The 56,952-nt window shown below is 59.3% G+C and carries 55 protein-coding genes and 1 pseudogene (1 of these 56 only partly in view); 37 read left to right on the top strand and 19 right to left on the bottom strand.

Annotated features, from left to right (window positions below):
* Positions 1-116 (bottom strand): annotated as a pseudogene (locus Q1A44_RS12355) (IS5/IS1182 family transposase); the annotation flags it as partial.
* Between the two features lie 517 nt (positions 117-633).
* On the opposite strand from Q1A44_RS12355, the gene Q1A44_RS12350 reads away from it, so the two are divergent.
* Positions 634-807, top strand: a complete 174-nt coding sequence (locus Q1A44_RS12350) for a hypothetical protein (protein WP_299625200.1) — start codon at positions 634-636, stop codon at positions 805-807.
* Positions 808-1,470: 663 nt separating this feature from the next.
* On the opposite strand, the gene Q1A44_RS12345 is transcribed toward Q1A44_RS12350, so the two are convergent.
* Positions 1,471-1,770: a hypothetical protein gene (locus Q1A44_RS12345; protein WP_299625197.1), complete on the bottom strand. Its 300-nt coding sequence runs from the start codon at positions 1,768-1,770 to the stop codon at positions 1,471-1,473.
* Between the two features lie 99 nt (positions 1,771-1,869).
* Positions 1,870-2,478, bottom strand: a complete 609-nt coding sequence (locus Q1A44_RS12340; RefSeq protein WP_299625195.1) for a DJ-1/PfpI family protein — start codon at positions 2,476-2,478, stop codon at positions 1,870-1,872.
* Between the two features lie 80 nt (positions 2,479-2,558).
* Here Q1A44_RS12340 and Q1A44_RS12335 point away from each other — a divergent pair, with 80 nt between their 5' ends.
* A complete protein-coding gene (locus Q1A44_RS12335) occupies positions 2,559-3,584 on the top strand; it encodes a helix-turn-helix domain-containing protein (protein ID WP_299625192.1) in 1,026 nt (341 codons plus the stop codon).
* Between the two features lie 41 nt (positions 3,585-3,625).
* Here Q1A44_RS12335 and Q1A44_RS12330 read toward each other — a convergent pair whose 3' ends face one another.
* Genes Q1A44_RS12330 through Q1A44_RS12315 form a run of 4 tightly spaced genes read right to left on the bottom strand, consistent with a single transcriptional unit; the run spans position 3,626 to position 8,530 of the window.
* Positions 3,626-4,948, bottom strand: a complete 1,323-nt coding sequence (locus tag Q1A44_RS12330) for an aspartate aminotransferase family protein (protein WP_299625189.1) — start codon at positions 4,946-4,948, stop codon at positions 3,626-3,628.
* The gene (locus Q1A44_RS12325; protein ID WP_299625186.1) at positions 4,948-5,370 is read right to left on the bottom strand and encodes an N-acetyltransferase; all 423 of its coding nucleotides are present in this window, start codon (positions 5,368-5,370) and stop codon (positions 4,948-4,950) included. The genes Q1A44_RS12330 and Q1A44_RS12325 overlap by 1 nt, the downstream gene beginning before the upstream one ends.
* Positions 5,367-6,143, bottom strand: a complete 777-nt coding sequence (locus tag Q1A44_RS12320; RefSeq protein WP_299625183.1) for a 3-keto-5-aminohexanoate cleavage protein — start codon at positions 6,141-6,143, stop codon at positions 5,367-5,369. Before Q1A44_RS12320 ends, Q1A44_RS12325 begins: the two co-directional genes overlap by 4 nt.
* Positions 6,140-8,530, bottom strand: coding sequence for an FAD-dependent oxidoreductase (locus Q1A44_RS12315; RefSeq protein ID WP_299625181.1), 2,391 nt, complete (start codon positions 8,528-8,530; stop codon positions 6,140-6,142). The genes Q1A44_RS12320 and Q1A44_RS12315 overlap by 4 nt, the downstream gene beginning before the upstream one ends.
* 100 nt (positions 8,531-8,630) lie before the next feature.
* On the opposite strand from Q1A44_RS12315, the gene Q1A44_RS12310 reads away from it, so the two are divergent.
* The 4 genes from Q1A44_RS12310 (at position 8,631) to Q1A44_RS12295 (ending at position 13,611) form a co-directional block, all read left to right on the top strand.
* Complete coding sequence (locus Q1A44_RS12310) at positions 8,631-9,503, top strand: MurR/RpiR family transcriptional regulator (RefSeq protein ID WP_299625176.1); 873 nt, start codon at positions 8,631-8,633, stop codon at positions 9,501-9,503.
* 35 nt (positions 9,504-9,538) lie between these two features.
* A complete protein-coding gene (locus Q1A44_RS12305; RefSeq protein ID WP_299625174.1) occupies positions 9,539-10,507 on the top strand; it encodes a TAXI family TRAP transporter solute-binding subunit in 969 nt (322 codons plus the stop codon).
* A 78-nt stretch (positions 10,508-10,585) separates the two neighbouring features.
* Positions 10,586-13,186, top strand: a complete 2,601-nt coding sequence (locus Q1A44_RS12300; RefSeq protein WP_299625172.1) for a TRAP transporter permease — start codon at positions 10,586-10,588, stop codon at positions 13,184-13,186.
* Positions 13,183-13,611, top strand: a complete 429-nt coding sequence (locus tag Q1A44_RS12295; protein WP_299625170.1) for a universal stress protein — start codon at positions 13,183-13,185, stop codon at positions 13,609-13,611. Before Q1A44_RS12300 ends, Q1A44_RS12295 begins: the two co-directional genes overlap by 4 nt.
* Positions 13,612-13,649: 38 nt before the next feature.
* On the opposite strand, the gene Q1A44_RS12290 is transcribed toward Q1A44_RS12295, so the two are convergent.
* The 4 genes from Q1A44_RS12290 to Q1A44_RS12275 are packed head-to-tail and all read right to left on the bottom strand — an operon-like array spanning position 13,650 to position 17,571.
* Positions 13,650-15,149, bottom strand: a complete 1,500-nt coding sequence (locus Q1A44_RS12290) for a malonyl-CoA synthase (RefSeq protein WP_299625168.1) — start codon at positions 15,147-15,149, stop codon at positions 13,650-13,652.
* On the bottom strand, positions 15,146-16,432 hold the full coding sequence (locus Q1A44_RS12285) for a malonyl-CoA decarboxylase family protein (RefSeq protein ID WP_299625165.1): 1,287 nt from the start codon (positions 16,430-16,432) through the stop codon (positions 15,146-15,148). Before Q1A44_RS12285 ends, Q1A44_RS12290 begins: the two co-directional genes overlap by 4 nt.
* Positions 16,433-16,482: 50 nt before the next feature.
* Positions 16,483-17,148, bottom strand: coding sequence for a GntR family transcriptional regulator (locus Q1A44_RS12280; protein WP_299625163.1), 666 nt, complete (start codon positions 17,146-17,148; stop codon positions 16,483-16,485).
* Between the two features lie 36 nt (positions 17,149-17,184).
* Positions 17,185-17,571, bottom strand: a complete 387-nt coding sequence (locus Q1A44_RS12275) for a YciI family protein (protein ID WP_299625160.1) — start codon at positions 17,569-17,571, stop codon at positions 17,185-17,187.
* An 81-nt stretch (positions 17,572-17,652) separates the two neighbouring features.
* Between Q1A44_RS12275 and Q1A44_RS12270 the strand changes: the two genes are divergently transcribed.
* From Q1A44_RS12270 to Q1A44_RS12215, 12 genes are all read left to right on the top strand, one after another.
* Entirely contained in the window at positions 17,653-18,540 is an 888-nt protein-coding gene (locus Q1A44_RS12270; RefSeq protein ID WP_299625157.1) for a fumarylacetoacetate hydrolase family protein, read from the top strand.
* On the top strand, positions 18,537-19,202 hold the full coding sequence (locus tag Q1A44_RS12265) for a malonic semialdehyde reductase (RefSeq protein WP_299625153.1): 666 nt from the start codon (positions 18,537-18,539) through the stop codon (positions 19,200-19,202). Before Q1A44_RS12270 ends, Q1A44_RS12265 begins: the two co-directional genes overlap by 4 nt.
* Before the next feature lie 12 nt (positions 19,203-19,214).
* Positions 19,215-19,673 carry an OsmC family protein gene (locus Q1A44_RS12260; protein WP_299625142.1) on the top strand — a complete coding sequence of 153 codons (459 nt, stop codon included), beginning with the start codon at positions 19,215-19,217 and terminating at the stop codon, positions 19,671-19,673.
* A gap of 45 nt (positions 19,674-19,718) precedes the next feature.
* On the top strand, positions 19,719-20,792 hold the full coding sequence (locus tag Q1A44_RS12255) for a C4-dicarboxylate TRAP transporter substrate-binding protein (RefSeq protein ID WP_299625139.1): 1,074 nt from the start codon (positions 19,719-19,721) through the stop codon (positions 20,790-20,792).
* 31 nt (positions 20,793-20,823) lie between these two features.
* Positions 20,824-21,375, top strand: a complete 552-nt coding sequence (locus tag Q1A44_RS12250; protein ID WP_299625136.1) for a TRAP transporter small permease subunit — start codon at positions 20,824-20,826, stop codon at positions 21,373-21,375.
* The gene (locus Q1A44_RS12245; RefSeq protein ID WP_299625133.1) at positions 21,372-22,676 is read left to right on the top strand and encodes a TRAP transporter large permease subunit; all 1,305 of its coding nucleotides are present in this window, start codon (positions 21,372-21,374) and stop codon (positions 22,674-22,676) included. The genes Q1A44_RS12250 and Q1A44_RS12245 overlap by 4 nt, the downstream gene beginning before the upstream one ends.
* Before the next feature lie 11 nt (positions 22,677-22,687).
* Positions 22,688-23,557: a dioxygenase gene (locus Q1A44_RS12240; RefSeq protein WP_299625130.1), complete on the top strand. Its 870-nt coding sequence runs from the start codon at positions 22,688-22,690 to the stop codon at positions 23,555-23,557.
* A gap of 166 nt (positions 23,558-23,723) precedes the next feature.
* Positions 23,724-24,941 carry an FAD-binding oxidoreductase gene (locus Q1A44_RS12235; protein WP_299625127.1) on the top strand — a complete coding sequence of 406 codons (1,218 nt, stop codon included), beginning with the start codon at positions 23,724-23,726 and terminating at the stop codon, positions 24,939-24,941.
* 17 nt (positions 24,942-24,958) lie between these two features.
* Positions 24,959-25,789: an NAD(P)-dependent oxidoreductase gene (locus Q1A44_RS12230; protein ID WP_299625125.1), complete on the top strand. Its 831-nt coding sequence runs from the start codon at positions 24,959-24,961 to the stop codon at positions 25,787-25,789.
* A gap of 3 nt (positions 25,790-25,792) precedes the next feature.
* A complete protein-coding gene (locus tag Q1A44_RS12225; RefSeq protein WP_299625123.1) occupies positions 25,793-26,767 on the top strand; it encodes a membrane dipeptidase in 975 nt (324 codons plus the stop codon).
* A gap of 76 nt (positions 26,768-26,843) precedes the next feature.
* Positions 26,844-27,788 (top strand): NAD(P)-dependent oxidoreductase, encoded by a 945-nt coding sequence (locus tag Q1A44_RS12220; RefSeq protein ID WP_299625120.1) that lies wholly within the window; start codon positions 26,844-26,846, stop codon positions 27,786-27,788.
* 40 nt (positions 27,789-27,828) lie between these two features.
* Positions 27,829-28,329 (top strand): hypothetical protein, encoded by a 501-nt coding sequence (locus Q1A44_RS12215; RefSeq protein ID WP_299625117.1) that lies wholly within the window; start codon positions 27,829-27,831, stop codon positions 28,327-28,329.
* On the opposite strand, the gene Q1A44_RS12210 is transcribed toward Q1A44_RS12215, so the two are convergent.
* The 3 genes from Q1A44_RS12210 to Q1A44_RS12200 are packed head-to-tail and all read right to left on the bottom strand — an operon-like array spanning position 28,330 to position 30,826.
* Positions 28,330-28,884: a hypothetical protein gene (locus Q1A44_RS12210; RefSeq protein ID WP_299625114.1), complete on the bottom strand. Its 555-nt coding sequence runs from the start codon at positions 28,882-28,884 to the stop codon at positions 28,330-28,332.
* Positions 28,884-29,420 carry a TadE family protein gene (locus Q1A44_RS12205; RefSeq protein WP_299625111.1) on the bottom strand — a complete coding sequence of 179 codons (537 nt, stop codon included), beginning with the start codon at positions 29,418-29,420 and terminating at the stop codon, positions 28,884-28,886. Before Q1A44_RS12205 ends, Q1A44_RS12210 begins: the two co-directional genes overlap by 1 nt.
* The gene (locus tag Q1A44_RS12200; RefSeq protein ID WP_299625108.1) at positions 29,417-30,826 is read right to left on the bottom strand and encodes a TadE/TadG family type IV pilus assembly protein; all 1,410 of its coding nucleotides are present in this window, start codon (positions 30,824-30,826) and stop codon (positions 29,417-29,419) included. Before Q1A44_RS12200 ends, Q1A44_RS12205 begins: the two co-directional genes overlap by 4 nt.
* A gap of 301 nt (positions 30,827-31,127) precedes the next feature.
* Here Q1A44_RS12200 and Q1A44_RS12195 point away from each other — a divergent pair, with 301 nt between their 5' ends.
* Positions 31,128-32,558 (top strand): Glu/Leu/Phe/Val dehydrogenase, encoded by a 1,431-nt coding sequence (locus tag Q1A44_RS12195; protein ID WP_299625105.1) that lies wholly within the window; start codon positions 31,128-31,130, stop codon positions 32,556-32,558.
* Between the two features lie 33 nt (positions 32,559-32,591).
* Here the strand turns inward: Q1A44_RS12195 and Q1A44_RS12190 are convergent, their stop codons facing one another.
* Both Q1A44_RS12190 and Q1A44_RS12185 read right to left on the bottom strand, forming a co-directional pair.
* Entirely contained in the window at positions 32,592-34,292 is a 1,701-nt protein-coding gene (locus tag Q1A44_RS12190; RefSeq protein ID WP_299625102.1) for an adenylate/guanylate cyclase domain-containing protein, read from the bottom strand.
* 50 nt (positions 34,293-34,342) lie between these two features.
* On the bottom strand, positions 34,343-35,224 hold the full coding sequence (locus Q1A44_RS12185; RefSeq protein WP_299625099.1) for an SGNH/GDSL hydrolase family protein: 882 nt from the start codon (positions 35,222-35,224) through the stop codon (positions 34,343-34,345).
* A 202-nt stretch (positions 35,225-35,426) separates the two neighbouring features.
* On the opposite strand from Q1A44_RS12185, the gene Q1A44_RS12180 reads away from it, so the two are divergent.
* The 12 genes from Q1A44_RS12180 (at position 35,427) to ribD (ending at position 47,928) form a co-directional block, all read left to right on the top strand.
* A complete protein-coding gene (locus Q1A44_RS12180; RefSeq protein WP_299625096.1) occupies positions 35,427-36,680 on the top strand; it encodes a sarcosine oxidase subunit beta family protein in 1,254 nt (417 codons plus the stop codon).
* Positions 36,681-36,752: 72 nt separating this feature from the next.
* The gene (locus Q1A44_RS12175; RefSeq protein WP_299625094.1) at positions 36,753-37,016 is read left to right on the top strand and encodes a sarcosine oxidase subunit delta; all 264 of its coding nucleotides are present in this window, start codon (positions 36,753-36,755) and stop codon (positions 37,014-37,016) included.
* A complete protein-coding gene (locus tag Q1A44_RS12170; protein ID WP_299625091.1) occupies positions 37,013-39,943 on the top strand; it encodes a sarcosine oxidase subunit alpha family protein in 2,931 nt (976 codons plus the stop codon). The genes Q1A44_RS12175 and Q1A44_RS12170 overlap by 4 nt, the downstream gene beginning before the upstream one ends.
* Positions 39,936-40,481, top strand: a complete 546-nt coding sequence (locus Q1A44_RS12165) for a sarcosine oxidase subunit gamma (RefSeq protein ID WP_299625088.1) — start codon at positions 39,936-39,938, stop codon at positions 40,479-40,481. Before Q1A44_RS12170 ends, Q1A44_RS12165 begins: the two co-directional genes overlap by 8 nt.
* 37 nt (positions 40,482-40,518) lie before the next feature.
* Positions 40,519-40,821: a hypothetical protein gene (locus tag Q1A44_RS12160; RefSeq protein WP_299625085.1), complete on the top strand. Its 303-nt coding sequence runs from the start codon at positions 40,519-40,521 to the stop codon at positions 40,819-40,821.
* Positions 40,822-40,863: 42 nt separating this feature from the next.
* Entirely contained in the window at positions 40,864-42,813 is a 1,950-nt protein-coding gene (gene dnaG / locus Q1A44_RS12155; protein WP_299625082.1) for a DNA primase, read from the top strand.
* Between the two features lie 128 nt (positions 42,814-42,941).
* Positions 42,942-44,927 carry an RNA polymerase sigma factor RpoD gene (gene rpoD, locus Q1A44_RS12150; RefSeq protein ID WP_299625079.1) on the top strand — a complete coding sequence of 662 codons (1,986 nt, stop codon included), beginning with the start codon at positions 42,942-42,944 and terminating at the stop codon, positions 44,925-44,927.
* Positions 44,928-44,994: 67 nt separating this feature from the next.
* Positions 44,995-45,273: an HlyU family transcriptional regulator gene (locus tag Q1A44_RS12145; protein ID WP_299625076.1), complete on the top strand. Its 279-nt coding sequence runs from the start codon at positions 44,995-44,997 to the stop codon at positions 45,271-45,273.
* 28 nt (positions 45,274-45,301) lie between these two features.
* Positions 45,302-45,709, top strand: a complete 408-nt coding sequence (locus Q1A44_RS12140) for a secondary thiamine-phosphate synthase enzyme YjbQ (RefSeq protein WP_299625073.1) — start codon at positions 45,302-45,304, stop codon at positions 45,707-45,709.
* An 88-nt stretch (positions 45,710-45,797) separates the two neighbouring features.
* Positions 45,798-46,235 (top strand): hypothetical protein, encoded by a 438-nt coding sequence (locus Q1A44_RS12135; protein WP_299625070.1) that lies wholly within the window; start codon positions 45,798-45,800, stop codon positions 46,233-46,235.
* A gap of 128 nt (positions 46,236-46,363) precedes the next feature.
* Positions 46,364-46,831, top strand: a complete 468-nt coding sequence (nrdR, locus tag Q1A44_RS12130; protein ID WP_299625067.1) for a transcriptional regulator NrdR — start codon at positions 46,364-46,366, stop codon at positions 46,829-46,831.
* Positions 46,828-47,928, top strand: coding sequence for a bifunctional diaminohydroxyphosphoribosylaminopyrimidine deaminase/5-amino-6-(5-phosphoribosylamino)uracil reductase RibD (ribD, locus tag Q1A44_RS12125; protein WP_299625064.1), 1,101 nt, complete (start codon positions 46,828-46,830; stop codon positions 47,926-47,928). Before nrdR ends, ribD begins: the two co-directional genes overlap by 4 nt.
* Here the strand turns inward: ribD and Q1A44_RS12120 are convergent.
* From Q1A44_RS12120 to Q1A44_RS12110, 3 genes are all read right to left on the bottom strand, one after another.
* Positions 47,925-49,937, bottom strand: coding sequence for a capsular polysaccharide biosynthesis protein (locus Q1A44_RS12120; protein WP_299625061.1), 2,013 nt, complete (start codon positions 49,935-49,937; stop codon positions 47,925-47,927). The two genes, ribD and Q1A44_RS12120, sit on opposite strands and share 4 nt — an antisense overlap.
* Before the next feature lie 14 nt (positions 49,938-49,951).
* On the bottom strand, positions 49,952-51,085 hold the full coding sequence (locus Q1A44_RS12115; protein ID WP_299625058.1) for a polysaccharide biosynthesis/export family protein: 1,134 nt from the start codon (positions 51,083-51,085) through the stop codon (positions 49,952-49,954).
* Between the two features lie 149 nt (positions 51,086-51,234).
* Complete coding sequence (locus Q1A44_RS12110) at positions 51,235-52,527, bottom strand: capsular biosynthesis protein (RefSeq protein ID WP_299625055.1); 1,293 nt, start codon at positions 52,525-52,527, stop codon at positions 51,235-51,237.
* A 153-nt stretch (positions 52,528-52,680) separates the two neighbouring features.
* On the opposite strand from Q1A44_RS12110, the gene Q1A44_RS12105 reads away from it, so the two are divergent.
* The 6 genes from Q1A44_RS12105 to Q1A44_RS12080 form a co-directional block, all read left to right on the top strand.
* Positions 52,681-53,268, top strand: a complete 588-nt coding sequence (locus Q1A44_RS12105) for a riboflavin synthase (RefSeq protein ID WP_299625052.1) — start codon at positions 52,681-52,683, stop codon at positions 53,266-53,268.
* Positions 53,268-53,831, top strand: a complete 564-nt coding sequence (locus Q1A44_RS12100) for a hypothetical protein (RefSeq protein WP_299625049.1) — start codon at positions 53,268-53,270, stop codon at positions 53,829-53,831. The genes Q1A44_RS12105 and Q1A44_RS12100 overlap by 1 nt, the downstream gene beginning before the upstream one ends.
* A 208-nt stretch (positions 53,832-54,039) precedes the next feature.
* Positions 54,040-55,161, top strand: coding sequence for a 3,4-dihydroxy-2-butanone-4-phosphate synthase (gene ribB, locus Q1A44_RS12095; protein ID WP_299625047.1), 1,122 nt, complete (start codon positions 54,040-54,042; stop codon positions 55,159-55,161).
* The gene (locus Q1A44_RS12090) at positions 55,161-55,703 is read left to right on the top strand and encodes a 6,7-dimethyl-8-ribityllumazine synthase (RefSeq protein ID WP_299625045.1); all 543 of its coding nucleotides are present in this window, start codon (positions 55,161-55,163) and stop codon (positions 55,701-55,703) included. The genes ribB and Q1A44_RS12090 overlap by 1 nt, the downstream gene beginning before the upstream one ends.
* Positions 55,700-56,167 carry a transcription antitermination factor NusB gene (nusB, locus tag Q1A44_RS12085; protein WP_299625043.1) on the top strand — a complete coding sequence of 156 codons (468 nt, stop codon included), beginning with the start codon at positions 55,700-55,702 and terminating at the stop codon, positions 56,165-56,167. Before Q1A44_RS12090 ends, nusB begins: the two co-directional genes overlap by 4 nt.
* 560 nt (positions 56,168-56,727) lie before the next feature.
* Positions 56,728-56,952 carry the 5' portion of a hypothetical protein gene (locus Q1A44_RS12080; RefSeq protein ID WP_299625041.1) on the top strand. It continues 240 nt past the right edge of the window, so the window shows 225 of its 465 coding nt (coding positions 1-225); it begins with the start codon at positions 56,728-56,730; its stop codon lies off the right edge, out of view.

Below are 56,952 nucleotides of genomic sequence, written 5' to 3'. Positions count from 1 at the left end.
AAGATAATCCCACTCAAGACCCGCCGGTCATCGACGCGGGGCTTGCCGTGTGACTTGGGAAAAAAGGGCTCAAGACGTGCCATCTGCGTATCCGTTAGCCAGAAAAGACCAGACATGTTCACCACTCGTTTTTCGAACCGTGAATCACGCCGTCGCCCGGAAATCAATGGGTCCTGACCCTAGGTTTTACCTGCATTCTACTTGGTTGCGTCTTGGCACGGCGCCTGCAGCGTTTACCGCCCGCCCTCTTGTCTCGATGGGCTCAGACCGCGGGGTATGTATATTCAACGGTTGGCGGAGGTCCAAAACTTATGAAACGCTATTTGTAGATACGAGCTGCAAAGGAGTGAGTCACTTAAGAATTCAAGTAATTTGATGAAAAATTAGGCTTTTCAAGCACTAACTTGTTTTGCTTCATGGCATTGGATGCCTGCGTAGTTCCGCAACCTTTTGCAAAAAAATGCAACTTCATTGAACGATTAGTTTATTGTCAACTTTCGTTGGGCTAGAGCAGAAATCGCAATTAGTGCAAAAAAATACACTTACGACTGACAAAGTGCAAACATTTGAAATTTTGAGCTCCTAGAAATGCTTTCTCCAATTCTACAGATTTGGGAAAAGGAGCACATAATCATGAAGTACTTCAATCCCGCCTTGCACGCTGGTTCATATGCTACACTGACACTCTACAGTTTGGGCTTCCTTGATCCGATCATTCCTGCGGTTTCCTTTGGCGTTCTTTCCGGCTGCGAGGTGAGGAAGTTGTACAGTATTGCTATGGAAAAAAGTGCGAATAAACCTGATTAAGATCAGAGGTGTGATGGCGCAGAATCTGGAAGGTCTGGCTCTGCAAGGTTAAAAATGAAATTTAGTGTATCCTAAAAGACTTTATGACTGGCGTCAGTACTTAAAGCAGGTGGGTCGCGAGTCGGCATACTCATAGAATTTTGGGGAGAATTTTATCTAAGAGAAATAGAAGCCCAAAGCCTCTTGAAGAATTTTATAAAGAATCGGAGATTCAGGTTGGCGAAGGAGTAGGCTGTTTGAAAATTGAGATTGCAGAGTATGGGTGATAATGTGTGAAGAGGGTTGGGAATAAAACGCTTCTTGAGCTTATGCGTATGTTGGATATTGGCGGATAAAGATCCTTTTTCGATCACTGAGGCAGCGACAGGCTGGAAGCGACATCAAAAGCGTGAATTGAAACAGAAGTCGGTTCCTGTCGGAGGCCTCAATGCCATGAATTATTATTCTGACGTTCACCCAAAATTTGTGTCGACCTTCGCTACACCAAGTGCAGTTGGGTTTAAGGGTGTTTTTCAGAGCATCTGGTGATGACTACCACTTTGTCCTTGTGAGATACCTGTTGGATAACACTACCGCTTAGCAGCTGAGTATTGGCAAAGTACTGATAGTTCTCGGTTATCGTTACCACTAGAACCGTTGGCCTTCTCGGCTGGAGATGCGCAGTCAGCGCGGGTCATGCCGGCTGACAAAGTTTGCTGCACACTTTGCTGCACAATCCGCCACACACTGAAATACGAAATCCAAGAAAAACAAGCATTTAAGAAATTGATAAACAATAACTTTCGGACTTCGTCTCCGCCACATACCCTCAACACCATTTTGTAATGCGTTTGTCAGCGCTTCACGCTGACGTTTTGCTTGCTGTTTTGGCGCGACGGTTTGAGCTCGACTATTTTTTTGGTTTGTCGATTTATGATCTCCACCGCTGGCGACAAAGTTATCGAGCACGCTCTTGTCCGCCATGAAATGTGGTGACCTTACAGGCTGGAAACCTTCCGCACGATACCATTGGTGGCAAAAGACACATGTGGCCCTGCCGGTAAGCACCCTGACCGGCGCGGGTCACACCAGTCCGGCGGCTTTTGCGAATGGGTCCCAGTTGGCGTCTTCGTGCCACGTGTATTCGCAGCTCTTGGCCATGTTGCGCGCCACGTCCAGACCGTAGAGATCGGCCAAAACCGCAAGGGTCATGTCCATGCCTGCCGACACGCCGGAAGAGGTGAAGAACTTGCCGTCCTCGACCCAGCGCGCCTGTTTGACCCAGTTCACGTGGGGCGCGTGGTGGATCGTGGCTCTAAAGTCCATCTTGTTGGTCGTGGCCTTGCGCCCGTCCAATAGCCCTGTCATCCCGAGCAGGATCGTCCCGGTGCAGACCGCCATGACCCGTTCGGCCTGGGCCGAGGCTTGCCTGATCCAGTCCAGCACTTCGGGGTCCTCGCCCTCGTTGAGGGCGCTGTCGCCGCCGGGGATCAGCAAAAGGTCATAGTCGGTTTTTTCCGCCAGGGTCCGGTCAATGACGATCTTTTGGCCGTGCACGCTTGGCACCGGGGCGGCGGTTTTGGCGATGGTGACCACCTCGATGGCTGCGCCCATCCCGCCGAGCATTTCGATGGGGCCGAAATAGTCCAGTGTTTCAAAGCCAGGAAAGACGAATGCGCCGAGTGTTCTCATTTTGGGTCCTTTCGGGAGAGCCGGGGTGGGTCATCTGTTGACCCTGTACTACACGGGATTGGAATGGCATGAATGACAACATGACCCCTTTTTATGCCAAAGACACGCCACGTGATGTCCCACCTGACGCGCCCATGAATGTCCTTTTTGTCGTCTATCCCGACATTGTGCTGCTGGATCTTGTGGGCCCGCTTCAGGTCTTTACCCACGCCACAAAAGGGGAGGGCGCCGGGCCTGCCTACCGCACCCATGTGGTGTCCTTAGCGGGCGGAGCGACGGCGACCAACACGATCTTGCCCATCGGGACCGACCCCTTGGCCGACTGGCTGGACCCGCATTGTGACGTGCCTATCCACACGGTGGTTTTTGTGGGGGGTGATGGGGCCATACCGGCGGCCCTTGATGCTGATTTTGTGGCACAGGCCACGGTGCTGGCGCGGCGGGCTGGGCGGGTCTGTTCGGTCTGTTCCGGTGCGCTGGTGCTGGCGGCAACCGGATTGCTGGATGGCAAACGCGCGGTGACCCATTGGGAGGATTGCGACAAGCTGGCGGCTGATTATCCGGCGGTTGCGGTTGAGGTGGACCCGATCTTTATCAAGGATGGCCATGTCTGGACGTCGGCGGGCATCACGGCGGGGATTGATATGGCACTGGCCATGATCGAAGAGGATCTGGGCAAACCGGCGGCCATCGCCATGGCCAGGTCTCTGGTTGCGCCCATGGTCCGATCCGGTGGGCAATCGCAGTTCAGCGCCGAGCTTGACCGTCAAGCTCGCGATGCAGATGGCTTGTTCAGCCCTTTGCACGCTTGGATTTCAGACAATCTGGCGCGTCGGCTCACTGTGGAAGACATGGCCCGGGAATGCGGGATGAGCCCGCGCAACTTTTCGCGGCGCTACGCCAATGTGATGGGGGTGTCTCCGGCCAAGGCTCTTGAGGTTGTGCGTGTCGATGCGGCCCGTGATCTGTTGGCGACCACGGACAAGGGCGTCAAGGTTATCGCAAAGCATTGCGGGTTTCAGGATGCCGAACGGATGCGGCGCGCCTTTTTACGTGTGGCCCGGACGACGCCGTCGAAATATCGGCAGCAGTTTCGGTTGACGTAGCGGAGCGTTTTTGGGCCTTGCCCGTTCGCTTGCCGTGCCGCTCAGGGCAGGGATGCCTCGATCGCTGTGCCCAGCTTGTCGACCAATTCATCAATCTGGGCGTTGCTGATGATGAAGGGCGGGGCGAGCAGAACATGATCGCCCATGCGCCCATCCCGCGTACCCGGCATGGGATAACAGATCAGGCCCGCCTCGAAGGCGGCCGATTTGATCTTGCCCGCCAACCCGTGTGTCGAATCAAACGGGGCCTTTGTTTCGCGGTCCGCGACCAGTTCGACGCCCTGGAATAGGCCCCGTCCCCGGATGTCGCCCACGTGGGGATGCTGGCCAAACCGGTCATGCAGAGCCTTGGACAACGCCTCGCCTTGCGCGGCCGACCTTTGTGCCAGGTTCTGATCGAGGATCTTGCGCACAACGGCGAGGCCTGCGGCGGCAGCCACGGGGTGCCCGAGATAGGTGTGGCCGTGCTGGAAAAACCCGCTGCCATCCTTGATCGCGTCATAGATCATGTCGGTGCAGAGCATCGCGCCGATGGGTTGGTATCCCGCCCCCAGTCCTTTGGCGATACACAGGATGTCCGGCACGATCCCGTCGGCATCACAGGCAAAGAGGTGTCCGGTGCGCCCCATGCCGCACATCACCTCGTCCAGGATCAGCAAGACGCCGTGTTGGTCGCAAATCTCGCGAATGCGTTTGAAATAGCCCGCGACCGCAGGCACCGCGCCCAAGGTTGCGCCGACTACGGGTTCGGCCATGAAGGCCATGACGGTGTCCGGACCCAGGCGCAGGATTTCATCCTCAAGTTCTTGGGCGGCGCGCTGCCCGTAGTCGGTGGCACTCTCGCCCGCGTCGCGCAGCATGTATTCGTAGCAAGGCGCGATATGGCTGACCTCGATCAGAAGCGGGGCGAATTGGCGTTTGCGCAGAGCGTTGCCCCCCGCCGCCAGCGCGCCCAGCGTGTTGCCGTGATAGCTTTGCTTGCGGGCGATCAGGTGGCGGCGCTCTGGCGCGCCTTTTTCCACGAAATACTGGCGGGCCAGCTTGATGGCCGCCTCTGTCGCCTCGGACCCGCCTGACACGAAATAGACCCGATCGATGTTGCCCGGCGCATGTGCCACCAGCAGGTCGGCCAAGGCTTCTGCCGGTTCTGATGTCAGAAATCCGGTATGGGCAAAGGCCAGGCTGGCCACCTGGTCCTGGACGGCCTTGATCACGTCGGCGTCGCCGTGCCCCAGGCAGGACACCGCCGCGCCCCCGGAGCCATCGAGATACTTTCTGCCATCGCTGTCAAAGAGATAGCAGCCCTCGCCGCGTACGGCGACGGGTGGGGTTTTGTGGCAGTGGCGGGGAAATACATGTGACATCACGGGGTGCTTTCTTGCACAGAGGTTGCGAATTGCAGGCTGGTGCGTGCCAGCCCGTTGCGTTCATAAAAGCGGTGCGCGTCTGCGCGCCTGAGTCCGCTGCACAAGCGCAAGTGGTCGCAGCCAAGCGCGCGCGCTTCGGTTCGGGCGTGATCCAGCAGGGCCGCACCGATCCCGCTGCTGCGGCGCTGTTCGTGCACCACCAGATCATCAATATAAAACGTTTTGCCCCAGTACACATCATGGGTGATGTGAAAACCGAGGCAGGCGCTGCGATCCTGGGTCACAAAGGCGCGGTAACCATTGGCGATGGCCTCGGCCAGGCGACGTTCGAAAAGTGCAGGCTCAAGGCCCGACCGCAGCAAGCGCAGGATGGGGCCGATCACGGTCGCATCGGTGCTGGTTTCAATGGCGGGTGTCAAGCGGCGCATCCTTTGCCTTGATGCACCAATGCCGTTCTGAGGGCGCGCACCGCTTGCGCATTGTCGGACCAGATCGTGCCGTCCGGTGCGACCCTGTTATTCTCGAATCCGATCCGCAGGGCGCATCCAAGCTGATGTGCCCGGATCAGACAGTTTTGTTCTCCTGCCCCAAAGGCGCATACCGTGATCCGAAGGTCAGCCGTTGTTGCCGCTTGCAACAAGGGGGGCAGTTCGGCGGGATCGCCTGCACGCGGGGGGGCGTATTGGCCAAGCACGAGTATGGCATCACGTTGGGATGCGCAGACTGTCCCGTCTGCATACCAGCGCTGCAGCTGATCAACGCAGGACCGGTCGTAAAGGATGTGCTGAACTTGCGTATTCTGATCCATGGCGGTGGCATAAAGGCGCGCGGCCAGATTTGGCGCGCGGGCCATTTCGCGCACCGCAACGCTGGCGGCTGCTGGCTTCAGCGTCGCGATCAGATGCAGTTGGTCGGCAACTTCGTATCGTCCGGCGGCCTCTGTGGTGATCTGAATGGCCATGTCGGGCGCTGCGCGCTCCACTGCGCCGATGGCTTCGCGGTAGCGTTCGGGATCAAGGCTGTGCCGCCCATTGTCGTCGCGCACATGCAGATGGATGGCATCCGCGCCTGCCGCCAGGCAGGCGCGTGCCGTCCGTGCCAGTTCGTCGCCCGATATTGGCACTGCCGGGTGGCCGGATTTTTGCAACCTCGCGCCATTTGGCGCGACCGTGATCCGGGGCGCGCTGGTCATGGCCGCATCCTTTCGCCACCGGGATCGAATGCGGGTTCGACCCGCATGACACCTGCAACCTTGCGCCCTGCAATATCGACCGTGATCGCGGCGCCGTCCTCAACCTGCCTGACATGGGCCAGGGCAATCGGGGCACCGATCCGGTAGCCGTAAGCAGCCGAAGTGGTTTGTCCGATGATCTTGTCGCCCAGATAGACCGATTCGTGGCCAATCGGGACGGCAGTATCCTCATGCAGAATGATCGTGACCATCGACAGGCTTTGCGTTTTGACGTGCTCGGCCAGCGCCTCCGCCCCGACAAAACCGCCTGTCTTTTTCGCCATGCCCGCCATGCCCACTACAAAAGGGCTGATGTCACCATCCAACTCGTGACCCATGGCGGCAAACCCCTTTTCGATCCGCATGGAGGTTTGCGCGAAAAGGCCGGCAGGCACGGCACCGGCCTGTGTCAACGCGGCATAGATTGCGCGCGCGTTCTCGGCCTTGCAGGTGATTTCAAATCCTGCCTCGCCCACATAGGACATGCGCACCGCGCGCACATGTTTGCCTGCGATATGGGCAGGGCCCACTTTGAAATAGCCCAGTTCGTTCAACTCGGGCGCGCCGGTTTGCGCGACGATGCGCGCTGCCTTTGGACCCATAAGGCCCAGCACGGCGTAGTCTTCGGTGCTGTCGGTCAGGGTCACGTCAAATCCGTCCCTATGGCGGGTCAGCCAGGCCAGGTCCCGCTTGATTGCGTTGGTGCCCACAAATAGCCGGTAGTGATTGGTGTCGATGCGGTGGGCGGTGATGTCGCTTTCATAGGTGCCGCGCGAGTTCAGGACGGCGGTGTAAATTGCGGTGCCGACGGGCCGGTCCATATTGCGCATGCAGACATATTGCAGAAAGGCGCAGGCATCCGGGCCGGTGACCTCGATCTTGCCAAAGGGCGAGGCATCGAACACCGCCGCCGCCTCATGTGCGGCCTTGACCTCGGCCCGGACATTTTCGAACCAGTCGGGCCGGGCAAAGGTCATCTGGGGTTCGGCCGTTTTGCCGAAATAGAGCGGGCGTTCCCAGCCATAGACCTGGCCCATATGGGCCTTGGCGGCGCGGTATTCGGCATCCAGCGGCAAGAGGCGCAGATCGCGTGCGGTTTTGAGTTGGCGGCCCGGATAGGCGATCTCGTAATGGGTGCCCAGGATTTCCGGTGCGCGCGCCATCAGGTGATCCAGCGAATTGTAAATGGGCGCAAACCGTTTGGCATCAGCCTCACCCAGGTCATATGCAGTATGGCCATGCACGATGGCATGGGCGAGGTTCATACCCGCGCCGCCGCCCGACGCCATGCCCACCGAATTCATCCCGCAGCCCAGAAACAAGCCCTTTGTTTCGGCGGTCTCACCCAGCATGAACATCCCGTCGGGCGTAAAGCTTTCAGGCCCGTTCAGCAGCATCTTGACCTCTGCGGTTTCAAGCGCGGGCAACCGGTTGAGCGCGTTCATCATCATCGGCTCGAAGTGATCCCAGTCTTCGCCCAAGAGGCCGAATTCAAAGTCTGCGTTCAGCACGCCGGGCTTGATCGGCTTGCCCATCGGCTCAAAGCAACCCACGAGCAATCCGCCGCTGTCATCGCGGATATAGAGGTGGTTGTCGTGGTCAGAGAGCGTGGGCATGTTGCCGGTGACGCCGTCAATGGGTTTGGTCAGCAGATAGAAATGTTCGCAGGCCAGTGCGGGCACGTCGGCCCCCGCCATCGCCCCGACCTCGCGCGACCATAGCCCGGCACAAAGTGCAATGGCGTCGCACATGACAGTGCCTTGAGTGGTCTCGACGCCTGTGATGCGGCCATCCTTGGTCAGGATGCCGGTGACGCCGGTTTTCTCAAAGATTCTTGCTCCGCGCGCCTTGGCCCCTTTGACCAATGCGGCGCAAACGTCGGAGGGTGAGACGCGTCCGTCTTCAGGTGACCAAACGGCGCCGAGCACATCGTCGGCATTCATCAGGGGCCAACGCTCTTTCGCTTCACCGGTGCTGATCCATTGCGCGTTGATGCCAAAGGCATGGGCCAGCGCCTCTTGCCTGCGCACATGTACCGCGCGGTCTGGTGTGGTCGCGAGAGAGAGCGAGCCCTTTTGAATCCAGCCCACATTCTGGCCCGTTTCTTCCTCAAGTCGGGCATAGAGGTCGACGGAATATTGGATCATGCGGGTCAGGTTGTGCGAATGGCGCAGCGCGCGCACTTGCGCTGCCGAATGCCAGGTCGTGCCAGAGGTCAGCGTATTGCGTTCGAGCAGAATGGCATCGGTCACGCCCATTTCAGCAAGGTGGTAGAGGGTGGAACACCCCATGATCCCGCCCCCGATGACAACGACAGAGGCATGGGCGGGAAGTGTGGAATCGGCCATTTTTTAAGCTCCAGCTTTGCCTCGAATGAAACACTTGTTTCAAAAGTTGACAAGATGGAAAACAATTGAAACATTCAGTTTCAGCATCCACGGGGGATTCGTGATCCACAGCGCAACCATAGAAGACCGCATCAACGGCGCGTACACTGGCCTGAGTGGCAAGTTGCAGGTTGCGGCGAAATATGTGGCGGATAACCCGGTGGATATTGCGACCCGGTCGCTGCGCGCGGTTGCGGCATCAAGCGGGGTATCGCCTGCCACGTTTTCGCGGCTGGCCCGCGTGCTGGGCTATGCGGATTACGAACAAATGCGCGAAGAGGGGCGCGAGGCGGTGGAGCGCAAGATCTCTCCCTTTTCGGAACGTGCCCATGTGCTGCTGGAAACGACCTCGGGGCAGGGGGCCAGCACCGTGTTGCAGCGCCAGGCCATGGCCTGCCGGTCCAATATCGAAGAACTTCAAAGTGCGATTGACCCCGATCGGCTGAGCGCTGCGGTGGAAAAACTGCACGCGGCGCGCACGGTCCTGTTAGTGGGGGCGATGGGCTCTGCCGGGATCATTGATTACTTCGGATATATGGCCCATTGGTTCAAGGCCAACTGGAAAACCGTTGGCCGCAATGGCACTGAATTGTCGCCAGCCCTTTCGCGGCTGGGGTCTGACGATGTTGTCTTTGCCCTGGCCAAATCGCCCTATGCGCGGCGTACGGTTGCGGCACTCAAGGTGGCGCGCGAGGCGGGCGCCACGACCATCGTGATCACCGACAGCCGCACCTCGCCTGCGCTGCAATTTTCGGATTTCGGTTTTGTGACGCGGACCGAAAGTCCCCAATTTTTCTCGTCTTATGCGGCCACTTTGGTGTTGATGGAGGCGATCATCAGCCTTCTTCTGGCACGGGTGGGCCCGGAGGCCGAGGCAATGATCCGCTCTGCGGAAATACAGATTGACGGTCTGGGAGAAAACTGGACTTCATGACGACGATCCACATACCAAACAAGGGAGAGACCAAAATGGTTGTGAAAAATATTCTAGCGGGCGCAGCAGTGGCCGCGACACTGGCTCTGACGGGGGGCGCAAGCGCCCAGCAGACCTTTATTACGATCGGGACTGGTGGCGTCACGGGCGTTTACTATCCCACAGGCGGCGCGATCTGCCGTCTGGTGAACAAGGGCCGCAAAGAGCACGGCATTCGTTGCTCGGTCGAATCCACCGGCGGTTCTGTCTACAACACCCGCACCATCCGCGAAGGCGAATTGGACTTTGGCGTTGTGCAATCAGACGTGCAATCGGCTGCCATGGAAGGTGTCCGCGCCTTTGACGGCGACGAGCCTTATGCCGATCTGCGCGCTGTGTTCTCGGTCCATTCCGAGCCGATGCATGTGATGGTCCGGGCCGATAGCGGTATCGATTCCGTCATGGCAATGAAAGGCAAGCGGATCAACATCGGCAACCCCGGTTCGGGCACGCGTGTTCTGGCCGATGTTCTGATGGAAAACGCAGGTGTGTCACCTGACGATTTCGCGCTGGCCGCCGAGCTGAAATCTTCCGAGCAGGCCGCAGCGCTCTGTGATGGCAAGATCGACGCCGCAATCTGGGCCGCGGGTCTGCCCAACGGCTCCACCATGGAAGCCACGTCGACCTGCGACATCAAGTTGCTGGACCTGACAACATCGGGCACAGACAAGGTTCTGGCGTCCAACGCCGCCTATGCCGCGGCAACGATCCCCGGTGGTCTGTATCCGGGCAATGACGCTGATGTGGCCTCCTGGGGTCCAAAAGCCACCTTCGTTGTGGATGCCAACACGTCTGACGAGGTCGTTTATGTTCTGGTCAAATCCATCTTTGAAAACTTCGATGACTTCAAAAAACTGCACCCGGCCTTTGGCACGTTGACGCAGGAAGGCATGATCAAAGACGGTTTGTCCGCGCCTCTGCACCCCGGTGCGGCGAAGTACTACTCTGAGCAAGGCTGGATGTAATCCGCACTTGACCTGACAAACGCCTCGGCCCCTAGATGCGGGCCGAGGCACAATAAAAAGACAAAACCGGGGGATGGTATGACGGATGCAGCGACCAAACGGGACGACACTGCACTAGAGGACATCCTTGCGGATGCAGACACAGGCGGGCGCGTACCCACGGGTGGGTTTGACCGCGCAGCCCTTTGGTATCTGCCGCTGGCTTGGGCGATTTACCAGCTTTGGATTGCCTCGCCCCTGCCTTTCATCGTCGGATTTGGGGTGTGGAATGACACCCAGACCCGCGCAATTCACCTTGGATTTGCCGTGTTGCTGGCCTTCCTGGCCTTTCCCGGCCTGAAATCGAGCCCGCGCACACATATTCCGAAACTCGCCTGGATTGTGGCCATCGTCGCCGCCATTGCTGCCTCGTATCTGTGGTGGGATTATCGCGGCGTGGCCCAACGCACCGGCAACCCCAGCACCACGGATGTGGTCATGGCGGGTGTCGGCATTGTCCTGCTGCTTGAGGCAGCGCGCCGCTCGCTGGGCTTCCCCTTGATGGGCGTGGCGCTGTTCTTCCTCGGCTACGTTTTCTTTGGATCATGGTCCGGCTTGCCCGAAGTGGTGCAATGGAAAGGCGCGTCCTTTAACAAGGCGATGAGCCATATGTGGCTGACCACCGAAGGGGTATTTGGCGTCGCCTTGGGGGTTTCCAGCGGCTTTGTGTTCCTCTTTGTCCTGTTCGGCTCGCTGCTTAATCAGGCAGGGGCGGGCAACTATTTCCTGAAATTGGCTTTTGCGGCCCTCGGCCACTTGCGCGGCGGGCCTGCCAAAGCGGCGGTGATCGCGTCGGCGGCGACGGGCCTGATCTCTGGCTCGTCTATTGCCAATGTGGTCACCACGGGTACGTTCACGATCCCCTTGATGAAAAAGGTGGGCTTTCCGGCGACCAAGGCGGGTGCTGTAGAGGTGTCTTCTTCGATCAACGGCGTGCTGACGCCGCCAGTCATGGGCGCTGTGGCCTTTTTGATGACTGAATATGTGGGCATTTCCTATGTGGAAGTGGTCAAAACCGCGATTGTGCCGGCTGCGATTTCCTATGTGGCGCTGGTCTATATCGTGCACCTTGAAGCCCTGAAAATGGGCATGACCGGTACATCTCGCATGAACCCTATCAAGTTCATGCTGGGCGCGATCTTTATCATTGCGATTTCGATCGTGATTGCCGGAGGGACGCTGTTTTTGACCGGTGTCATTGTGGATGCGCTGGGCAGTGCCTTTGGCGGTGCCTCACTTTATGTGATCCTGGCGATCATGCTGGCGGCCTATGTGGCAGCGGTGCGTTTTGCGGCGCAGGGACCTGACCTTGATATGAGCCTTGAGTCGATGCAGCACCTGCCGCCCACCAAGGAGATTTTCAAAACCGGCATCCACTATCTGATGCCTATCCTGCTGCTGATGTATCTGTTGATGATCGAGCGGAAATCGCCGGGCCTGTCGGCGTTCTGGTCCACGATCTTCATGCTGTTCATCCTGCTGACCCAAAACCCGCTCAAGGCCTATTTCCGTGGGCAGAGCGACGTGGCGGCCAAGATCAAGGACGGTGTTTCAGACATTGCCGAGGGCATGATTGCAGGGGCACGCAACATGATCGGCCTTGCGGCGGCCATGGGCGTTGCGGGCATCATCGTGGGGGCCGTCACTTTGACCGGCATTGGCCAGGTCATGGCGGAGTTCGTCGAGTTCCTGTCTGGCGGCAACCTTCTGGCGATGCTGTTCTTTGTGGCGGTGATCTCGATCATCCTTGGCATGGGGCTGCCCACGACCGCCAACTACATCGTTGTGTCCTCGTTGATGGCGGGCGTTGTTGTGGAACTTGGCGCGCAAAACGGACTGATTGTGCCGCTGGTCGCGGTGCATATGTTCGTCTTCTACTTTGGAATCATGGCGGATGTGACGCCGCCCGTGGGGCTTGCCAGTTTTGCGGCGGCCGCCATTTCCAAGGGTGACCCTCTCAAGACGGGCTTCCAGGCGTTCTTCTATTCGATCCGCACGGCGCTGCTGCCCTTCCTGTTCATCTTCAACACCGATTTGCTGTTGATCGATGTCGGGCCGGTGCAGGCGGTGTTTGTGTTTATCGTAGCACTGATCGCCATGCTGCTCTTTGCCGCCGGGACCATGAATTACTTCATGGTGAAATCTCGATTGTGGGAAAGTGCCGCCCTTTTGGTCGCTGCCTTTATCCTGTTCCAGCCGGGCTATTTCCTGAACCAGTTCCAACCGGAATTCGAGCAAAGGCCCGGGGCCGAGCTTTTTGAAATGGCGGCGGCGGCGGATGACAATGCCTCGCTCAGGGTCCGGTTGTCGGGCGAGAACCTGAACGGCGATATGGTTGATGCACGCTATCTCCTGCCGCTCGGCGCGGCAGGGCCGGACGGTCAGACGCGCCTGTTGGATGGGGCAGGGATCGAGTTCCGCGATGAGGATGGCACGCTCTTTGTGGACAACCTGAACTTTGGCGGCCCGTCCGAGCAGTTGGGCATCGATTTCGACTGGGAGGTCATGGAACTGGACGTCGAAGCGGACCGTATGCCCAAGGAATTGTTCTATATCCCAGCGCTCGCCATCTTGCTGCTTGTCTGGATGCTTCAGATGCGTCGCAAGCGCGAACAAGACCAAGAGGAGGCCCTCGCATGACCCAGCATATTCTTTGCGCTGTCGACCTGACCCATCTCAAGGATGCCCGCCATCTGTTGATCGAGGCGAGCAATCTGGCCGAATTCTATGGCGCCACGCTCAGCGTCGTGACGGTTCTGCCGGACTATAATTCGTCCTGGGTTGGCAGCTTCTTTAAAGAGGGCACGCTGAAAGAGGCGGCGGAAGCGGCCAATGATTCGCTGCATGCCTTGGTCAAGGACGCGTTGCCGGACCGCACCCAGGTACAGCACATCGTCGAGATCGGCGTGGTCTATGAGCAGGTGTTGCGCGCCATTAAAGAATCCAACGCGGACCTTGTCATCGTGGGGGCGCACAAACCGGACATGGCCGACAAGATCCTTGGCCCAAACTCGGCCCGCATCGCGCGGCTTGCGCCCGTGTCGACCCTGGTCTTGCGAATGTGACGGGGTGTGCGTGCGGCCCGGGCCGCATAGGTGCCGCGTCAAGCGCTATATTGATCTTTTAGAAGGTTCTTTTGCACTTTGCCCATCGTGTTTCGGGGCAGGGCGTCAAGGATGATATAGCGGCGGGGATGTTTGAAACGGGCCAGTTGCGGTTCCACAAACGCCCTCAGCGCCTCAAGATCAAGGGACATGCCGTGCCGCACGGTGACGGCGGCCAGAACCGCCTCGCCAAAGTCGGGATGCGGTACGCCGAAGACGGCGCTTTCCTGCACGGCGTCCATGTCGTTGATGACGTCCTCGACCTCTTTGGGATAGATGTTGTAGCCGCCTGAAATGATCAGATCCTTGGACCGGCCCACAATCGACACCCGCCCGTCATCCGCCATGATGCCCAGATCGCCGGTGATGAAGAACCCGTTTTCGCGCAGCTCTTCGGCTGTCTTTTCGGGCATGTTCCAATAGCCTTGAAAGACATTGTCACCGCGCACTTCGATCATCCCGATTTCGCCCCGGGGCAGGGGGCTGCCTGTTTCGGGGTTGGTCACCTCGACGTCCGTGCCGGGCAGGGCAAAGCCCACGGTGCCTGCGATCCGGTCGCCGTCAAAGGGGTTTGAAGTGATCATGTTGGTTTCGGTCATCCCATAGCGTTCCAGGATGCGGTGCCCGGTGCGCGCCTCGAACGCTGTATGCGTTTCCGCTAAAAGCGGGGCAGAGCCCGACACGAAAAGGCGGATGTTCTGGGTCAGCGTGGCAGTGAACCGGTTGTCGCTCAGGAGACGCGTGTAGAATGTGGGCACGCCCATCATCATCGTGGCGTTGGGTAGTTCCGCAAGAATCGTGTCGAGGTCGAATTGCTCCATGAACCGCACTTGTGCGCCCGCCAAAAGCGCCGTGTTCATCGCCACAAAAAGCCCATGGGTGTGAAAGATCGGCAAGGCGTGGATAAGCCTGTCGCCCTTGGTGATCTGCCACAGGTCGGTCAGCGCAATGGCGTTCGACAACAGGTTCTTGTGGCTAAGCATTGCGCCCTTGGAGCGCCCCGTGGTGCCGGAGGTATAAAGCAGGGCCGCCAAGTCATCCGGGCCACGGGCCACTGTGTCAAAGCCCTCTGGGCAGGTATCTGCGGCACGCGACAAGCTACCACCACTTTGGGTCAGCGTCAGGACGCGTGCACCAACCGTGTCCGCAATCGCGCTGATGTCGATTTCGTCTTTGGCATCGCAGACAATCACCTGTGGGTCGGCATCCGTGATGAAATAGCGCAATTCGCTTTGCGTATAGGCCGTGTTCAGCGGCAAATAGACCCCTCCCGCCTGAACAGTGGCCACAAAGAGCGCGATGGTATCGGCCAGCTTTGGGGCCTGCACCACCACGCGGTCGCCGGGCCGCACACCCGCGTCGCGCAGCACATGCGCGATCTGGCCCGCGCGCTTGGCGAAGGCACCGTAAGACATCTGGGTTCCGTCGTCGCAGTCCAGAAAGAGGGTGTCGTTTCCAGCGTGTTTGGCTACGAGGGCGTCATAGAGGGTGTTCGTCACGTGACAGGTTCCTTGGGCTTGGTAGGTGTGGCCGCGCTGGCCAGTGCGCGCACCGTGCGCGAAGCGGCGATTTTGCCATGCAAGGCAAAGCTTTCGTGGTTTTGTTCGGTATCGGACAAGTCATAGAGATAGTTCACCATCGCGCCTGCCGATTGCGCCTGGCCATTGGCCGAACTGTCGGCGTTCGCGTGCAGGGCGTGGACTTCTGCCCCGTTGCCCAGATGAAAGCGGGCGACAGGATCGAGGGGCTGGCCATCTGCGCGCTCGGCCTCAAGCAAATAGCTGGCTGCCTTGGCGCACAGATCCTCGGGCGGGGCATGTCCATCCAGAATGGCCCGGGCCGTCTGATCGTCGCCCTGCGCGCGCAGCCATGTCGTGAGGCCGGGAATGGGCGACAGGGTCACGAATTTCTCAAGCCCCGCAATTTCCAGCGACAGTTCTGCCACCACCTGCTTGATCAATAGGTTCCCGAAACTGATGCCCGTCAGCCCTTTTTGACAATTGGAGATCGAGTAGAAGACTGCGACCCGCGCGTCTTCCGCGCTGATCGGTGTGCGCCCCTCGCTCAGCAGCAGATCGACTGAGCCGGGCACATCGGTCGTCAGGGCGACTTCGACAAAAATCAGTGGCTCGTCGGGCATGGAGGGGTGGAAAAAGGCAAAACAGCGCCGGTCGGGCGGATAAAGCCTGCGCCGCAGGTCATCCCAATCGTTGATCTGATGCACCGCTTCATAGGCCACGATCTTGTCCAGGATGCGCGCGGGCGTGTCCCAACTGATTTGTTTGAGCACCAGAAAGCCGCGATTGAACCAACTACGCAACAGGTGCACCATGTCGCTGTCGGTGCGCTTGAGGTCCGGGTGGTCGCGCGACAGCCGCAACAGATCGACGCGCATCGCGACGATGTTGGCCGTGGCCCCCATGGGTTGGTTGAGGCGGCGCAAAAGTTCCTGGCGGCGCGGTTCGGCCGTTTGCGTCAACTCCTGATACAGGCTGTCTGTGGGCGCAAAAGCATAGTCGGCGGCGAGTTCCGCCAGACGGGCGGCGTCAAATTCCATCTCGGAATTGAGAAACTGGAAGAAGGCCAGCTTTTCGTCATCGGTCAGAGCGCTGTAGCGGGCCAGAACAGTCGTGGCCAGGCGGTAGCCCGATACCTCGCCCTCGGCTGACATCAACGCGCGACACAGATTGTAGATGTCGCGCGTGTCGTCCTTGCTGCGCTCAGGGTTGTGTCGGTCAAAAAGGTGCGACAGCAAATCGCCCAAGAACCGATTGCGTTGCATATGCGGGCCTCCTGCTGTTGCGTGCGGGTCCTAAGCGGGCACCCCGGGGGTTAGTGATCCATCTGCTGGCCGAGATACTCGCCAGTAAGTCGGTAATGGGTCAGCAAGCGATCAGAGGCGCGGTCCGCGTCGTGGTCAAGGGCCGCATCCAGCACGCTTTTATGTTCGGCGGCGATGTCGCGCTTTTGATACCGTGCGCCGCCTGCGGCCAGATAGCGGTAGCGGATGTTGAGGTCATACAGTTGGGCGCAATAGCGTTCGAGCGTAGGCAATCCGCTGTTTTCCAACAGCGCCATATGGAAAGTCTTGTGCGCCACTTCGAATTCGGGCGTGCCCTTTTGACGGGCGCGGTTCATGTGGTGGTGACAAAGGACCAACCGTTCTTCCCACGCGGTGCCGCCATTGGCGATGGAGGCACGCAAGGCCATATCTTCCAGCGTGCAACGCAGCATCAGGATTTCCTCGAAATTGGCCTTGCTGGCGGGTGCGGCGCGAAATCCGCGCTGGTCCAGACGCTCGACCAACATGTCCGAGGTCAGCAGGCTCAGCGCCTCGCGGATCGGGCTGGCGCCGGTTTTGAGCAAGGCGCGCAACTGTTCAATCTTGAGCTTTTCGCCCGCAGGCAATTCGCCCGTCAGGATCATTTGGCGTAAGGTCAGATAGGCGCTGCGCGTCGCGGAGGCACCCTTGCCGTCGCCGTCTTTCATCATGTTCATGACCGTATACCCCGACATCGTTTCAATGCGTGACCCCTAGCTGAGCGTCGTCCCGCCCGTGGACAATCCGACAGACAGGTGCAGCGAACCCTCGTTTATCATCCAACGCCGCAGCACGAAACTGCGCGCGCCGGTTTTGTGCATCGGGTCGGCTTCGGCCAGCGCACGTGCCGCCTCAAGGCTTGGGGCGCGGTAGATGATCAGGCCGACGCCCTGCATGTTCTCGCCGCTTTCGTCTGACATCGGGCCTGCCAGAGCCAACCGTCCCGCCCGTTCAAGATCGGCCTGATAGGCGAGGTGATCCGGCAGCGCAGCCTTGACGTCATCGGGCGATTTGGCCGGTGTGCTGATCGCCGCATAAAGCTCAAGCGCCAGTGCGCCCCGCGCCTTTGCTGCGGCTTTGTACTCTACCCATGCAACCATGCTGGCCTCCCAAAAATATCGATATTTATTGACACATGGCTATATTGTAGGCAGAAATTGCCTGAACTGACAAGGATGACGATGATGAAATATCTGGTGGGCGAAACGTCGGAGGGCTCAGCGGTCTTTGCCGTGGTGGGCGAAAAAGCGGTGAATTTAACGGCTTTGAGCCCAAGCGTAGGTTCCGATCTGATGGGGCTGATTGCGGACCCGAGCCTGGCGGATGCTTTGACGAATCAAATCGCAGCGGCGCCCACGATTCCGGTTGCCTCGATCACGCCTGCGCTGCCTGTGGCAGCACCCGGCACCATCATCTGCATGGGTTTGAACTATACCGACCACATCAAAGAGGGTGGCTATGACATTCCTGAATACCCCGCCCTGTTCATGCGTGGTAAAAACTCGATCATGGCGGCGGGCAAGCCGATGGTGCGCCCAAGCTGTTCTGAAACCCTCGATTACGAGGCAGAACTGATGCTGATCGTGGGCAAGGGTGGGCGTCATATCAGCAAAGAGGCGGCTCTCGACCACGTGTTTGGCTATACCGTGTTCAATGACGGGTCTGTGCGCGAATACCAGCGCAAGACGCATCAATGGACGCCCGGCAAGAATTTTGACGACACCGGCGCCATCGGCCCGTTTACGGTCACCCCGGATGAAGTGCCTGCGGGCGCTGCCGGCCTAAAGATCGAGAGCCGGGTGGGCGATGAAATCCTGCAAAGCTCGAACACGGCCAACATGATCTGGGATGTTGCCACCGTCATTGCGACCATTTCTGAATACACCACGCTCGAACCCGGCGACTTGATTGCGATGGGCACACCGCCAGGTGTCGGTCACGCCAAGAAACCGAACCCACGTTGGTTGCGTCCCGGCGAAACTGTCGAGATCGAGATTGAGGGTATCGGCATCTGTGCCAGCCCGGTGATCGATGAAAAGGACGCAGGCACTCAGGTGGCCGCCGAATGAACGCCCCGACCGGAGATGCTCTGAACGCGGCGCGGGCTGCAGCGCAACAAGGCCACCGCGACCTGCGTGGCCGCATCGGGCGGTTGTCGGATGACGCGATTGATCTGATCCTGCGCGAGGCCCGTTCGCATTACGCCTGGACCGATCAGCCTATCCCCGATGGTCTGCTCGAAGAGATATTCGAAATCACGATCAACGGCGCCACCAGCATGAACACGCTGCCCGCGCGGTTTGTTTTTGTAAAAAGCCCAGAGGGCAAGGCGCGCCTTGCCAAGTCGCTGAAACCGCAGAATGTGCCCAAGATGATGGGCGCCCCTGTGACGGCGATTATCGCGCAGGACATGGATTTCTGGCACGAATTGCCCTTTACCTTTCCGCACGAGGACCGACGCCATCTGTTCGAGGGCAAGCCTGACTACATCGCCGACACCGCCGATCGGAACGCCACCTTGCAGGGCGCGTATTTCATGATTGCTGCTCGCGCCGTGGGTCTGGATGTGGGAGCCATGTCTGGCTTTTCCAACCAGATCGTGGACGAAGAGTTCTTTGCCGGCACGACCCTGAAATCCAATTTCCTGTGCAACATTGGTTATGCCGACGAGACGGCGCTGTTCCAGAAACTGCCCCGTTTTTCCTTTGACCAAGTCTGTACCTATGCGTGAGGACCGCCCCGTATGGCCGTGAAAATGAAAACTGTCGTGACCTACCGTGCTAAGGCGCAGTGCCCGACCCATGCCCGCACCGAAATCCCGGTTCGTGACCTGAACGTGGTTATTGATGAACCGATCGAGCGCGGCGGCACCAATCTGGGCCCGTCCCCGACCGAGGCGGCGATGACCGCGTTGATCGCGTGCACCAATGTCATCGGCCACAAGAACGCGCACCGGTTGGGCATAGACCTTGGCATGGTCACCATTGATGCGGACTGCAAATTTGACCGGCGCGGTGTTCTCATGGAGGAGGAGATCGACCTGCCGTTTCCTGCGATCACCTTGACTGTGCATTGCGACACGGCCGCCACCCAAGACGACCTGACCCGTGTGGGGGTCGAGACCGCAAAGTATTGCGCGATTGCCAAGCTGTTTGAAGCGGCAGGCACGGACCTGACCGTCAATTGGGTCAAGACCAACTGAAATAAGCAAAAAGGCCTGAAGGCCTGAATTTTCTGGGAGGAAAACATGAAAAACTGGACCACAAAGACCCTGATGGGTGCCGCCCTTGCGACAGCGATGGCGTTGCCTGCCGCAGCCCAGCAAACCGTGTCCGCCGTTGTGATCGACGGCTATCCGGACCGTGCGCTGTGGGTCAAGGAATTCACTAACTTCTTTATCCCCGAGGTCGACAAACGTTTGGCCGAGGCGGGCGAATACAAGATGAGCTGGCAGGAAAACTATGGTGGCTCAATCGTCAAGCCAAAGGGCGTGCTGGAAGGCGTGCAGTTGGGCCTGGGCGATATTGGCATTGTCACCACGATTTTTCATTCCTCGAAACTGCCCAGCCAGGGCATTTCCGGCTCGACTCCTTTTGTGGCCTCTGACGCACGCGCCGTTGCCAAGGCGGTGGACGAGATTGCCCGCGAATTTCCGGCGATGAACAATGAATTTGCCGCCCAAAACCAGGTCTATCTGGCCACAGGCGTTGTGCTGGACACCTATCAGTTGTTTTGCACCCAAGAAGTGTCGTCAATTACCGACCTTGAGGGCAAGAAGATTGCCGGTGCGGGTCTGAACCTGCGCTATCTTGAGGGGATCAAGGATGCGGCTGGCGTGCGCGGCGGTCTGACCGATTTCTACAACATGCTGCAAACCGGTCTGGTGGATTGCGGGATGCTCTGGCCCGAGGCGGCCAAGACATTCAAGATTGCCGAAGTGGCCCCCTATATGCTTAAGGCTGATCTGGGCGCTGTGAACTCCAAGACCATCACCGTGAATGCCGACTACTGGGCAGGCCTGCCTGATCCTGTCAAAGAGGTTCTGCAAGAGGTGGCAATTGCCTATCGCGACCACGTTGCGGGCATCGCCATGGACCGGGCTGCGGCATCACGCGACGCCTATGTCGCTGATGGGGGCACCATCGTCGAAGTCTCTGCCGAAGACCGGGCCGCATGGGCCAATGCCATGCCAAACATCGCACAGGAATGGGCCGCCAACCTGAACGACCGGGGCGAGGCCGGGACCGAGATGCTCTCTGCCTATTTGGGCAAGCTGGAAGCCGCCGGGTACACCGGTGTGCGCGACTGGACAGCCGAATAATCGGCAGGGCGACCTTGGAAAGGGCCACATCATGCTAAAGTCCGCTGTGGCTGGCCTCTCTGCGGTCGCCAATACCCTGGCCATTGCCGCCAACGCCCTTGGCACCCTTGTTGTGCTGGCGTTGGTGGTGGTCCTGAATGTAGATGTGATCGCGCGCGGCTTTTTCTCTGCGCCGATCAAGGGCACTTACGAAATGGTGCAGTTTTCGGTCGTTATGATCGTTTTTCTCCAACTGGCTGATGTGGTCCGGGTCGACCGGCTGACGCGCTCGGATGGGTTCTTGAACCTGATGCACCACCGTCGCCCGGGGCTGACGGCCAACCTACGGCGCATCATCAACGCGCTTTCAGCAATTTTCATGGGGCTCATTGCCTACATCACTTTTCCCGAGTTCCTCAAGATGTGGGCCACGAACGACTTTTTCGGGGTGCCGGGCCTTTTCACGCTGCCCTGGTGGCCGGTCAAGTTGGTGATCAGTGTGGGCACGACGCTGGCCTGTGTGATCTTTGCGATCAAGGTCATCACCGCGCAAGATCGCCCGCAACTGATCCGCGCACCCGAACATGATGAGCCGTCCAGATGACCCCCATTGAGATCGGCCTTATCTCGGTCGTTGCCATCGTCTTTCTGATCTATTCGGGCGTCTATATTCCGATTGCGTTGGGCATGGTGTCCTTTGTTTCGATCTGGCTGATGCGCGACAACTTCACACTGGCTCTGAACCTGCTCAAGGTGGCCGTCGGCGACAGCGCGATGGAGTATAGTTTCGCCACCATTCCGCTTTTTACCTTTATGGGGTTAATCGTCTCAAAGGCGGGGTTGGGCCGCGACATCTATGAGGTCATGACCATGCGCTTTCGCAAGGTCAAAGGCGGGATTGGTATGGCCACGGTCGGGGCCAACGCGGTCTTTGCCGCCGTGACGGGATCATCCATCGCCTCGGCTTCGGTCTTTACCAAGGTCTCTGTCCCGCAGATGATGGCGCAAGAATACACCCCCCGCTTTGCCGTGGGCGTTGTTGCGGGCAGTTCGGTACTGGGCATGATCATCCCGCCCTCTGCCATGCTGATCATCTATTCCTTTGTGGCCGAGCAATCTGTGGGCGACATGTTTTTGGCGGGTGTCATTCCCGGCATTCTGCTGGCCATCGCCTATGTGGGGGCCATCTGGTTCATGGGCCGCTTTACCCCCAATTTCGTCGGCGGGCGCGTGGTCGAAGACACCGAGTGGATGACGGGCCGCGAGATTGCGTCCAAGACCCTGCCGACGCTCGGCCTGATCACCATTGTGTTGGGCGGCATCTATACCGGTTGGTTGACGGCGGTGGAGGCGGGGGCCGCCGGGTCGCTGGTGGCCTTGATCATCGCCCTTGTGCGTCGGTCGATGTCTGCAAAAGGGTTTTGGGATGCGTTGCTGGAGACTGGACATATCACGGCGGCGATCCTTTTTCTGATCACCGCCGCCTCGATCTACAGCCGGATGCTGGGCCTAGCGGGCCTGCCCAACCAGTTGCAAGACCTGCTGGCGGGCAATGCGGCGTCCTTCTGGACGATCATGCTGCTCTATGTCTTGCTCATGCTGTTTCTGGGCACGCTGCTGGATACGGCCTCGATCATCTTGATCGTCGTGCCGCTGTTTTTGCCGCTGGCCGAGGCGCTGGACATGTCGTTGATCTGGTTCGGGATCATCACCGTTGTGGGGGCCGAGATCGGGTTGCTGACGCCGCCTTTGGGCATATCCTGTTTCGTCATCAAATCGACGATCAACGACGACCGCATCTCTCTCAAGGACGTGTTCATGGGCGCGTTGCCCTTTGCCTTTGTGATGCTGATCGTGCTCTTTATCCTGATCGAGTTCCCGATCCTCAGCCTTGCCCTCATCTAAGGAGACCTGACATGCGCACCGTGACCAAGGACAATATCACCGACGTGTTCATGGCCTATCTGGCAGAGGACACAGACCCGCGGATGCGCGAGGTCATGGGGGCCATGGTCAAACACCTGCATGACTTTGCCCGCGAGGTGAACCTGACCCATGAGGAATGGCGCACGGGCATCGCCTTTCTTGAAGGATGCGCCGCCGTTGAAACCCCGGACCGCCATGAATTTGTGCTGGCCTCTGATGTGCTGGGCCTGTCATCGCTGGTCGATATGCTGCATTCCAGCGCAGAGGCGACAAGTTCGTCCGTTCTAGGCCCGTTCCATGTTTCTGGCGCACCAGCGTTGGAGGTCGGCGGGGACATGAAGCGGCACTATGGCGGCCCGCTTTTGTTGGCGGAAGGCACCATTCGCGACACCGATGGCAACCCGATTGCGGGGGCCGAGTTGGACATCTGGCAGACCGCTCACAACGGGCTCTACGCGAGCCAGGACGAAGAACAGGACACCTATTCCTTCCACGGGCTGATGACGGTTGGGGAGGATGGCCGCTATGCCTTTACGACGGTGAAGCCGGTGGAATACACTGTGCCCTCGGATGGGCCAGTGGGTGACATTCTGCGGGCTTGCGGGCGGCATCCATGGCGGCCCTCGCACCTGCATTACATCATCAAAGCGCCGGGTTTTAAAACGCTTGTTACCGAAATTTTCCCTGACGATGATCCCTATCTGGATCACGACACCGTCTTTGGCGTGCGGGACGATCTGGTGATGACCTATGTCGAGAAACCAGGCTCGGACTTTCCGGACGGTATGGCGATCTCTGGTCAGGTGAGCGATCCGTTTCTGCATGTCGAATTTGACGTTGTGCTCGCCTGCGCGGACTGAGCAACGCGCCAAACGGTAGCGTATGCATCCGTCCAGTTGAACCTAGTGCTATCTGAAATCTGGGTCTGGCGCCCGCGTGGCCTTTGTACCAATGTGCCGGACGAGCGACCTGTGTCTGATCCCGCGTCGCGCGTGCTTTCATGGCGCAATGACCAAGAGGTAGAGAATGGCAGCAACCGCCCAAACCCCGACCAAAACGCAATACGATGTTGTCATCGTGGGTGGTGCAATCATGGGCGCGTCGACTGCGTGGTTCCTGACGGATAACGCTGATTTTGACGGCTCGGTCCTCGTTGTGGAAAAGGACATGACTTATGAGGCGTGTTCCACCGCGCACACCAATAGCTGCATGCGCCAGCAATTTTCGACCGAGCTGAACGTACGGATCAGTCAGTTTGCTGCTGATTTCGTGAAAAACATCCGAACCTATATGGGTGGCGATGAACGCGTGCCCGAACTTGGGATCCGCAACTTTGGCTACATGTACCTTGCCGACAGCGAGGCGTTTGCCAACACGCTGCGCGACAGCGCCGTGGTGCAACATGCAGCGGGCGCCGCAACCCAGCTGATGACGCCGGATCAGATCAAGGCGGCCTATCCTTTCTACAATGTCGATGACATTGTCCTGGGGTCCATAAACACGGTGGATGAGGGCTATTGGGACGGGGCCGCCGTGTTTGACTGGTGGCGGCGTCAATCGCGCGAACGCGGCGTGGAGTATGTGCAGAACGAAGTGGTTGCCATGACGCGCAACGCTGCCGGGACCCGCTTGGAAAGCGTGACACTGGCAAGCGGTGAGGTCATCGCCTGTGGCCAGGTCGTCAACGCCTCGGGCCCGCGCGCGGCGCGCACCGCCCGGATGGCGGGTATTGAGGTGCCGGTGGAGCCGCGTAAACGCTTTTCCTGGATATTCTCCGCAGAAACCCCGCTTGAGGTCGATCTGCCGCTGACCATTGATCCATCGGGCGTGCATGTCCGCGAAAACGGCGGCGGTACCTATCAATGTGGCGGCCACAGCGACATTGACCCGGCGGTGGCCTATGACGACTTCAACATGGATCACAGCCTTTGGGAAAGCCATGTCTGGCCGATCCTTGCCACCCGTATTCCGCAGTTTGAGGCGATCAAAGTCACCCATGAATGGGCTGGGCACTATGCGATGAACACCTTTGACCACAACGCGATCATGGGGCCGCATCCGGAGGTCGAAAACTTCATCTTCCTCAACGGATTCTCGGGTCATGGGCTGCAACAATCGCCCGCCATGGGGCGTGGCACCGCCGAATGGCTGACCTATGGCACTTACCGTGCCCTGGACCTCAGCCCCTTCAACTACGCGCGCGTCATTCAGGACCGCCCCATCATCGAAAAAGCCGTCATCTAAGACGGAGAGGAGACGACATGAAGAAACTGGTTCTGACAGGGGCGGCGGGTAATCTGGGCTCGCATCTGCGCGCCCCGCTGGCCGCGATGTGCGACGAATTGCTGTCTACGGACATTGCCGAAAGCGTAGGCGACCTGGCCGCGAACGAGACCTATGTGCAGGCTGATGTGGCCGACATGGCCGCCGTCAAACCCCTGCTGGAGGGGGCCGACATGGTTGTCCATTTCGGCGCCATCGTGGACGAAAAACCGTTTGAGGAATTGCTGGGCCCGAATTTTGTCGGGGCCTATAACATCTGGGAGGCTGCGCATCAGCACGGTGTGCGCCGTGTCGTCTATGCCTCGTCCATCCATGCGGTGGGCATGTACCCCAAGAATGAGGCCATCGGCATCGACGTGCCCCATCGCCCTGACACCTTCTATGGGCTGGCCAAATGCTTTGCCGAAGATCTGGGCCGGATGTATTGGGAAAAGAGGGGGCTTGAGGCCGTCTGCCTGCGCATCCTGTCTTGCGCGCCGGTCACCAATCCCCGCGCGGTGGGCAGCTGGCTGAGCTATGATGACATGATCCAACTGGTGGAGAAGTCGATCACCACGCCCATCACCGGCTTTTCCGTCGTCTACGGTGTGTCCGACAATGACCGCGCGCCGGTGGACAACACAGCGGCCCGGCATCTGGGCTATCGACCCAAGGACAATGCCGAGCAGTTCGCGGAAGAGATTTACGCCAAGTTCGACCCGCTTGATCCGCAAAACCCGTCGGATTTCCGCCACGGTGGCCCTTTCGCCGGCATCCCGCTGGGTGCGAGTGCGATGGGCCTGTTCCACTTTGACGAAAAAGACGACTGATCCATGCGCATCGACAATCTTCAGTATTGCAATTGGTCGGAAAAGATCTTTCGCCAGATGCGCGAGGGCGGCGTGGACGCGGTGCACGTCACCATCTCGTATCACGAAAACTTTCGCGAAACGGTGCTGAACTTTGAGCAGTGGAACCGTTGGTTTGAACAGTTTCCCGATCTGATCATGAAGGGGCAGTGGGCCAGCGACGTAGACACAGCACGCGCTACGGGCCGCACCGCGATCTTTTTCGGCTTTCAGAACCCCAGCCCCATCGAGGACGACATCGGCCTGGTCGAGATCGTGCACACTCTTGGGGCGCGCTTCATGCAGCTGACCTATAACAACCAATCCCTGTTGGCGACGGGCTGTTACGAGGCCGAAGACCCGGGCATCACCCGCATGGGCAAACAGGTGATCAAAGAGATGAACCGCGTGGGGCTTGTCGTGGACATGAGCCATTCGGCGGACCGGTCGACCATCGAGGCGGCGGAGCTGTCGACACGCCCTATCGCCATCACCCATGCGAACCCGCATGTCTGGCAACCGGCATTGCGCAACAAGAAAGACGATGTGATCCGAGCGGTGACCGAGAATGGCGGCATGTTCGGCTTTTCCCTTTATCCCCATCATCTCAAGGGCAAGTCTAACTGCACGTTGCAGGACTTTTGCGAGATGATTGCGCGCACAGCGGACCGCTTTGGGGTCGCGCATTTGGGACTGGGATCGGACCTTTGCCAGGACCAGCCCGACAGCATCGTGGAGTGGATGCGCGTGGGCCGTTGGAGCAAAGAGATCGACTATGGCGAAGGCTCCGCTGCCGCCCCCGGCTTTCCGCCGATGCCCCAATGGTTCCGGGACAACCGCGACTTTGGCAACATCGAACAGGGCTTGAGCGATGTGGGTATGAGCAAAGACGAAGTGGCAGGCATCATGGGCGGCAACTGGTATCGGTTCTATGCCGAGAATTTCACGCCGCACGCGTGAGACGATGTCGCAAACGAGACGGACAGAACCCACTGTGCCGTTTCCCTTACCTCAAAACGACAAGGAACGTGGCGCAATGAAAATTGGATTTATCGGCCTGGGTAATGTGGGCGGCAAACTGTCTGGCAGCCTGCTGCGCAATGGCCACGACGTGGCGGTGCATGATCTGAACGCAGAGTTTGTGGCCGAAAAGGTCGCGGCAGGCGCGCGAGATGGCGAAAGCCCTGCTGCTTTGATGCAGTCTTGCGATGCCGTGATCACGTGCCTACCCAGCCCCGCGGCCTCGGCAGCGGTCTTGGCCGAGATGTTGCCCCATGTCGGCCCCGGCAAGATCTGGATGGAGATGTCGACGACGGATGAAGCTGAGATTAAACGCATCGGGGCACAGGTGATCGAAGCGGGTGGGGCGGCTGTCGACTGTCCTGTTTCCGGCGGCTGTCACCGGGCCGATACCGGCAATATCAGCATCTTTGCAGGCTGCGACCGCGACACGTTTGAACGTATCCTGCCCTTGCTGACGACGATGGGGCGACGGGTTCTGCACACGGGCGATTTGGGCTCGGCCTCTGTCCTCAAGGTGATCACCAACTATTTGGCGACCGCGAATCTGGTGAGCGTCGCCGAGGCTCTGACCGTCGCCAAAGGGGCGGGCATGGACCTTGGCGTGGCCTATGAGGCGATGGCGATCAGTTCTGGCACCTCCTTTGTGCATGAGACCGAAGGCCAGGTGATTCTGAATGGCAGTCGGGATATTTCGTTCACAATGGACCTGGTGGCCAAGGATATTGGTCTGTTTCAGGACGTGGCTGACCGGGCGGGCGTGCCGCTTGAGCTGAACCCCTTGCTGATCAACATCTTTCAGGACGGGATCGAACGTTTCGGCCCGCGCGAGTTGTCGCCCAATGTGATCAAACGGCTTGAAGAGGCGACGGGTCTCGACGTTACCGCGCCCGGGTTTCCCGCCGAGATGACAGATGATGAGCCCGAAGAAGTCGGCGCGGAAGTCATTGTGCGGCGCTAGGCCCTTGTGAGTGGACATGGTGCGCGCTACGAGCGGTGCCATGTCAAATGCTTTGAACCCCGACACCGAAATTCTGGCCGTTGTCCAAGCGTCGATGGGCCGTCGCATCCTTGGGCTTGGGTCGCTCTACCTTTTAGCCTTGATGGTGATTTACGTGGCCGTCGTGCAGCCACCCGACATTGGCTGGCAGGTCTTCCTGTTTGTCTTGGGCGGTGGGTCGATCTGGATTGCGGAAATGATGCGCAAGGCCACCGCGCTCAGCCTTGAGCTGACCAATTCTGAGCTGCGCGACAGCGAAGGTACCGTTCTTGCTCAGGTCGAAGATATCATGTCTCTGGATCGGGGCGTTTTTGCGTTCAAACCGTCCAACGGGTTTTTGCTTCGCCTGTCTAAGTCCGAAGGGCGCACCTGGCGCCCGGGCCTATGGTGGCGGTTGGGCAACCGGATCGGGGTGGGGGGGATGACGCCCGGACCCCAAACGAAGTTCATGGCGGAGATGATCGCCGCGATGATTGCGCAGCGCGACGACCCTCAAGACTGATTATTCGTTCGACCACAACACGCGGGGTGCGTAACGCGGCCGGGTGAAGACGAAGTTGTGAATTTCGTGATCCGACAGCCCTGTGTTGAATGGTGTCTCGTATTTCACAAATGTCTCGACAACGACCACACGTTCGTTGTGGGGCATCACGGGCAGATCATCCTTGAGCGCTTTGACGGCATTGTTTGTCAGCGCAGGCTGCCAGCCTTTTTTCCTAGACCAATCGCGTTTGTACTGCTTCTTGTTCGCGTCGTATTTCACGCTTGTTACCCGGATGGCCACGTCGTTCTTGCGGTTGGCTGTCAGGTAGGCCAGCAATTCGCGCGAGCCATTGAGGTATGCGCTGTCGATTGGCGTCGTCTCGCGCGAAATGATGTCGCCGATGGTATAGGCCGCCTTCTGGTTCAGCGAATGCTGCCGGTAGGCATCAAAAATCGCGAACATGGTCAGATAGATCCAAAAGATGATCGGGATGATCAGGATCGTTTCGACCGCGATGCTGCCGCGATCCTCGTCGCGAAAACGGCGCAGAATGTTTTTGATATGGGGCATCATCAGCTTGGCTCCTGCACAAAGCCCGACAGCGACACCATTTTGGACCGGCCGGAGCCGTCTTTGGTGAAGGAATAGCCAAGGCCGGACGTCGGAAAGACAGGTTTGAACATGTAGCAGGCCCGCACCAGCATCAGCTCGTGTTCGCCGCCATGCACGAACGAGCGTGAGGGCGTCACAGGTTGGGACACGTCCGCACAATCCGCTGCACCGTCAAAACCCGCAAAGGCACGCGGATTGATCGGGTTCAGCTCAAGCTTGAGCGCGCTGTCGCAATCATCCAGGAAATGCGAATACTCGCAGATCATGACCTTGATGTCGTTGTGGCTGTAATTTGCGCCGGTGTTCAGACGCACGTTGCGGATGGCCATGTCGAGCCCCCGGTCGAGAAACACCTGGCGCAGGGTATAGATTCCCATCTCGACAGACGTCATGAACAGGGTAAAGATCAGCGGGATCGCCAGGGCAAATTCCACCAGCATCTGGCCGTTTTCATCACGCCGGAACCGGCGCAGGAATGTTGTGGCTTTGCGTATCATTGGGTCAGCCTCAATTGGTTGATTTGCTTGGCGATGGCCTCGAAGGCCTCGGTAATCTCGATGCCTTCCACCCGGAAGAAGTGGCTGGGCGACGAGGCGCAGTCTTCCATGATCCCGGCGGAATAGTTGGTCACCTCGAAGCCGATGGACCAGACCACGATGCCTTCGTCCTTGGCGGCGTCACAGATGTTGGACAACATGTTGTCGGCCTGACTGGAGGTGTATTTGGTATAGCGCCAGTTGCTCCAGCTGCCCACGTTGTGGTTGTTGAGGTACCAATAGAGCGGGTATTTGGCCCAGTGCGCGTATTCGCTCGCGCTGTTGTAGTACCAATCCTGGATCCGCGTCGTGTTCACGTTTTCGCCGTCTGTCATCAACAGCAGTGTCTTGATGGTTTCCACATCGTCATAGGCGACGGGACGGTCCGAAAAGGCGCTGTCGATCTTTTTGTCCAGCGAAAGCTGTTGTGTGATCGGGCGGAACGAGGGGTCAAGCAGTGCGACGCCCCATTTCATCCCGATATGGATCGAGGTGTTGGCCCGCGCACGGTAGTCGTCGATCCGCGACTTCAGGATATTCTTATCCTGGCTGAAGGGCAGGATGCGTTCGTAATCCTGTTGGGGGCAACCCGGGTTGCTGATCGGGTTGCTGTACCAGTACCCTTCTTCAAAATGCTGCATCTGTTCATAGACTCGCGCAAAACTGATCGTTGCCGTGTCGAAATCTTCTTCGATGAAGTCGATGCAATGCGAAAAGTTATGCCGGTGATCGGTGTTCAGCTCGTTGTAGATATTGGGCCCGGCATTCACCTGCGCGGTGTAGGGGATTAACGACACCGAGATCAGATCGTCGGTTTCGTCCTGAATGACGGTATCCACAAACGTTTTCGCGGCGTCCTGCAGGTTGTCCATCTTGCTGTTGCGCCCCATGGAGCCGGAAATATCCAGCACCAGCGAAATCTCTACGTTTTGCACACGTTCTTCGGCTTGTCCGCGGGCCGGGACGGGCAGGTCATCGACCCCCATCAACCGCATGAACCGCGTGGGCGTTGTACCGTCAGCGACAGCCGTCACAGTGCGAAAGTTCAGGCCCTCGTCCACATGGACCGATGTTAGGAATTCGGAAAGGTCCGCCTTGTCGAAATAGTCCCGGACCACCGCTTCGGGATCAAGGGTCTGGTCAAGGTCCGCGGCGGCCAACACTGCGCGGTCGATGGTCGCCTGGACTGACGTCCGCTCCATCTCGTTGCGCATGATGTCGACGCCGATGCCGCAGACGAGGATCATCATCATGATCATCGAGACGGCAAAGATCGTCATCGTCCCTGCCTCGTCACGTGCAAACCGCGCGCTGCGGCGGCGCAAACCGGGCAGTGTGATCAGTTTCGATGTCCATTTCCCAGGCATGATGTACCCTATTTCTCTAACGGTGTTGCAGGCGGGATCGCCTTTTCGTCCGATTGTTTGTGTGGCGGGGGAATGTGTTCGAAATCAGGCGAAACAGGGAATTGTGTGTGGTTTTACGCACGGCTTGTGTCCAATCCCACGAACGCCTGCGTACTGTTTACCTTTTGTTAATGATTCCGAGACTTGCACTGTGAAGTTTTCAAACCGCCCAAAAAATTCGCATCTTTTGGGTGATCCGTCATAGGCTGCTAATGCGCACCACCCTGCAAGGTGAGTCGCAGCCGTCAAAGGAGAGACCTGAATGAGCACCCCGACCGAGCCGAGCTTTCGTGAAAGCGTCGACATGATGTTCAACCGCGCCGTGGCGCTGATGGACCTGCCGCCCGGTCTTGAGGAGAAGATCCGCGTATGCAACGCAACCTATACGGTGCGCTTTGGGGTCCGCCTGCGGGGCGGGATGCAGACATTCACCGGTTACCGATCCGTTCATTCGGAACATATGGAACCGGTCAAGGGCGGCATCCGCTTTTCCCTGGGCGTAAACCAGGACGAGGTCGAGGCGCTGGCCGCGCTGATGACCTACAAGTGTTCGCTGGTCGAGGCGCCCTTTGGCGGCTCCAAGGGGGGCCTTTGCATTGATCCGCGTGAATATGATGATCACGAGCTTGAGTTGATCACTCGCCGCTTTGCCTATGAACTGATCAAGCGCGATATGATCAACCCCGCGCAAAACGTCCCCGCCCCCGATATGGGTACGGGCGAGCGTGAGATGGCCTGGATCGCTGACCAGTACAAACGCATGAACACGACCGACATCAATGGCGTGGCCTGTGTCACGGGTAAGCCCACGAATGCGGGCGGTATCCAGGGTCGGACCGAGGCCACAGGCCGTGGCGTGCAATACGGGCTTCAGGAGTTTTTCCGCGACAGCCGTGGGCTTCAGAAGGCCGGGATGACGGGAACCCTGGATGGTAAAACCGTTGTGGTGCAGGGCCTTGGCAACGTGGGCTATCACGCGGCCAAATTCCTGAGCGAGGAGGACGGTTGCAAGATCGTGGGCATCATCGAACGGGATGGCGCGCTGACGGATGAGAATGGCCTGAATGTCGAGGCAGTGCGCAGTTGGATTGCCAGCCACGGCGGGGTCAGAGGATATCCTGATGGTACCTATGTCGAGGACGGTGCCGCCGTGCTCGAGACGGATTGCGACATACTTGTCCCTGCGGCCCTGGAAGGGGTGATCAACCTGAGCAACGCCGACCGGATCAAGGCGCCGCTGATCATGGAGGCCGCCAATGGCCCCGTGACCGCAGGTGCGGACAACATCCTGCGCGAGAAAGGCACAGTGATCATTCCCGACATGTATGCGAATGCGGGCGGTGTGACGGTGTCATATTTTGAATGGGTCAAGAACCTCAGCCACATCCGCTTTGGCCGGATGCAGCGCCGCCAGGAAGAGGCGCGCCACCAACTGGTCGTGGACGAGCTGGAACGCCTCAGCCATCATCTGGGCGACAAGTGGAGCATGACCCCCGACTTCAAGGAAAAGTATCTGCGCGGTGCGGGTGAATTGGAATTGGTCCGCTCGGGCCTCGATGACACGATGCGCGCGGCCTATCAGGCGATGGCTGCGGTCTGGCATGAACGTGATGACGTGGATGATCTGCGCACGGCGGCCTATTTGGTGGCCATCGAAAAGGTTGCCGCGAGCTACCGCGCCAAGGGGCTTTGAAGCGCTAAGATGGGGCCGGGCATGCGTCCGGCCCTATTCCAATGGCATGCCAGCCTTGCGCATGCCCGCCAGCAAACGTTTGCCGCCCTCCGAGCCGCCGTAATTGTTGGTCTTTTTCCAGGTCTGGATTGTCCGCGTCGGCTCCATCGTCAGATAGTGTGCCATGGTGGCTTGGGCTTCGTCTATGCGGCCGAGATGCGCGAGCGCTGCGCTTTTGACACTGAAATAGGTGGGATAACTGTCGGACAGCAAAAGCCCTTTTTCGACATACCCCAAGGCGTCTTTGTCGTGGCCCAGCTGTACGCAGGCTGTCGCGGCCCCACCCAAAGACGCCACATAGAATGGGCCAAGGCGGCCAAATTCCAGCGATTTTTGAAAGCAGTCAAAAGCGTCGTTTGTTTGTCCTGACCACAGGTTTGCCCAGCCGCAATAGCTCAGGATACGTGCGTCAAATGGGGCAAGCCGCAAGGCGTGCTCCACTGCGTGTTTCAGCGGAATCGAACGCTGATCCTGAGTATAGGTCGCAATGGCGATGCCCAGGGTCAACATGGCATGACCGGACGCCAACGGGCGGGCGGCCTCGATCCATTCGGGGACTTTGTCCAGATAGGGTGTCATCTTTGGATTGCTGGTCATCGTCCGTGCGGCCATCAACACGATCAGCCCTTCGGCATACGGATCCGGAAAATCCGGCTTGGCCCGAATTGCGCGGTCATGAAAGCTGGCCGAGCGCACAAAAGACGCGAGCGAAAAGTCCCGCCAGGTCATGATGCCCATCAACATGCACTGCTCTGCCGTCAGCTCGTCGTCTGGAATGGACATGATCCGCGCCGTTTCCGCCTCAAGGATCATGCCGATCGCGTGATCGGCAATCTCGGCCACGACGGTGTCTTGCCAATCGAAGGCCTCGTCCAGCGTGCTGTCGGATTTGTGGGTCCAGATTGTGGCCCCACCGGGGCCATGCAGCCGCGTTTCCAACCGCAAGCGTTCGCCCCGCGCGCGCAAGACCGGGCGCAAGTGATAGCCGTCGGCGCGATCCGTGCTGGAAATGCGTGTGTTCAACCAGTTGATGCTGCTAAAGTAAGTACCCAGGTCCGCCGTAAGCCCGTCAGCGGTGTCTTGCAATTCGGCGCGCGTGTCGCTGGTTGCAGTGGGCTGGATGTTCAGGTTTGGCAGACTGGACGACGCATGCGTCTGCGTGAGACCCGTCGGGCTGCCTGAATGATTGGCTGCGCGCACCCAGGTGACCACGGGCCGCGCGATGTTCTTGAGGGTCTGGCTGCCTGCCGGGCTGAACGAGGGCGACAAAGTGCCGTCCAAACTGGAATAGACACCGTCAGAGATCAAAACGCCGCCTTCCGGTGCCAGCGCTTCAAGCCGGGCGGCGATGTTGATACCGTCACCATAGATGTCATCGTCGCTGCGGGTCACGTCGCCGATATGGATGCCCATGCGCAGGCGCATCACTGGATGACCTTTCAGTTGATCTTGCACCTGCATTGCGGCGCTCACGGCCTCGACCGCGCTGGCAAACTCGACAAGCCACCCGTCGCCCATGCTTTTGACCACCTGGCCATTGCAATCAGCAAAGATCGGGCCGAACACCGCGGCCCGCAGGTCACGCAAGGACGCCAGCGTTGCCGCCTCATCCTCGCCGATCATCCGGGAATAGCCGACGACATCCACAGCCAGAATGGCAGAGAGTTTCCGAGAGGTTTGAAGGGGCGCGGTCATCCCGCAAACCTATGGAGCATTGCAAGGCAGGTCCAGCGCCGAACGCGCGCCTAGCTGTCGGGCATGGCCGCACCGATCTGGTCATAGACAGCGGTGCAGATGTCATCCATCGCGATCATAAAGAAGTTTTTGGCCGCCTTGGTGTTGGGGTGATAGGGGTCCTTGACCTTGCCCGCCTTGTTGACCCGGAAGTAATGCTTGTTGCCCTGATTGGCAGCCACAGTTTCGGGGGTGGCCCCCTCGACAAAGCTGCAAGTGCTGCCGGTTTCTACAAAGGCGCGTTTGAGATTGGCCTGCGCTTTGACCCGCAAATCTGTGATCTTTTTGGAATAACTTGGGGCCGTGGTCATAAAGATACACGGCACGCCTGCGGGCAGTTGCGCGTTCATCTTGCGCACGTCTTCTACCGCTTTTTCATATTGGTTGGCCCAGCGTTTGGCCGAGTTGCCCAGAAACGAGAGCAAGATCAGCTTGGGGTCATAGTAGTCGGGGCGAAACATCACCTGAAAGGCGGATTTGTCCATTTCGCAAAACTGATAGGCGTCGCCCCGACCGATCTGTTTGTACTTGTTGCCGGTGGTGTTGATGAACCCGTACGTGCCTGCGTTCACCTTCCACTTGGGATCGACGTCACAAATGGCCCCCTTCGCCTTGCCCATGGTTGCGGTCCACGAATGTAGCGAGGTCGAACGCACACCGATCACGGCAACCTTCATGTCTGCCAGCACAGCCAGGTTCTTGGCCTGTTGCGGGCTTGGTGGACAATGGGTTTTGATATTCTCGAAAAACTCTAGAAAGACCGGGCCAGACCCAAAGGGGATCTGACTGTCGCCAAGGATCACAATGGAGGGGGATTGAAACCCCTCTTGCGCTTCTACGGCTCCGGTCAGGCAGAGAGCGAGGGCTGCACATCGCAGTATTTTGGTCAGCATCAAGGGGCCTTTCACGTCGTAGCGCTACTCAACCCGAAATCGGTCGACCGGACTAGGCAATTCCGCGTGAGCGCCTTAATCGGTCGCGGATTGACCCACCCATGTCGAAAAGGAGGGGAGACGGCACGCCCCCTCTTGCTACACCTTGCCAGATGGTGATGGTGGAACCCGTTACAAATCCGAGAATGGGGCGGAGGTGCGTATGCGCTTTTCAGGGCTGAAGGTCCTCAAGGAAGGACTGACAGGGAACAAGGGATGGGGGCCGCATTGGCGCAACCCCGAACCCAAGGCGGAATATGACATCGTTCTGATTGGTGGCGGTGGCCATGGTCTGGCCACGGCGCATTATCTGGCCAAGGTACACGGGCTGACCAACGTGGCCGTATTGGAAAAGGGCTATCTGGGTGGTGGCAATGTGGGCCGCAACACGACAATCGTGCGTGCCAACTACATGCAGCCGGGCAACTCCGAGTTTTATTCCCATTCGTTGAAACTGTGGGAGGGTCTGGAGGAAGACCTGAACTACAACGTGATGCATTCGCAGCGCGGCATCATCAACCTGTTCCATTCCGACGGTCAACGCGATGCCTTTGCCCGGCGCGGCAACATGATGATCGGCGAGGGCGACGACGCGATCCTTTTGGATAATGCAGGCGTGCGCAAGGAATTGCCCTATCTCGATTTCGATCAGACCCGCTTTCCCGTTTATGGCGGGCTCTATCACAAACGCGGCGGGACAGCCCGCCATGACGCGGTGGCGTGGGGATTTGCCCGCTCGGCCAGTGATCGGGGCGTTGATCTGATCCAGCAGTGCGAAGTGACAGGCATCGACGTTGTGAACGGTGTGGTCAAGGGCGTGCAGACCACCCGTGGTCCCATCCGGGCCAAGAAGGTCGGCATGGTGGCAGCGGGCCGTTCAAGCCAGGTGGCGGCGATGGCAGGACTGACCCTGCCCATCGAAAGCCACATCTTGCAGGCCTTTGTGACAGAGGGTCTCAAGCCCATCATCGACCATGTGATCACCTACGGCATGGGCCACTTTTATATCAGCCAGTCGGACAAGGGTGGCCTCGTCTTTGGCGGCGATCTGGACATGTATTCCAGCTATGCCGCGCGCGGCAATCTGCCCATGGCCGAGCATGTAGTCGAGGCGGCAATGACGCTGATGCCTGCCATCGGCAAGGCCAAGATGCTGCGCAGTTGGGGCGGGATCATGGACATGTCCCCGGATGGGTCCTTCATTATGGACCGCACTGACATCAAGGGCCTCTATTTCAACGGGGGCTGGTGCTATGGCGGGTTCAAGGCGACGCCGGGGTCGGGCAATGCCTTTGCCCATCTGCTGGCCACGGACAACCCGCACCCCACCACCGTCCGCCACAGGCTGGATCGGTTCCGTACCGGCGTCGGGATCATGGATGAAGAATCCACCGGCTCTCAGCACAATTTGCACTGAGGGGTTGGCCATGTCGGATTTGCATATTTTTGAAACAATGAAGCTGGGGGATCGCCCCCGAGGAGACGTCTGATGCGGTTGCCCTGTCCGATCTGTGGTGAACGGGATCATCGCGAATTTTACTATCAGGGCGCGGATGTGATGCTGCACCGCCCGGACCCGGATGCAGGGGAAGCGGCTTGGGACGATTATCTCTACCTGCGCGCCAATGTGCCAGGGGATCATCACGAGCTTTGGAGCCATGATGCGGGCTGTGGGGCCTGGTTGCGCGTGTCGCGCAATACGGTGACCCATGAGGTTACGGGTGCCGAGCTGGCGACGGAGGTCAAGCGATGAGAGTGGATGGCAAAGGCCTCGTCGATCGCACGCGCCCGGTTTCCTTTACGTTCGACGGTAATACCTATCGGGGATTTTCCGGCGATACGCTCGCCTCGGCGCTGTTGGCCAATGACATCCGCCTGGTGGCGCGGTCGTTCAAATACCACCGTCCGCGCGGGATTTTGACCGCAGGGTCGGAAGAGCCCAATGCGCTGGTTACGATTGGGCGTGGTCCGGCCGCCGATCCCAACGTGCGCGCGACCGTGCAGGAAATCTATGACGGGCTTGAGGCGCGCAGCCAGAATGCCTGGCCCTCGTTGCGGTATGACGCGATGGCGGTGAATGACCTGGCGGCCCCATTTCTGGGCGCTGGGTTTTACTACAAGACTTTCATGTGGCCGCGAGCCTTTTGGGAAAAGCTCTATGAACCGATCATCCGCCGTGCGGCGGGTTTGGGGGCGCTGAGCGGTCAAAAGGACGCCGATCACTATGAGAAGGCCTATGCCTTTTGTGACCTTCTGGTCATTGGTGCAGGGCCTGCCGGTCTGATGGCGGCCTGGGTCGCGGCACAGTCCGGTGCGGATGTGATTTTGGCGGACGAGGACAGCGTGATGGGCGGTCGTCTGAACGCCGAGACTTTGGACGTAGATGGCAAACCGGGCACCGATTGGGCGGCTGAGATGGTCGCAACATTGGAGGCCATGGACAATGTCCGTCTAATGACCCGCACAACGGTCACGGGCGCTTATGACAGCGGTACCTTTGGCGCGTTGGAGCGTGTTTGCCATCACCGCGACATGCCCAAGGGCGGGGTCAAGGAAACCTTCTGGCGTATTGCGGCGCGCCGGTCGGTTTTGGCCGCAGGCGCGGTTGAGCGGCACATCGCCTTTGAGAACAATGATCGACCCGGGATCATGGGGGCCGGTGCAGTGCGTGCGTACCTGAACCGCTGGGGCGTGGCGCCGGGCAAGGCCGTCACCGTATTTGCAAACAATGACGACGCGCACCGCACGGCTGTGGATATGCAGGCGGCCGGTGTTCATATTGCGGGTGTCATCGACAGCCGCGAGGACGCGCAGCCGCTGGGCGATTATCCGATTTACGCAGGGGCTATGGTCACGGGCAGCCAGGGGCGTCATGGCCTGGAATCCATCACCTTTGAGGCGCAAAGCGGGACGGAGCGTCTGGCGACTGACTGTCTGGCCGTATCCGGTGGCTGGAACCCCAGTGTGCACCTGACCTGCCACATGAATGGCCGTCCGACCTGGGCCCCTGACATTGCCAGCTTTGTCCCGACGCCCGGGTCTATTCCGGGCATGGAAACGGCTGGCGCCTGTAATGGCGCCTTTGCCACGGCGGATTGTTTGCGCGAGGGCGTTGATGCGGCCACGGCTAGCATCAAGGCGCTTGGCATGACGGTTGCGGATGTCGCGATGCCCGAGGCGGATGCCACCCCCTACAGCGTCGCGCCTTTGTGGGCGGTACCGGGTAAAGGGCGCGCCTGGCTTGATTTCCAGAACGATGTGAGCGTGAAAGACGTCAAGCAGGCGGCCGTGGAGAACTTCACCTCCGTCGAGCATATGAAACGCTATACCACTCAAGGGATGGCGACGGATCAGGGCAAGAATTCCAACGTGACGGCACTGGCGCTGTTGGCCGATGCGACTGGTCGGGGCATTCCCGAAACAGGAACAACGACCTTCCGCCCACCCTATTGCCCGGTGGCGCTGGCCGCGCTGGGTGCGGGATCGCAGGGCAAAGGCTTTGCCCCTGAACGCTTCACCACCAGCCATGCCGCGAGTGTCGCCGCCAACGCCCCGATGATCGAGGCGGGGCAATGGTATCGTCCCTCTTATTTCCCGTTAGAAGGAGAAACGACCTGGCGGCAATCCTGTGATCGCGAGGTAGGCTATGTCCGCAATGCCGTGGGGGTGTGTGATGTGTCCACCCTGGGCAAGATCGACATTCAGGGACCAGATGCCGCCCGCCTGCTCGATTTTGTCTACACCAACATGTTCTCCACCCTCAAAGAAGGGCGTGTGCGCTATGGCCTGATGCTGCGCGAGGACGGGTTTGTCATGGACGATGGGACAACCGCGCGGCTTGGTCCCGATCACTATGTGATGACGACGACCACAGCGGCGGCCGGTCAGGTCATGCGTCACTTGGAATTTGTGACCCAGGCTCTGCGTCCTGAATGGGATGTGCGGATTGTGTCCGTAACGGAACAGTGGGCGCAGTTTGCGGTTGCAGGGCCACTGGCCCGCGATCTGCTGAACGGAATTCTCGACACCCCTATCGACGACGAGGCCTGGCCCTTCATGTCCTGCGGCCCGGTGTCGGTACAGGGTGTAACGGGGCGGCTTTTCCGCATCTCGTTCTCGGGCGAGCATGCCTATGAACTGGCGGTGCCGTCGCGCTATGGTGCAAGCCTCTTTGAGCTCCTCTTGGCGCGTGCCAAGGCGATGGCAGGCGGTGCCTACGGGATGGAGGCGCTGAATGTGTTGCGTATTGAAAAGGGCTTCATCACCCACTCGGAAATTGACGGGCGGGTGACGGCCAGTGACCTGGGGATGGCGCGCATGATCTCGGCCAAAAAGGACTGCATCGGCAAGACCATGGCCGGACGCCCCGGTCTGGTGGCCGAGGGGCGGCCCCAATTGGTGGGCCTGAAGCCGTTGGGGCCGGTAAAACAACTGACTGCGGGCGCACATATCTACACGCCCGGAGAGGACGCCGCGCCTGCTCATGACCAGGGTTACATCACTTCAGTTGGGTTCTCGCCGACGCTGGGCCATTTTCTGGGCCTCGGCTTTGTCAAAGACGGGGTGACCCGACATGGGGAGACCTTGCGAATGGTCGATCACCTGCGCGAGATCGAAACCGAGGTAGAGCTGTGCAATCCAGTGTTCTTTGATCCAGAAGGAGGGCGGACCCGTGGTTGAGTTGCGCGCGCAAACCCCCTTGGATGACATGGCCCCAATGACCATCGGCACCGTCACCCTGGCGGAGGTTGATCTGGGGGTTCTGACTTCGATCGCGCCCTACAAGGGACAGGGCAAAGCGTTGAGCGAGGCGTTGAAGGCGGCCCATGGCATGGCCTTGCCGGGGCCGAACCGGGCCACGGGCAAAGAAGGCGCGCGCGCTATATGGTTCGGGCGCGAGATGGTGATGCTGGCCGGACCTGAACCCGATGCCGCGCTGAACGCCTATGCCGCGTTGACGTTGCAATCGGATGCGTGGACCGCTGTGCAACTGTCGGGTGACGGCGCAGAAGATGTGCTGGCACGTATGGTGCCTGTTGATCTGCGTGCCGCCAGCTTCAAACGGGGGCATACAGCGCGCAGCCTCGTGCAGCACATGAACGGGTCGATCACGCGCACGGGGCCGCAAAGCTTTGTGGTGATGGTGTTTCGTTCGATGGCGCGGACGTTACTGCACGATCTGCAAAGGGCGATGGAAAGCGTGGCGGCACGGGGATAGGTTGGCGCAAACCGATTCCCTGTTGCCGGAGCGTTTCATGACCCGTTTTACCCTAACCTGTGCCGCCTTGATGCTGGCATCGCCTGCCTTTGCCATTGAAAATCTGGACGAAAAATGTGCCATTCAGGCTCAGGTCGTATCGGCCATACAGCAGGCGCGCCTTGACCGGGTGGCAGAGCGGGACGTGACGGACCACCTATTGGCCTCTTCGCCCGAATGGCCAGAAAATTACAATGCGACCATACCGCTGATCACACCTTGGGTTTATGAACAAAAGCGGCGGATTATCCGCAACGAAGACCTTGGTGCCGCGTGGGAAGAGCTGTGCTTGCAGCAATAGGGTCCCCTCGACTTTCGGACCTTAAGCCCCAATATTAAAGACATGAGCCTGCCCCCTGGATTCTTGGACGAATTGAGGACGCGCCTGTCATTGGGACAGGTCGTGGGCCGCAAGGTCATGTGGGATGCGCGCAAGTCAAACCAGGGTAAGGGCGACCTCTGGGCCCCGTGCCCGTTTCATCATGAAAAGACCGCGTCGTTCCATGTGGATGATCGCAAGGGCTATTACTACTGCTTTGGCTGTCACGCCAAAGGTGACGCCATCAGCTTTGTCCGCGAAACCGAGAATGTAGGTTTCATGGAAGCGGTAGAGATACTCGCCGGTGAGGCGGGTATGCCTATGCCCGAACGCGACCCAAGGGCGCAGGAAAAGGCCGACCGCCGGACCCTTTTGGCAGAGGTAATGGAACAGGCAGTGCAGCATTTCCGGCTGCAGCTCAAAACCGGCGCCGCAACGGACGCACGCGCTTATCTGGATCGTCGAGGCCTGAGTGCAGCGGCGCTGGACCGTTGGGAAATCGGGTTCGCACCGGATGCCTGGCAGGGGCTTTGGGATGCTCTCAAGGCCAAAGGGGTTGAGGATGATCTGATCCTCGGCGCGGGCCTGGCAAAGCCCTCGCAAAAAGGCGGCAAGCCCTACGACACGTTCCGCGGCCGCATCATGTTCCCTATTCGCGACGCGCGTGGGCGCTGCATCGCCTTTGGCGGGCGGGCGATGGACCCGAATGATAACGCCAAATACCTGAATTCGCCCGAGACCGAGCTGTTTGACAAGGGCCGCAGCCTCTACAATCATGGGCCCGCCCGCACGGCAGCGGGTAAGGGCCAACCTCTGATCGTGGCCGAAGGGTACATGGATGTGATCGCCTTGGCCGAACACGGCTTTGGCGCGTCGGTAGCCCCCCTTGGTACTGCCGTGACCGAACACCAGTTGCAGATGATGTGGCGGGTCTCGCCTGAACCAATCATTGCGCTGGACGGGGATACGGCAGGCCTCCGTGCCGCGATGCGATTGATCGATCTGGCATTGCCGCTGCTGGAGGCGGGCAAGTCCCTGCGCTTTGCACTGATGCCAGAGGGGCAAGACCCCGATGATCTGCTCAAGGCCCAAGGGGCGCCCGCGCTTCAGAAGCTGCTCGACGGTGCGATCCCGATGGTCACCCTTTTGTGGCAGCGCGAAACTGAGGGGCGCGACTTTGACAGCCCGGAGCGTAAGGCGGCGCTGGACCTGGCGCTGCGCGACAAGATCAAGCGGATCCAGGATCCGTCGATTCGCCAACATTACGGGCAGGCGATCAAGGATCTGCGCTGGCAGCTGTTTCGTCCCCAGAACCGAAACGGCGGGGCGCGTAAGAGTAGCGGTAGGTGGCAACCGCCACAATCGGCGATGCCGACCACGAAATCTTCGGTGCTGGCCACGGCGGGCGACGATCATCTGTCGGTATACCTGCGCGAGGCCGTGATCCTCGCGGCACTGATCTGCACCCCCGAAGTGGCAGAAGACTTTGAAAGCGGGCTGGAAAGTCTGGGCTGCGATGACCCTGATCACGCCATCCTGCGGGACCTGATTCTGCGTCATGCCCATGGCGGTGCAGGGGTGTTGCGCGAAAAGATTTTTGCCGCACTTGGCCCCGATGCCCTTGATAACATGCTCTCTTCGCGCCATTTGGCTATTATCCCCTGTATCCGCACACCGGGCGACGCCGACATGGCACGGATGACCGTGGCCGAAGAGCTCGCAAAACTCAGCGCGGCACAGGGATTGGACGCCGAGATCGCGGATGCGGTTCAGGACCTTGCTGGTCTTGCGGATGAAGGTGTGACATGGCGGCTCAGTCAAGCGGCTGAGGCGGCAGCGAACGCAACACGCAGCGGGGGCGAGGACGATACCGAATACGAAACCGGTGAGAACGGTGCGGATATCAGCCGAAGCGAACGAGATGCCTTTGCGGCATTGATGGAGACGATCAGGTTTTCCAAGCCGGGGCGGTGATGCGTTTTGGCCTCAAAACCTTAAGAAAATGACGGTACACGGGTGGCCGAATCACCCAAAGCATGAATGATTCTCTTAAGTGATTCGGGCAAGCGAATCACTATTGAGCCCCGATGAAGGAGCCCAGGATGGCCGCGAAAGACACCAACGAAGACGTCAAGAACGACGACCAGGACGCCGAACACTCGCTGGACATGAGCCAGACCGCCGTCAAGAAGATGATCGGCGAGGCCCGCGAGAAGGGCTACATCACCTATGATCAGCTGAACACAGTGCTGCCCCCCGATCAGGTGAGCTCCGAACAGATCGAAGATGTGATGTCGATGTTGTCCGAGATGGGCATCAACATCATCGAGGATGAAGAGGCCGAAGAGGAAGAGCAAAAAGGCTCGACCGAGGTCACGACCACGGAAGGCACCCGCGATCTGACGCTGGGCGCGACGGGTCAGGAAAAACTCGACCGCACAGACGACCCCGTACGGATGTATCTTCGCGAAATGGGGTCGGTTGAACTGCTCTCTCGCGAAGGCGAGATCGCTATCGCCAAGCGTATCGAGGCCGGTCGCAACACGATGATCGCGGGCCTTTGCGAAAGCCCGCTGACCTTCCAGGCCATCACGATCTGGCGCGACGAACTTCTGAGCGAAGACATCCTGTTGCGCGACGTGATTGACCTTGAGGCCACGTTTGGCAATCAAATGGGTGAAGAGGGCGAAACAGTCGCTGAACCCGTTGTGGACGCCAATGCCACCTCTGAAACGAAGGCCGATACCGGCCCCGAGTTGGATGCTGACGGCAATCCGATTGCCAAAGATGACGATGATGACGAAGACGAACAGGCCAACATGTCGCTTGCCGCCATGGAAGCCGCCCTCAAGCCTCAAGTTCTTGAGGCCCTTGAGGTCATCGCGCATGATTATTCTCTGTTGTCCGAAATGCAGGACAGCCGGATTTCTGCGACCCTGAACGAGGACGATACGTTCTCGAAGGGCGATGAGCAGACCTATCAGAAGCTGCGCTCTGAGATTGTGCTGCTGGTTAATGAACTGCACCTGCACAACAACCGGATTGAAGCGTTGATTGACCAGCTTTACGGCATCAACCGCCGCATCATGCAGATCGATAGCTCGATCGTGAAGCTGGCCGACCAGGCCCGTATCAACCGCAAGGAATTCGTAGACGCCTATCGCGGTCGCGAACTTGATCCCGGCTGGCTTGAGGAAATGGGCGGCAAGACTGGCCGTGGCTGGCAAATGTTCATCGAACGCTCGACAGACAAGGTCGAAGAGCTGCGCTCTGACATGGCCCAGGTCGGTCAGTATGTGGGCCTCGACATCTCTGAATTCCGCCGCATCGTGCAGCAGGTTCAGAAGGGCGAAAAAGAAGCGCGCCAGGCCAAAAAAGAAATGGTCGAAGCGAACCTGCGCCTCGTTATTTCGATTGCGAAGAAATACACCAACCGTGGCTTGCAATTCCTTGATCTTATTCAGGAAGGCAACATCGGCCTGATGAAGGCCGTCGACAAGTTCGAGTATCGTCGGGGCTATAAATTCTCGACCTACGCGACGTGGTGGATCCGGCAGGCGATCACCCGGTCTATTGCAGATCAGGCGCGCACGATCCGTATTCCGGTGCACATGATCGAGACGATCAACAAGCTGGTGCGTACCGGCCGCCAGATGCTGCATGAGATTGGCCGCGAACCTACGCCCGAGGAATTGGCCGAAAAGCTTCAGATGCCTTTGGAAAAGGTCCGCAAGGTGATGAAGATCGCCAAGGAACCGATTTCGCTTGAGACGCCCATCGGCGATGAAGAAGACAGCCAGCTTGGCGATTTCATCGAGGACAAGAATGCAGTGCTGCCCTTGGACAGCGCCATTCAGGAAAACCTCAAGGAAACGACGACACGGGTTCTGGCCTCGCTCACGCCCCGCGAAGAACGCGTGTTGCGCATGCGCTTTGGCATCGGGATGAACACCGACCATACCCTCGAAGAGGTTGGTCAGCAGTTCAGCGTGACGCGCGAACGTATCCGCCAGATTGAGGCAAAGGCGCTGCGTAAGCTCAAGCATCCGAGCCGCTCGCGGAAATTGCGCAGCTTCCTGGATCAGTAACCCAAGACAGTCGCCAGGCGGTCCTTTCACTGTGGTCGTCCGGCGCTCAAAAACATAGGGACCACCGATGTCGTTTCTGAAAAAGCTCTTTGGCGGCGGTGGGTCAGCAAAAGCGTCAGAGCCTGCGTCCGAGATCTATGAAGGGTTCAAGATCACGCCGACGCCACAGCGGGAAGGTACTCAATTCCGCATCTCTGCCCGGATCGAGAAAGAAGTGGACGGCACTGTCAAAAGCCACACTCTGATCCGCGCCGATACGCTGGGCGATCTTGAGGGTGCGAATGAGGCGTCGATCAGTAAGGCCAAACAGGTCATCGACGAACAGGGCGACCGCATTTTCCGATGACGTTGCCGTCGGTTCGGGCCATCATGTCATGAAGCAAACGGTTTTTACGCTCCAGACTGCGGGCCAGGGCCTGTATGAATTTACGCGTGACGTCGTCGGCTGGGCCGAGGGGAATGGGCTGTTGACCCTGTTTGTGCGGCACACATCCTGTTCACTCCTGATCCAGGAAAGTGCTGATCCAGAAGTGCAAACGGATCTGACGCAGTTTTTCAAACGCCTTGTGCCGCCGACAACCGATCCGTCGATGTCCTACCTTACCCACACCTATGAGGGCCCCGATGACATGCCTGCCCACATCAAGGCGGCGATGTTGCCCGTCACCCTGACAATTCCCGTGGCGCGAGGTCGTCCAGTTTTGGGCACATGGCAGGGGATCTACCTGTTCGAGCACCGGGACGCGCCCAAGACCCGACAAGTCGTGGCCCATTTGGCCTGAAGTGGCAGGCTGCAATGGTTTTGACGGCACTGTGACTTTGAATACGGGCGCGCGCCCCTATCTTGAGAAGCGAAACAGGAGCCTTGTCATGTTGAAACACCTCGCCCTTGCCGCCCTCGTCACAGTGCCAACCATGGGCCACGCCCAGGACAGAAATTTTGTGCGCGAGCGCGTTACCCTTCCGGTCAACACCATTGACGCCAACAGCTTTGAAGTCATCGAAGATGACGGCGCTGCTGGTACGCAGATTTGGTGTGCGGCAGGATTGTATACGCGCAAAGCGTTGGGACAGCGCGGCGGTGACCTCTATATCGAAGTTGCACGCGGGCCTGCGCAAACAGCGCCAGGCCGAAAGGGCGTTGTTTTTACGACAGAACCTGTCGCCGGTGCCTTCAATTCTGTGTCCCAAGGTGTCAAGCGGGCGGGTCAGACGTTTAGCATGTCACATGCCTATGCATTGTGCCGCAGCAATCGCGCGCAGAGTGTACGCGTACGCACCGAAGACGGTCGCTTGCTACGTCGCTGAGTCTCCATGGCACCGCTTATCTAGCGGTGTCATTTCTACTCTACCCAAAACCTAGTCAACCTCGTATAGTTTCGTGCAATAGGGGCAAACCTCTACTACAGGCGGGATGAACGAGAAGGGGATGGGCGATGCGCTGTCCGTTTTGCGGAAATATTGATACTCAGGTAAAAGACAGCCGACCGGCGGAGGATCATGTTTCGATCCGGCGCAGGCGCTTTTGCCCGGCCTGTGGAGGCCGCTTTACCACATATGAACGCGTGCAATTGCGCGATCTGGTGGTGATCAAATCCAACGGAAAACGCGAAGATTTCGATCGGGACAAGCTGGAACGCTCGATCCGGATTTCGATGCAGAAACGTCCGATTGATCCTGAGCGGATTGACCAGATGATCTCGGGCATCGTGCGCAGGTTGGAATCCATGGGCGAGACCGACATCGGCTCCAAGCAGATCGGCGAGATCGTGATGGAGGCGCTGCAACGGATCGACACCGTGGCCTACGTGCGTTTTGCAAGTGTTTACAAGAACTTCCAAGCGGCTGACGATTTTGACAAGTTCGTTGCTGAATTGCGGCCCGACAACCCGTCTGAAGAGTGAGCACAGCCACAGACACCCGGTTCATGACGCTTGCGCTGTCCCTTGGGCGGCGCGGGCTTGGGTCCACTGCCCCCAATCCGGCGGTGGGCTGCGTTATTGTAAAGGCGGGGCGCATTGTCGGGCGGGGCTGGACACAAGCGGGCGGTCGCCCTCATGCCGAGGTTGTGGCCTTGGCCCAGGCAGGTGATGCGGCGAAGGGCGCTGACGCCTATGTCACCCTTGAACCCTGCGCGCATCACGGACAGACACCGCCCTGTGCCGAGGCTTTAATCGCGGCTGGCGTGGTGCGTGTCGTTGTGGCGGTCGAGGACACCGACCCGCGTGTGAACGGTGCGGGCATCGCAATGCTGCGTGCGGCGGGTATTGAGGTTGAGACAGGTCTTTGCGCGGATCAGGCCGCGCGTGACAATGCCGGTTTTTTCCTCAAGACCACCGCGCAACGCCCTTTTGTGACCCTGAAACTGGCCAACAGTTTTGATGGGCGCATCGCTACCGGCACCGGCGAAAGCCAATGGATCACCGGGGCCGAGGCGCGGCGTGCGGTCCATGCAATGCGCGCGCGCCACGATGCTGTGATGGTCGGCGGTGGCACGGCCCGGCAGGACGATCCGTCGTTGACGGTGCGCGGCTTGGGGATCGAAAAACAGCCGACCCGCGTCGTGATTTCGCGCCGTCTGGACGTGCCCTTAATGGGTGCGCTGGCCCGCACGGCGGGGGAAGTGCCGGTGCTGATGTGCCATGGCCGCGACGCGGATCCTGCTTTGCAGGACACGTGGCGGGGCCTCGGCGCGACCCTTTTGCCATGTGCCACCATCGGCAGCCAACTGGACCCCCGCGACATCCTGAAACAGCTCGCTGCCCAAGGCATGACCCGCGTCTTTTGCGAGGGCGGCAGCGCGCTTGCGGCCTCGATGATCGAGGCGGGCGTGGTGGACCGGTTGGTGGGCTTTACCGCTGGGCTGACCATCGGGGCCGAAGGCCTGCCCAATATCGGCGCGTTGGGGTTGGGAAAGCTTGCAGAAGCGGCGCGCTTTGATCTGGTCGCTGTCCGAAGGGTCGGCAGTGACATTTGCCACGAATGGGCACGGCGCGCCTAACGCCAGAGGTGGGTCTTGCTGGCCAGCAGACCTTGGGCCTTTGACAGCAATCGATTGGCGAGACCGGGATGGGGTAGGGGGCCGCTCGCCAGCCGCTCGACGACGACCTCGACAGGGCAGGGCATTCCGCTGACCGGATCGAAATAGCGCGGGTAGTCAATCAATGTCGCGTGCACCAGGCCCAGCAGCGTCACATCTTCACGTCGTCGTGGTGGCACGTCGCCTTTGTCTTCGGTCAGGCCCCAACCTGCGTAAAACGGCGCGCCCGTTGTCACCACGTGAACGCCGCGCAAGAGCGCTTCGAACCCGGCCAGTGACGTCATCGTCCACAGCACCTGCACCGCGCCAAGCAGTTGGGTGATGTCTGCGTTGTCCGCCACCACATCGGCCAGACCGTCTGCGTCTAAGGCACCGCTGCGCAGGCCCGCCTCAACATCGGGGTGCGGTTTGTAAACCAGCGTGGCGTTGGGATGGGCCGCGCGCGCCGCCTCCAGCAAGCCGCGATTGGTGTTGATGGCACCGGCGCCGAGGCGGATCGAGGCGTCGTCCTCGACCTGGCCGACAACCAGAACCTTTTCGCCCGCGGGCAGATCAGGTGTGGCGCCGCCCAGATTGTATTTGCTGAGTGCATCGCGGGTCATCGCGGTGATCAAACGCTCCGCCCGCAACGCCTGATCGGGGCGCAAGACACGGCGGGCCTGGATCAGTTTTTCCAGACGGCTTGGCCGGGTCGGGTCGTAGTAAATGCCCAGATCATCGGTCACCAGTGACAAGGGCGGGATCAATTCGGCTCCAAGGCCGCGCGACCTCAAAAAGCCGTCTTCTACGCGCACAGCGGATTCGTGGCCCACCTGTGCCTTGCCGGCCCAGACCATCCAGAGCTTGCCACTGGCACGGGCGCGCGCGGGATCGTCCTGAAAAGAAATCGGCTTGTAGCGGCCAAAGACCTGTTGCAATGGACGTCGTTTCCACAGCCGCATACCGCTGGCGACCCAGCCTCGGTGATCCGCTCGCCAGGCACGAGTTTCGGCGCTCAGTGCGTGAATTGCGGTCTCAAGGGAACACAGACGATCGCGGTGCGGGTCATACCAAGTTGGATAAAGGATCATCGCTGCGGCAAAGAGCTGCGCCCGAGTTAATTGCCGTTGGCGGCGCTGAACCGGAAATTCGTCTTGGGTCAGGCCCCATCCGGCATAAAAGGGCTGGCCAAAGACGCGGGGCTTGTGACCGGCCAGGATCGCCTCGAACCCCAGGCCAGATGACACGGTGTAGACGGCAATCGCCCCCTCCATCAGGGTCCAGGGGCTGACCGCATCGCTCGACAATAGCACCCGATCGTTGGTGTCGGCGTCGGTGAAATAGCCGGGGCGGTGGCCTTGGGTCGTTTCGGGATGTGCCTTGATGATGATTTGAGCGCCGGGATGCTCTTCCTGCGCGACAAACAGCATCTCCAGAAACCGGTTCCGATCTGCGCCTGAGGCGGTGACCGATGCATCGCCGCGCGTCTGGTCTATGACCAGAACATAGCCCGGCGCTGGGACTGCGGCTTGAGGATCAAACCCGGTATATTTGCTAAGATGCGCCTCTTGGATTTCGGCTATGGCACCGCGTGCTCTGTTCAGAAGGGCGGTGTCGTCCAGTGGATGAGTGGCCAAAATCTCTTCGAGGTCAGAGGGTTGCGCAGGGTCGAAATGCGCGCCCTTGTGGTCGATCAAAAGGCCTAAGGGAGCGCTGCCGGAACGGCCGGGCAGGACCGAGCGCAGAAATGCATCCTCGACCCGTACCAATTTGGCACCGGTGCGCGCGGCAATGCCGATCCCTCGATGGGCAGTCGGGGAGTTGCCCCAGATGCCAATCAGGTCGCCAGCACCGGGCCTGCCCAGACTGACCCTGTAGCCTGACAGATGGAGGATACGGCGCAGTCTGTGCTGGGTCAGAAAACCGCCATTGAAAACGTACAGCCGCCGGGCCTGATCAGGTCCGGCGGCTGGGGTTTGGAAATTCGTCACGTGGCCCGTCCGGGTCAGTTGCCCGCGAGGCTGGTGACGCTGTCAACCGCACCAAGCGGGCCTGTGAGGGCCGAGATAATCTTGGTGAATTGGGTGTAGGGCGCTTCGGTTACATAGAGCGTGTCGGCGTTGCGGATCACGAAGTCACGGGCCATGAACATGCCATTGGGCTGCGTCAGGTCCAGAACGTAGATCAAGCGTTGTGCACCCACCAGATCGTCGCGCCCCAGGACCGCATTTGCGACCTCGGCAGGCTCGTTTCTAAAGACAAAGATGCCTGTGGGATCGGCCGTGGCCGATTGCAGGCCGCCCACTTGGGCAATGGCTTCAAGCGCACTCAGGTTCTGCGATTCGAACGGCACACGGGCTTGGCCGCCAGTGGCCCCAAGCGCGGTAAAGGCGCGGGTGTCCTCCTCGACCAGAATGCGGTCGCCACCGCGCAAGGCGATGTCCAGCTCCGGGTGGTCATATATGTCCTGGAACCAGACTTGGCTCCGCATGTCGCCCCGAATGACGGTAATCTGGGCAATTTCTGGTTGGATGGTGACGCCGCCCGCACGGGCGAGCATGGTCGACAGGGTCCGGGTGGGCCGCTCAATCGGATAGACGCCTTGGCCGCCGACCGAGCCGATCAGCGATACGGTCGATCCATCACCCGCCACGCGGCGCACCTGCACTTGGGGGTCGGGTGTTTGCTCTTCGAGCTTGGCGGTGATGATGCGGCGAATGGCGTCCGGCGAATTGCCCGCGGCACGGATGCGGCCGGCATATGGGACAAAGATAAAGCCCGCGCCATCGACCTGTACCTCTTCGAGGGCTGTGGAGCTTTGGGATTCGCCGGCCAAAAGGCCATCGTCAACGTTTTCCCAGATCGTCAGACCCAAGATATCGCCGGGCCGGATGGTGTCTGATCCAATGACGCCTGCATTCTTGAATGCCTCGGAAAAGCCCAGGGCGGGGGTGACGGCAGTCGCGCGGGTCACGCGGTCATTGACCGCCACGACAAAAGCGTCGCCTTGTTGCTGCACCGATCCTGCAAAAATTTCACGTTTGTTCGGACCCACCTGAGGCAGGCCACAAGAGGACACGACACCAATAACGGCCAAAGCTGCGCCCACGCGCGCCCAGCGGAATGACGGGAAAATCACTGCTCGGTCTCCTCGACCTGTTCTTGTTCTGCCTCAAGCGTGGATTGATCCGCGCTGTATTCTTGTCTGCCGCACCGATTTTTTGATGCTTATTTGGTGCCAAACTACCTCAGTTCATTGAGAAAATCTAGCCATAGGGGTTGTGGTTGTCAGGTGACCAACCGCAACTGTTGCCTCGGAGCCGCGGTGCCGGAGGCCAGTGCATCATAAGGATCTTCGGGCGACAGCATCATGTCGACCACCTGGCGCAAAAGCTGTCTGCGGCCTCGGGCCGAGTAAAATCCGCCGGGCAACTGGCTGGTTTCCAACAGATAGCGGCGGTAGTCCTTGTAAGCCCGATTGTCGGGGCGGCTGGCGCCGCTGAAAAATGTGGGCAAAGGCTGATCGCTGACAAATTCCGGTTTGGCAAAAACGGCCCGCCCAAAAACCTTGAGCGGGATGCCCCGCCACAGCACCTGTTGGGCGGCGGTGGAATTCACGGTCACCGCGCTGCGCGCATCGTTCAGCAATTGGGCCAGCTTGCCGCCCCGCACATAATGCACGCGCCCCTGCAACCCGTGGTTCTGCATCAGTTTGCGGATCGTGCGCCGAATAGGTGCGCGCCCGTCTTCGAGCGGATGCGCCTTGATCACCAGATGGTGGTGGCCCGGCGCGCCTTTGGCGAAACCTTCGATCACCAGTTCAAGGAATTCGGTCATTGATGTGAAGGGCGAGTGCTGTTGAAAGCTGGAATCATGTTCCAGCTGCAAGAGCACCAGATGATAGGGGAAACCGCCATAGCGGATGCGCATGGTCGCCTGAATCCGGTCAAGCGTGTGCACCGGCATCAGCAGAAGCCGTTGCAGATAAAGCTGAAATTCGCGGGTGACCGTCACGGATCGGTGCGGTTTGAAGTTCCGGTAATCACCGTTTCGAAACATGACGAACCAGTGATACAGGGCGCCGTAGAACACGTGTTGGCGCATGTCGCCCCAATGTCCGGGGGGCAGCGGTGCCTCCATATCTGATTGCGCCAGTGCAGTCTGCATTTCAGTCACGGACATGTCCATGAGCCTTGAATTTCCGTTAGTTCCGCCTCGTTCGTATGTAACCCAATAGGGGCGCATATAACCTTCTTCAAAGACATGGACGGTGATGCCGCGCCGCTTGGCTTCGGCCACTGCTTCGGCATGAATGGGGCGCACATCGCCGTAAAGGACGATGTCGGTCACACCCTTGTTGTCCAGCAACCCGGCAAAGGTTTCGGGCCAGTCTGCGCTGGCGCCTCGAAACGGGATGTAACTGCTTGGATGGAACCAGAAAGCCCGGTCGCCCGCATTGAACCCCACCCGCCAGACTGTTGCCCCCGCACGGCGCAGCATTTTTCCCAGACGGTGGAAAAATGGCCCGTGCGGCCCCTGCAGGAACAGGAAAACGCGAGAGTTTGGAGGGTTCAGTGTCATCTTGTCCCTGATAGGTGGCATTGCTTTATCCAAGATGAACACGTGACTGGGGCGAATTTATGACGGAGCGGTGACATGCGCGCAAGAGGCGGGCCTTGCCCTTAGGGGGTCCGCTCGCTACGTCGTGATGAGCACAGCAAAGGATCTTGCCCCATGTTTACAGGCATCGTCACCGATATCGGCACCATCACAGACCTGACCCAAGAGGGCGATCTGCGCGCGCGCATTGCCACCAGCTATGACACAAACGGCATTGATATGGGTGCCTCCATTGCGTCCGACGGGGTATGTCTGACGGTCGTTGATCTGGGGCCCGATTGGTACGACGTGCAGATCAGCGCGGAAACCGTATCCAAGACCAATGTGTCGGCCTGGGTTGTAGGCAAACGGGTGAACCTGGAGCGTGCCTTGCGTGTGGGCGACGAATTGGGTGGGCATATCGTATCGGGCCATGTGGACGGGGTTGCCGAGGTCGTGTCGGTCGTGGACGAAGGCGACAGCACGCGGGTGCAATTGCGTGCACCTGATGATCTGGCAAGGTTCATCGCGCCCAAAGGGTCCGTTGCCTTGAATGGCACGTCGTTGACTGTGAACGAGGTACAAGGTGCGGTGTTCGGGATCAACTTCATTCCCCACACCAAAGAGGTCACGACCTGGCGTGATGTGGCAGTGGGAGACGCCGTCAACCTCGAGATTGACACGCTGGCCCGCTATGTGGCGCGTCTGGCCGAGACCGCGTGATGCCAGGGATCGGCCACAATCGCGGCCCCTCGATGGAGGCTGGACACCGTTGGCGCACTTACCAGTGGCGGCGCGCGCAAAAGGCGCTGATGCCCAACACCATTCCGATGATGATCGTACGCATGCGGGTCAAGCGGGCCGCCGAGCTGGGCATGAGTTACAAGACCTATGCCACAATCCGACAGGCGTCGGGCCGGGATGTGATGGGGCTTTTGTTTTCGTCCAACGCGCTTCGGATCATGGGCGGGGATGCAGCCATGCCTCGGGACCGGGCGAAACTTTTGGAGGCGATGCGCAACGCGGAACGTCTGGCGCTGGTGCAACGACCGTTGGATGCCGATATCGTTTCAGCTGCCAATCCATGCCTCGATGCGACCGAACTGGCCCCTGACATCACGACAAGCTGGTCCGATATGCAGGCCCGCGTGCGTGGCTTCGTAACCGCGCGTGGTTTGGTAGGCGGTCAGGTGGTGGTTGTGGGTGACACAGCACTGGAAGCGGAATGGGCGCCCGCGTTGCGCGCCGCTGACTTCCTGCCGTCGGAACAGTATTTCCCGACCTGATCCAACGGACAGGCCCATGGCCTGACGACACTTTGGGGAAATGGGCAAGCGTTCTCGCATCAGGCATTTACCGCGCATAACGGTGATCGATCCTTCGGGGAGTATTTTGGGAACAGGAAATGTCGCGCACGCCAGATGTGCGCTGTGTCTCTCTGGTATTGGGCGCAGGCATCCTTTATGTGGCGAGAAATGCTGCAATAGGTGCCCCATGAGCTTTGAAACGCCCGGTCCGGTCGAAACCGATTTGGCCAATGCCATTTCACCCATTGAAGAGATTATCGAAGAGGCCCGCGCGGGTCGCATGTTCATTCTGGTGGATCATGAGGATCGCGAGAATGAAGGCGATCTGGTCATCCCGGCCAATTTCGCCACGCCCGAGGCCGTGAACTTCATGGCCACCCATGGCCGCGGTCTGATCTGTGTAACCTTGCCCGCCGAACGGATCGAAGCGCTGGGGCTACCGATGATGGCGATGCACAACTCTTCGCGGCACGAGACGGCCTTTACCGTGTCGATTGAGGCGCGTGAGGGCGTCAGCACAGGGATTTCCGCCGCTGACCGCGCATTGACCATTGCCACAGCCATCAACCCGCAGGCCACCAGCGCCGACATTGCGACGCCGGGTCATGTCTTTCCCTTGCGGGCCCGCAAAGGCGGCGTCCTTGTTCGTGCGGGTCACACTGAGGCGGGTTGTGACGTCGCGCGTTTGGCCGGGCATTATCCTTCGAGCGTCATTTGCGAGATCATGAAGGAAGATGGCGAAATGGCCCGCCTGCCGGATCTGGTGGATTATGCATCGGTCCATGGCCTCAAAATCGGGACCATCAGCGATCTGATTTCGTATCGCCGCAGGCACGACAATCTGGTGGTTGAGACTGCGGCGCGCACGGTGCATTCGCAGCATGGCGGGGCGTGGCATATGCGCATCTTCACCGACCAGACCTATGGGATCGAACATGTGACGCTGTCCAAAGGTGACCTGAGCACGGATGAGCCGGTCCTGGTCCGTACCCATGCTTTGACCGAAGTGACCGACATTCTGGGCCTCAGCGACAAGCCGGTGGGCGAATTGCCCCGCGCGATGGAGATCATCGCCGAAGAGGGCCGCGGTGTCGTGTGCCTTTTCCGCGAGCCCCGCAAATCGCTGTTCACGGATGAGGAAGATGGGCCGCGGATCGTCAAAAACACCGGACTTGGCGCGCAAATGTTGTCCAATATGGGCTTGGGCCGCCTGATCCTTCTGACCGATAGTCCGCGCACCACCTATATGGGCATCGACGCCTATGGTCTCGAAATCGTGGGCACCCGCCCGATCCTAGGAGAAAGCTGATGGCATCCATCGAACATCACGTGCTGGAGCGGCCCAGCTTTGACAAACCGACCAAGCTGCTGATCGTTGTGTCGCCCTACTACAAGCAGATCGCTGACAATATGGTTGCCGGTGCCAAGGCCGAGATTGAGGCGGCAGGGGCCACTTGGGACCTGATCGAGATGCCGGGTGCGCTGGAAATTCCGACGGCCATTGGCATTTCTGAACGGATGTCGAATTTCGATGGCTATGTGGCCTTGGGCTGCGTCATTCGTGGTGAGACCACCCACTATGAGACGGTGTGCAATGACAGCAGCCGCGCGTTGCAGTTGCTGGGGCTGCAAGGCCTTTGCATCGGTAATGGTATCCTGACGGTGGAGAATACCGAACAGGCTGAAGTGCGCGCCGATCCCGCAGGCCAAAACAAAGGGGGCGGGGCGGCCGCTGCGGCCTTGCACCTGATCGCACTCAGCCGTAAGTGGGGCCGCCAGGACAAGGGCGTCGGGTTCAAACCGGCAACCGAGTACCAACTGGCAGGCAAGACAGGATCCACAACCGTATGACCCTTTCGGGAAACCAGAAACGCAAGATGCGCTCTGCCGCGCGGCTCTACGCTGTGCAGGCTCTGTTCCAGATGGAGCAGTCGTCGCAGACCGTGGACCAGATCAAGGTTGAGTTCATGGATCATCGCTTTGGCGCGATCTATGAGGGCGATGAAATGACCGAGGGTGACCCGGATCACTTTGCCCGGGTGATGGAAGACGCGGTGAATTATCAGGCGCCTATCGACCAGATGACGGATCGCGGACTGGTCGCCAAATGGCCCATAGCAAGGATTGACCCGACCTTGCGCGCGCTGTTTCGCGCCGCAGGGGCGGAACTGCGCGATACCGGCACGCCACCAAAGGTCGTGATCACGGAATATGTCGACGTCGCGCGCGCGTTTTTCCCCGATGGAAAAGAGCCGAAATTCGTGAACGCGGTGCTGGACCACATGGCTCGCGAGGCGCGACCGGAAGCGTTCTAGAAAATTGCGTGACGGGCTGTTCGCACCAATCGCAATTTGCGCGACGCAGCGGCCACGATCGACGGCCAGTCAAGTCAGTTGAACCAACAGCATGTGACTTGATCGTAAAGCGAGGCAAATGCCGATACGGTTACATCTGTTTGAGTGATCCAAGACGTCAGAGGTCATGCCGATGATCCGCATCATAGGACCACACACCGGCTGATCAATTGCTCCTTGCTGCTTCGTTTCGATGTGCACTCGGGTCACAGGCCAACCAAACACCGCCCTGGGTATCGTAATAGATACCTTGAGCGGCTATTTTTGTTGACCGAAAGTGGCAGGCGGAAATAACGGAGTATTATCCATGAAATTGGCCACATTTATTGTCATCGCCAGCACATTTTTGCCAAACATTGCATTGGCGGACTGGAGAACATGCATTCCACATCAGTGCTCGCAGGTTCAGGCCACCTTTAAGACGCTTGACGAATGCATCCGCTATCAGCGCTACCAAGGGTCCACGTGGGCCAAGTGTTTTCAGGTCTGATCAAGACAGGTCTTTCTTCAAAACGGGTGATGTGTTCGCTCTGGTTCAAAACTTTTTTGATGCGCCGGCAAAAGCCTCATTGCGGCGGTATCGTCTGAAGGTTGGCCATGTCCGATCAAAGCAAAGGTCATCTATGAATTTTCATACTATCGCATTTGCGGTTGCATTTGGCATTCTGCCTGTCGCCGCCGCCGCGTCCTGCAAAGGGCGTTTCGACGCCGGGGTGGCGCATTTCAATCAGGCCCAGGATACGTTC

It is taken from the genome of uncultured Tateyamaria sp. (assembly GCF_947503705.1).
In the GTDB taxonomy this organism is placed as follows: Bacteria; Pseudomonadota; Alphaproteobacteria; order Rhodobacterales; family Rhodobacteraceae; genus Tateyamaria.
The sequence above is the reverse complement of the archived record's forward strand: the minus strand, read 5'-3'. Positions and strand labels throughout refer to the sequence as shown.

Coding starts and splice junctions, on each gene's coding strand:
- Q1A44_RS12350 (WP_299625200.1), top strand. CDS start 634: ATGAAGTACTTCAATCCCGCCTTGCACGCTGGTTCATATGCTACACTG.
- Q1A44_RS12345 (WP_299625197.1), bottom strand. CDS start 1,770: ATGGCGGACAAGAGCGTGCTCGATAACTTTGTCGCCAGCGGTGGAGAT.
- Q1A44_RS12340 (WP_299625195.1), bottom strand. CDS start 2,478: ATGAGAACACTCGGCGCATTCGTCTTTCCTGGCTTTGAAACACTGGAC.
- Q1A44_RS12335 (WP_299625192.1), top strand. CDS start 2,559: ATGACCCCTTTTTATGCCAAAGACACGCCACGTGATGTCCCACCTGAC.
- Q1A44_RS12330 (WP_299625189.1), bottom strand. CDS start 4,948: ATGTCACATGTATTTCCCCGCCACTGCCACAAAACCCCACCCGTCGCC.
- Q1A44_RS12320 (WP_299625183.1), bottom strand. CDS start 6,143: ATGACCAGCGCGCCCCGGATCACGGTCGCGCCAAATGGCGCGAGGTTG.
- Q1A44_RS12315 (WP_299625181.1), bottom strand. CDS start 8,530: ATGGCCGATTCCACACTTCCCGCCCATGCCTCTGTCGTTGTCATCGGG.
- Q1A44_RS12305 (WP_299625174.1), top strand. CDS start 9,539: ATGGTTGTGAAAAATATTCTAGCGGGCGCAGCAGTGGCCGCGACACTG.
- Q1A44_RS12300 (WP_299625172.1), top strand. CDS start 10,586: ATGACGGATGCAGCGACCAAACGGGACGACACTGCACTAGAGGACATC.
- Q1A44_RS12295 (WP_299625170.1), top strand. CDS start 13,183: ATGACCCAGCATATTCTTTGCGCTGTCGACCTGACCCATCTCAAGGAT.
- Q1A44_RS12285 (WP_299625165.1), bottom strand. CDS start 16,432: ATGCAACGCAATCGGTTCTTGGGCGATTTGCTGTCGCACCTTTTTGAC.
- Q1A44_RS12280 (WP_299625163.1), bottom strand. CDS start 17,148: ATGAACATGATGAAAGACGGCGACGGCAAGGGTGCCTCCGCGACGCGC.
- Q1A44_RS12275 (WP_299625160.1), bottom strand. CDS start 17,571: ATGGTTGCATGGGTAGAGTACAAAGCCGCAGCAAAGGCGCGGGGCGCA.
- Q1A44_RS12270 (WP_299625157.1), top strand. CDS start 17,653: ATGATGAAATATCTGGTGGGCGAAACGTCGGAGGGCTCAGCGGTCTTT.
- Q1A44_RS12265 (WP_299625153.1), top strand. CDS start 18,537: ATGAACGCCCCGACCGGAGATGCTCTGAACGCGGCGCGGGCTGCAGCG.
- Q1A44_RS12260 (WP_299625142.1), top strand. CDS start 19,215: ATGGCCGTGAAAATGAAAACTGTCGTGACCTACCGTGCTAAGGCGCAG.
- Q1A44_RS12255 (WP_299625139.1), top strand. CDS start 19,719: ATGAAAAACTGGACCACAAAGACCCTGATGGGTGCCGCCCTTGCGACA.
- Q1A44_RS12250 (WP_299625136.1), top strand. CDS start 20,824: ATGCTAAAGTCCGCTGTGGCTGGCCTCTCTGCGGTCGCCAATACCCTG.
- Q1A44_RS12245 (WP_299625133.1), top strand. CDS start 21,372: ATGACCCCCATTGAGATCGGCCTTATCTCGGTCGTTGCCATCGTCTTT.
- Q1A44_RS12240 (WP_299625130.1), top strand. CDS start 22,688: ATGCGCACCGTGACCAAGGACAATATCACCGACGTGTTCATGGCCTAT.
- Q1A44_RS12235 (WP_299625127.1), top strand. CDS start 23,724: ATGGCAGCAACCGCCCAAACCCCGACCAAAACGCAATACGATGTTGTC.
- Q1A44_RS12230 (WP_299625125.1), top strand. CDS start 24,959: ATGAAGAAACTGGTTCTGACAGGGGCGGCGGGTAATCTGGGCTCGCAT.
- Q1A44_RS12225 (WP_299625123.1), top strand. CDS start 25,793: ATGCGCATCGACAATCTTCAGTATTGCAATTGGTCGGAAAAGATCTTT.
- Q1A44_RS12220 (WP_299625120.1), top strand. CDS start 26,844: ATGAAAATTGGATTTATCGGCCTGGGTAATGTGGGCGGCAAACTGTCT.
- Q1A44_RS12215 (WP_299625117.1), top strand. CDS start 27,829: ATGTCAAATGCTTTGAACCCCGACACCGAAATTCTGGCCGTTGTCCAA.
- Q1A44_RS12210 (WP_299625114.1), bottom strand. CDS start 28,884: ATGATGCCCCATATCAAAAACATTCTGCGCCGTTTTCGCGACGAGGAT.
- Q1A44_RS12205 (WP_299625111.1), bottom strand. CDS start 29,420: ATGATACGCAAAGCCACAACATTCCTGCGCCGGTTCCGGCGTGATGAA.
- Q1A44_RS12200 (WP_299625108.1), bottom strand. CDS start 30,826: ATGCCTGGGAAATGGACATCGAAACTGATCACACTGCCCGGTTTGCGC.
- Q1A44_RS12195 (WP_299625105.1), top strand. CDS start 31,128: ATGAGCACCCCGACCGAGCCGAGCTTTCGTGAAAGCGTCGACATGATG.
- Q1A44_RS12190 (WP_299625102.1), bottom strand. CDS start 34,292: ATGACCGCGCCCCTTCAAACCTCTCGGAAACTCTCTGCCATTCTGGCT.
- Q1A44_RS12185 (WP_299625099.1), bottom strand. CDS start 35,224: ATGCTGACCAAAATACTGCGATGTGCAGCCCTCGCTCTCTGCCTGACC.
- Q1A44_RS12180 (WP_299625096.1), top strand. CDS start 35,427: ATGCGCTTTTCAGGGCTGAAGGTCCTCAAGGAAGGACTGACAGGGAAC.
- Q1A44_RS12175 (WP_299625094.1), top strand. CDS start 36,753: ATGCGGTTGCCCTGTCCGATCTGTGGTGAACGGGATCATCGCGAATTT.
- Q1A44_RS12170 (WP_299625091.1), top strand. CDS start 37,013: ATGAGAGTGGATGGCAAAGGCCTCGTCGATCGCACGCGCCCGGTTTCC.
- Q1A44_RS12160 (WP_299625085.1), top strand. CDS start 40,519: ATGACCCGTTTTACCCTAACCTGTGCCGCCTTGATGCTGGCATCGCCT.
- dnaG (WP_299625082.1), top strand. CDS start 40,864: ATGAGCCTGCCCCCTGGATTCTTGGACGAATTGAGGACGCGCCTGTCA.
- rpoD (WP_299625079.1), top strand. CDS start 42,942: ATGGCCGCGAAAGACACCAACGAAGACGTCAAGAACGACGACCAGGAC.
- Q1A44_RS12145 (WP_299625076.1), top strand. CDS start 44,995: ATGTCGTTTCTGAAAAAGCTCTTTGGCGGCGGTGGGTCAGCAAAAGCG.
- Q1A44_RS12140 (WP_299625073.1), top strand. CDS start 45,302: ATGAAGCAAACGGTTTTTACGCTCCAGACTGCGGGCCAGGGCCTGTAT.
- Q1A44_RS12135 (WP_299625070.1), top strand. CDS start 45,798: ATGTTGAAACACCTCGCCCTTGCCGCCCTCGTCACAGTGCCAACCATG.
- nrdR (WP_299625067.1), top strand. CDS start 46,364: ATGCGCTGTCCGTTTTGCGGAAATATTGATACTCAGGTAAAAGACAGC.
- Q1A44_RS12110 (WP_299625055.1), bottom strand. CDS start 52,527: ATGACACTGAACCCTCCAAACTCTCGCGTTTTCCTGTTCCTGCAGGGG.
- Q1A44_RS12105 (WP_299625052.1), top strand. CDS start 52,681: ATGTTTACAGGCATCGTCACCGATATCGGCACCATCACAGACCTGACC.
- Q1A44_RS12100 (WP_299625049.1), top strand. CDS start 53,268: ATGCCAGGGATCGGCCACAATCGCGGCCCCTCGATGGAGGCTGGACAC.
- ribB (WP_299625047.1), top strand. CDS start 54,040: ATGAGCTTTGAAACGCCCGGTCCGGTCGAAACCGATTTGGCCAATGCC.
- Q1A44_RS12090 (WP_299625045.1), top strand. CDS start 55,161: ATGGCATCCATCGAACATCACGTGCTGGAGCGGCCCAGCTTTGACAAA.
- nusB (WP_299625043.1), top strand. CDS start 55,700: ATGACCCTTTCGGGAAACCAGAAACGCAAGATGCGCTCTGCCGCGCGG.